The sequence below is a fragment of the Stappia sp. genome (genome assembly GCF_048261845.1).
Classification (GTDB): Bacteria; Pseudomonadota; Alphaproteobacteria; order Rhizobiales; family Stappiaceae; genus Stappia.
On record NZ_JBLXFR010000021.1, the window covers coordinates 1 to 56745 of the forward strand.

Genomic DNA, 56745 nt, shown 5'->3' on the forward strand with positions numbered 1-56745 from the left:
CCTGCGGCCCACCGCCAAGGCCGTGGCCGCGCCCCCCCGCGTGCTGAACCGCGGCGGCCGCTTCCTCTGCCTGGACTTCAGCCAGGTCGACGTCGCCGGCCTCGACCGGATCTACGACGCTTTCTCCTTCAACGCCATTCCCGTGATGGGCCGGCTCGTCACCGGCGATGGCGAACCCTATCGCTATCTCGTTGAATCGATCCGCAAGTTTCCCAATCAGGAGCGTTTTGCCGACATGATACGCGAAGCCGGTTTCTCGCGCGTCGACCACCGGAACTATTCCGGCGGCATCGCCTGCCTGCATTCCGGCTGGGCGGTCTGAGGCGCCGATGCCCGTCGGATCGCTTTTCCGCCTTGCCCGCGCCGGTTTTGTCATGGCGCGCGAGGGCGTCTTCGGCATTGTCGACCTGCCCGATCTTCCGCCGGCACAGCGGCTGGCGCTGCGGATCGTCCGCGTTCTCGAGCGCCGTTCCGTCCGTCACAAGACAGCTGACAAGCGGCTGTCCGACGCCCTGGTCCGCCTTGGTCCGTCCTATGTGAAACTCGGCCAGTTCCTTGCCACACGCCCGGACGTCGTGGGCCGCGACATCGCCTCGGACCTCACCGCCCTGCAGGACCAGATCCCGCCTTTCGGCATGGATGCGGCCCGCCGGGTCGTGCGCGAGCAGCTCGGCCGCCCGGTCGAAGACATCTTCGCAAGCTTCGAGCCGCCGGTTGCCGCCGCATCGATAGCGCAGGTTCATCCGGCCGAGATCGAGGCCGCGGACGGAACCCGGCGCAAGGTCGCGGTCAAGGTGCTGCGCCCGGGTGTCGCCGAGCGGTTCCGGCGAGACCTCAAGAGCTACTACCTGATCGCGCGGCTGATCGAACGGCTGCATCCGCCGTCCCGCCGCCTTAGGCCAGTCGCGGTCGTCGACACGCTGGCACGATCCGTCGAGCTGGAAATGGACTTCCGTCTCGAAGCCGCTGCGCTTTCGGAAATGGGCGAGAACACGCAGGACGATCCAGGCTTCCGTGTGCCGGCGGTCGACTGGCCGCGCACCGCCAAGGCCGTGCTGACGATGGAGTGGATTTCCGGGCGCAAGCTCTCCGATGTGGATGGCATCAAGGCCGACGGTCACGACCTGCCGGCGATTGGCGCCAATATCATCCAGTCCTTCCTGCGTCACGCCGTGAGAGACGGTTTCTTCCACGCCGACATGCACCAAGGCAACCTGTTCCTGGAGCCAGACGGAACGCTGGTTGCCGTCGACTTCGGCATCACCGGCCGTCTCGGGCGCGCGGAACGCCGCTTCCTGGCGGAGATTCTCTTCGGCTTCATTACCCGCGACTACCGGCGTGTCGCCGAGGTCCATTTCGAAGCCGGCTATGTTCCTGCCGACCAGGACGTGGATGTGTTCGCGCAGGCGATCCGCGCCATTGGCGAGCCGATCCACGGCCACGACGCCTCGGAGATTTCCATGGCGCGCCTTCTGACCCAGTTGCTGGAGGTCACGGAACTCTTCAACATGCGCACGCAAACACAGCTGATCATGCTGCAGAAGACCATGGTCGTTGTCGAGGGCGTGGCCCGCACGCTCAACCCGCATCTCGACATGTGGCATACGGCCGAACCCGTTGTGCGCGGCTGGATCGAGCGCAACCTGGGTCCCGCCGGCCGCCTGCAGGATGCCGCGAGCGGCCTTGCCGCCCTCGGCCGGCTGGCAGCCGACCTGCCTCTGCTCGCCGACCGGGCCAACCGCCTGTCCGGCGAGATCCAGGTCATGACCGAAAAGGGCCTGCGCTTCGATGCGGCCACGGCCGAGGCGATCGGACGGGCGGAAGCGCGGTACACGCGTTCGGGCAGATGGGCGCTGTGGGTGATCGCGGCGCTTCTGGCTATCGCCGTCCTCGGCTAGGCCCAGGGCTCGAACGTTCCAACGGGTTGTCCCGGTCTGCCGTGGGATTTCCGGTCTCGTCCCGGTCGAAATACACGACCATGCGCAGATGCCGGAACTCGTCGACGATCAGCACTTCCTGGTCGAACCGTCTTTCGCCCCCCTTGTCGAAGATGGTCGCGGGCCCGCGACAGGCTGGACGATCCTGCGCCTTGCCCCACCATTTCCGAAAGTCGGGAGAGACCCTGGCCAGATCGTCCACGAGCCCGCGCATTCCTGCGTCGTCGGCCACCGAGGCAAAGTCGCGCCGCAGGGCCTCGACAAGGCCCGGCGCTTCGTCGTGCCATGAAGGAAGGCGTTGGCGGAATTCCGGATCCGCAAACATCATTCGAAGCATGTTGCGGCCCGCCGTATCCCGGTGAGCAAGGCCGAACAGCCGGTCGGCCTCGTCATTCCAGGCAATGACGTCCCAGCGCAGATTGAGAACACAGGCCGGTCGATCCGCCATCTCGTCCATCAGTTGCTGGACACGCGGACGAACAGCCGGCCAGTGATAGGCTTCGGCACGTGGCGGGCGGCCATGCGCGAGCATGAACAGGTGACCACATTCGGCATCGTCCAGCTTCAGAACCTTGGCCAGCCTCAGGAGAAAGTCCTCGGACACGCCGATTTCGCGGCCCTGCTCAAGCCATGTGTACCAGGTGAGGCCGACGCCAGCCAGGACGGCAACCTCCTCGCGGCGCAAGCCCGGCGTCCGCCTGCGTTTGCCCGGCGGCAGGCCGAGATCGGCCGGTAGCAGCCGCTCCCGGCGTCGGCGCAGGAAATCGGCAAGATCCGTGCGACTGCGTTCAAGGGACCGAGAGGGCATGGCGTATCACCCTTAGTAATAGAATAAACTGTTAAATTGTACCTCTATAAGACTGGTTCATATGTGCTGCCAACACAAGGAGGCAGCATGCCAATCGACACCGATCACGATCATCCCGGGCCATCCAATCAATCCACCGCAAGCCACCGCACCCCCGGGCGGGCCGGGGCAAGGGAATGGGGTGGCCTTGCAGTTCTCGCCCTGCCAACCGCCCTGCTCGGGCTGGATGTCACCTTGCTCTATCTCGCTCTGCCCGCGCTGGCCGAGGATCTTCAACCCGGCAACACGCAAGCCCTGTGGATCATGGATGCCTATGGGTTCATGATCGCAGGCTTCCTGATCACGATGGGAACGCTGGGCGACCGGATCGGCCGGCGGCGGCTGCTGATGATCGGGGCGGCGGCCTTCGGCCTTGCCTCCGTTCTGGCCGCGTTCTCTCCGACAGCCAGCGTTCTGATTGCCGCCCGCGCGGCGCTTGGCATAGCCGGCGCCACCCTGATGCCTTCGACACTGGCGCTGATCAGCAACATGTTTCGCGACGCCGGACAGCGTGGTCTGGCGTTCGGGATCTGGGCCACGATGTTCGGCCTCGGGATGGCGGTCGGTCCGCTTGTCGGCGGCGCGCTTCTGCAACATTTCTGGTGGGGAGCAGCGTTTCTCGTTGCAGTGCCGGTTGTCGCGATCGTGCTTGTGGCTGCCCCCCTGCTCCTGCCTGAATACCGGGCACCGACACGCGGCCGGCTCGACCTGACCAGCGTGGGGCTGTCCCTCGCAGCAATTCTTCCGGTCGTGTTCTTCGTCAAGAAAAGCGCCGAAACCGGTTTGTCGCCATTTTCGCTGCTGCTTCTGGTCGCCGGGCTTGGCTTTGGCCTGATCTTCACAAGACGGCAAGGCCGCCTGGCGGATCCCCTGCTCGATGTCCGGCTGTTCGGAAACGGAACCTTCTCCGCCGCGCTGGCCGTCCTCCTGTTCGGATTGGCCGGCGTTGGCGGGGCGATGCTGCTGGTCACCCAGTATCTCCAACTGGTCCTCGGCCTCGCGCCGATCGCAGCCGGATTGTGGATGGGGCCGCCGGCGCTGATGATGATCGTGGCGGGCATTGCTGCCCCGCTTCTTGCGCGTCGCATACCCTCTGGCTACGTGATGGCCGGATCACTGGCTTTGTCGACGCTCGGATATCTGCTCATTGCGCTTCTCCCCTGGTTCCCGGGTCTGGCTCTCGTGCTGGGCGGCTACGCGCTGATCTATCTCGGGCTGGGCACGATCGCCGCGCTTGGCACGGATCTGGTGGTCAGCGCCGCCCCGCCGGAGAAAGCCGGATCCGCCTCGGCCATGACAGAAACCGTACAGGAGCTCGGTATCGCCATGGGCGTGGCGCTCTTCGGCAGCCTGACGGCAGCCATTTACCGCGACGAAATTCTCGGCCGAATTCCGGACAACCTGTCGCATGACCTTTCGTTCGCGCTCGCAGAGAGCTTGTGGGCGACAACAGCCGCAGCCACCTCGATACCGGACACCCTCGTCGATCACGCAAGAGCCGCGTTCACCCTTGGGATGAGCGTCTCTTCGGCAACGGCCGCCGCCGGTGTCATGATACTCGTCCTCGTTTGCACGAAGACCCTGGTCGGTTCCGCAAGTCGGCGATAGGGACGGGCCATGGCCGAGCCGCTGCCGCACGGCGACTCGCCGACGGAGCGGCCGGCCTGACGGTCGGGCGAGCTCGGTGTCAGCGCGGGAGAAGCGGGGTCACCCGGCGAAGCGTCAGGTTGATGCGGCCGTCATCACGCACCAAGGTCGACGTGCCCGGCAGGATCCGGTCGATGCCGTGATATGCCAGCCGGGCCGGACCTGCGAGCACCACGACATCGCCCGAAGCAAGGCGCAACGAGCGCGTCGGATCGCCTCGCTCGAGGCCTCCGATGCGAAACAGCCCGGTCGCCCCGAGCGAGATCGACACGACCGGCGCGTCGAACGTCTCCTCGTCCCGGTCCTGGTGCAGGCCGAGCCGGGCCACCGGCGCATAGAAATTGACGAGACAGGCCTCGGGATCCGGTGCCGTGGGAGCAAGCTCGCGCCATAGCGCAAGGAGGCTTTGCGGCATGGCCGGCCAGCGCGTGCCCGCTACCGGATGTGTCGCCTGATAGCGGTAGCCGTCGCGATCCGACACCCAGCCGAGCGGTCCGCAATTCGTCATCCGAACGGAGAACGGTTTCCCGGTGCGGGGCATTTGCGGGGTGAACAATGGAGCCTCGGCGACGACCGCGCGAATGTCTTCGAGGAGACTCTCCTGCGCCGGGCGGTCGAGCCTGCCGGGAAGCATGCGAAACCCTTCCGGGGCCGCGGAGCGACCGCCCCGGGACAGACGTGAGGAGGATGCCGTCTTGCTCATGGCGCGAACGATGCGGGATACGGGCGGGCGGTGTCCACCCGTTTTCACACCCGCTTTCAAACAGGATCGTGCCGGTCCCCGCCAGTGAGGCGGGGCTAACAAAAAGGGGCGCCCGGTGGGCGCCCCTCAAAATTGCAGAAAGCCGAAGACCGGCCGGCCGGCAAGCTCAGGCTGCCTCGAGTGCCGCCTGAACATCGCGAAGCCGGGCAAGATGCACTGCCGCCTTCTCGCGCGCGGCGTCATCGCCGGCGTCCGCAACATCCTCTTCGGCATCCTTGATCTGGCGGGCGAGGTCATCGGCCTTCAGGTCGTTGAGTGCGACCGCGTGCTCCGCGAGAACCGTCAGTCCCTTGGGGCCGGCTTCCGCAAATCCGCCACGCACATAATAGGCCTGATCGCCACCTGCCATGCCGGACACCTTGAGGACGCCCGGACGCAGGGTGGACATCATCGGGGCATGACCGGCCATGATACCGAACTCGCCCTCTGCCCCCGGCACCACGACCATCGTCGCTTCTTCAGACAGAAGAAGTCTCTCCGGAGAGACGAGTTCGAACTGGAATGCTCCTGCCATGTCGTGCCTCTGATCCCTGTCTCGTTACGCGGCTTCGGCGGCCAGGCGCTGAGCCTTCTCGACGGCCTCGTCGATGGAACCGACCATGTAGAAGGCAGCCTCCGGCAGGTGGTCGTACTGGCCGTCCACCAGACCCTTGAAGCCCTTGATCGTGTCCTCGAGGGAAACGAGCTTGCCCGGCGAGCCGGTGAAGACCTCGGCGACGAAGAACGGCTGCGACAGGAAGCGCTCGATCTTGCGGGCGCGCGCCACGGTGAGCTTGTCCTCCTCGGACAGCTCGTCCATGCCGAGAATGGCGATGATGTCCTGAAGCGCCTTGTAACGCTGCAGGGTCGCCTGCACGGCACGGGCCGTCTCGTAATGCTCGTCACCGATGACGCGCGGATCGAGGATGCGCGACGTGGAGTCGAGCGGATCCACGGCCGGGTAGATGCCCTTCTCGGCGATGGACCGGTTCAGCACGGTCGTCGCGTCGAGGTGGGCGAAGGTCGAGGCCGGCGCCGGGTCGGTCAGATCGTCGGCCGGCACATAGACAGCCTGCACCGAGGTGATCGAACCCTTGGTCGTGGTGGTGATGCGCTCCTGCATGGCACCCATGTCGGTGCCGAGCGTCGGCTGATAACCCACAGCGCTCGGAATACGGCCGAGAAGCGCCGACACTTCCGAACCCGCCTGCGTGAAGCGGAAGATGTTGTCGACGAAGAACAGCACGTCCTGTCCCTGGTCGCGGAAGTGCTCGGCAACCGTCAGGCCGGTCAGAGCGACACGCGCACGGGCTCCCGGGGGCTCGTTCATCTGGCCATAGACAAGCGCGGCCTTGGAGCCTTCGCCGCCGCCTTCCTTGTTCACGCCGGACTCGATCATTTCCCAGTAAAGGTCGTTGCCTTCACGGGTGCGCTCGCCCACGCCGGCGAAGACGGAGTAGCCGCCATGCGCCTTCGCGATGTTGTTGATGAGCTCCATGATGAGCACGGTCTTGCCGACGCCGGCGCCGCCAAACAGGCCGATCTTGCCGCCCTTGGCGTATGGTGCCAGCAGGTCGACGACCTTGATGCCGGTTACCAGGATCTCGGCTTCGGTCGACTGCTCGATGAAGCTCGGCGCGTCCTGGTGGATGCCGCGCTTGGTCTCGTGAGCGATCGGGCCGGCCTCGTCAACGGGCTCGCCGATAACGTTCATGATGCGGCCAAGCGTGCCGTCACCGACGGGAACCGCGATCGCCTCGCCGGTGTCGGTGGCAGCCTGTCCGCGCACCAGACCCTCGGTGGCGTCCATCGCAATGGTGCGGACCGTGTTCTCGCCGAGGTGCTGCGCGACCTCGAGAACCAGCCTGTTGCCGTTGTTGTCGGTTTCCAGGGCGTTCAGAATCGCCGGCAGGTGCTCGTCGAACTGAACGTCGACGACGGCGCCGATGACCTGGGTGATGCGTCCGACTGTCTTGTCAGCCATATTGCTATCCTCGTCTCGATCCGGTCAGAGCGCCTCGGCGCCCGAAATGATTTCGATCAGCTCCTTGGTGATCTGAGCCTGCCGCTGACGGTTGTACTTGAGCGTCAGCTTGTTGATCATGTCACCGGCGTTGCGTGTCGCATTGTCCATGGCGCTCATGCGCGCGCCCTGTTCGGACGCGGCGTTCTCGAGCAGGCCGCGGAAGATCTGAACCGAGATATTGCGCGGCAGGAGATCGGCAAGGATCTCCGCCTCGTCAGGCTCGTACTCATAGACCGCGTCAAGCTCTGCCGTCTCGCCCGCCTCGCCGAAGGTCGCCGGGATGAGCTGCTGCGCCGTCGGCACCTGGCTGATCACCGACTGGAAGCGGGCATAGAAGAGCGTGCAGACGTCAAACTCGCCGTCCTCGAACATTTGCCGGACAAGGTCACCGACCTCGTCGGCATTCTCGAACGCGACGCGCTTGACATGACGCAGCTCGATCGTCTTGACGATGTGGGCGCCCATGTCGCGCTTGAGGGAGTCGAAGCCCTTTTTGCCGACACACACGATCTTGACCGTCTTGCCCTGAGCGATCAGCGACTTCGCCCGCTCGCGCGCCAGCTTGGCGATCGAGGAGTTGAAGCCGCCGCACAGGCCGCGCTCGGCCGTTGCCACCAGAAGCAGGTGCACATCGTCCTTGCCGCTGCCGGCAAGGAGCTGCGGTGCGTCGTCGCGCCCCTCAAAGGCGTTGGCCAGGTTGGCGAGCACGGCCTCCATGCGCTCAGCATAGGGCCGCGCGGCCTCGGCCGCCTCCTGTGCACGACGCAGCTTCGCCGCGGCCACCATCTGCATGGCCTTGGTGATCTTCTGCGTCGCCTTCACGGAGGCGATCCGGTTTCTTAAGTCCTTCAGGCTCGGCATGGCCGCCCCTTGTCCCGGTTGCCGTCAGTTACACGTCAGGCGAAGTTCTTCAGGAACGTCTCGATGACCGCCTTCAGGCGTCCCTCGAGTTCGTCGTCCAGCGCCTTCTTCTCCCAGATCGCATCCAGGAGATCGGCATGCTCGCCGCGCAGATTGAGCAGCAGGCCTTCCTCGAAAGCCTTCACCTTGTCGAGCGGCAGCTTGTCGAGATAGCCGTTCACGCCGGCATAGATCACCGCGACCTGCTCCTGCGTCTTCAGCGGCTGGAACTGTCCCTGCTTGAGCAGTTCGGTCAGACGCGCACCACGGTTCAGCAGGCGCTGCGTCGTGGCATCGAGATCGGAACCGAACTGGGCGAAGGCGGCCATCTCGCGATACTGGGCGAGCTCGCCCTTGATCTTGCCGGCGACCTGCTTCATCGCCTTGATCTGGGCCGAGGAGCCGACACGCGACACCGAGAGACCGACGTTCACGGCCGGACGCACGCCCTGGAAGAACAGGTCCGTCTCGAGGAAGATCTGGCCATCGGTGATCGAAATCACGTTGGTCGGAATGAAGGCCGAAACGTCGTTGCCCTGGGTCTCGATGACCGGCAACGCGGTGAGCGAGCCCGAGCCGTTGCTCTCGTTGAGCTTGGCCGAGCGCTCCAGGAGGCGGGAGTGCAGATAGAACACGTCGCCCGGGAAAGCTTCACGTCCCGGCGGGCGACGAAGAAGAAGCGACATCTGGCGATAGGCGACGGCCTGCTTGGACAGATCGTCGTAACCGATCACGGCATGCATGCCGTTGTCGCGGAAGTACTCGCCGATCGCGGTGCCGGCAAACGGGGCAAGAAACTGCAGCGGCGCCGCGTCCGATGCCGTCGCCGCGACGATCACCGAATATTCGAGAGCGCCGGATTCCTCGAGCTGCTTGACGAACTGCGCAACCGTGGAGCGCTTCTGCCCGATCGCGACATAGATGCAGTAGAGCTTGACGTTCTCGTCGTCAGACGCATGCAACGACTTCTGATTGAGGAACGTGTCGAGGATGATCGCCGTCTTGCCGGTCTGGCGGTCGCCGATGACCAGCTCGCGCTGACCGCGACCGATCGGGATCAGGGCATCGATGGCCTTGAGGCCCGTCGACATGGGCTCGTGCACCGACTTGCGCGGCAGGATGCCCGGAGCCTTGACGTCGACCCGACGCATCTCCGCGCCCTCGATCGGACCCTTGCCGTCGAGCGGGTTGCCGAGCGGATCGACCACGCGGCCGAGAAGCCCCTTGCCGACCGGGATCTCGACGATGGCACCGGTCCGCTTGACCGTGTCGCCTTCCTTGATGTCGCGGTCGGACCCGAAGAGCACGACACCGACATTGTCGGTTTCCAGATTGAGCGCCATGCCCTTGATGCCGCCCGGAAACTCGACCATCTCGCCGGCCTGGACCTGGTCGAGACCGTAGACGCGAGCGATACCGTCGCCCACCGAGAGCACCTGACCAACTTCCGTAACTTCGGCTTCCTTGCCGAAATTCTTGATCTGGTCCTTGAGGATGGCGGAGATTTCCGCTGCCCGAATATCCATCAGCCGACCTCTTTCATCGCGAACTTGAGGGAATTGAGTTTGGTCTTGAGCGAAGTGTCGATCATCCGGCTGCCGACCTTGACGACAAGGCCGCCGATCAGCGAGGGATCGACCTTCGAAGAAATCACCACTTTCTTGCCTGTCGCCGCATCGAGCGCTTCGGCCAGGGTGGAAAGCTGGGTGTCCGACAACGGCGCCGCCGAGGCGACCTCCGCCGACACTTCCCCGCGGCGACGCGCGAGATCGGCGCGGAACGCCTGGATCATGCCCGGAACGGCGAAGAGGCGCCGGTTCTTGGCCGCGAGCTTCAGGAAGCTGGCGGCAAGGCCCGTTTGCCCCGCCTTGTCGAGAACCGCCGACAGCGCCTTCAGCTGTTCATCGGCGGAAAAGACCGGGCTGGTCACGAGGCGACGCAGGTCGGCGCTGTCCTGGAGCAGCTTCTCGAACGCGTTCAGCGCGGTCTCGACCTCGGCGACGGAGCCTTGCTCCTCGGCCAAGTCGAGCAGCGCCGTCGCGTAACGGCGAGCCACACCTGAAATGAGAGATACGTTGTCGGTCACAGGGTCCGTGCTCTCTTAGGCAGGTTTGAGCCGGTGCGCCAGCATGGCTGATCGCAAGGCTTTGGAAAATCGTAGCTTTCTCAGAAACGGGAAACGCCAGTCGGCGTCCGCTCCGCGAAACCGCGCTTCGATTAGCACAGGCTTCACACCGGGGCAACATCGCCACGGGGTCCAAATGCCGCAATCCGGCCCGAAAAAGGTCTAACAGGCTTAAAAGCCGCATGGCAGCGACGCAAGGCCCATCTGCAGGACAGGGTCAGAAGAAGCTCTGCGGGTCGATGTCCACCTGCAACCGCACACCGCCGGTGGGCTTGGGAAGCCGGGCCAGCCACCCTCTCAAGACCGCCTGCAAATCCGTGCCGCGCGGCGCCATGGCGAGCAGCCGGAACCGGTGACGTCCCCGAACGAGGGCAAGCGCCGCCTCGGCCGGCCCGAGGACGGTTATCTCGTGCTCATGCGGAGCGGCGCGGGCGGTCTGCCGGGCGTAATCCTGCGCTCCTGTCTTGTCGGGTCCCGACACGATAAGTGCGGCGAGCCGACCGAACGGAGGCAGGCCGGCCACACGACGCGCGGCTATCTCGGCCTCGTAGAAGGCGGTGCTGTCACCGGACGCAAGCGCCCGGATGACAGGGTGCTCGGGTGCGTAGGTCTGGAGCAGGCCGCGTCCTCCGCCGCCAATGCGACCGGCCCGGCCCGTGACCTGAGCGAGAAGCTGGAAGGTTCGCTCGGCCGCGCGCGGGTCGCCATTGGCAAGGCCCAGATCGGCGTCGACGACCCCGACAAGGCGCATCAGGGGGAAATTGTGCCCCTTGGCAACAAGTTGCGTGCCAACGACAATATCCGCCCCCCCTTCCTCGATCACCCGCATCTCGCGCCTGAGCCGGTCGGGCCCGCCCTGGAGGTCGGAAGACAGGACCAGCACTCGCGCCTGAGGGAAGAGCTCGGCCGCCTCTTCGGCGATGCGTTCCACACCCGGCCCGCACGCAACAAGCGACTGCGTGTCGCCACAGGACGGACAATGGTCCGGACTTGGTTCTCCATGCCCGCAATGGTGGCACACCAGCCGCCCCCGGAAGCGGTGCTCGACAAGCCAGGCGCTGCAGTTCGGGCACTGGAACCGATGCCCGCAGGACCGGCACAATGTCAGGGGGGCGTAGCCGCGACGGTTGAGAAACAACAGCGACTGTCCGCCGCCGGCAAGCGTCTCGGCCATTGCATGGCACAAGGTCGGCGCAAGCCACCGTCCACGCTCCGGCCCGTCCTGGCGCATGTCGACAATGGAAATCTCCGGCATCGGCGCGCCGCTCGCGCGTTCCGGCAGTTCCAGCCTTGTGTAGCGCTGCTGGTCCGCGTTGACACGGCTTTCGACGGACGGAGTGGCGGAGGCGAGAACGACCGGGATGCCTGAGAGATGCCCGCGCACGACGGCCATGTCCCTTGCATTGTAGGGCACCCGGTCATCCTGCTTGTAGGCGCCGTCATGCTCCTCGTCGACGATGATGACGCCGGGATCCCGAAACGGCAGGAACAGTGCGGAACGGGCTCCGACGACGACACGAACATCGCCGGTCGCAACCCCGCGCCAGACCCTGGCGCGCTGACGGGGTGTGACCTCCGAATGCCATTCGGCCGGACGCACGGCGAACCGTTGCTCGAACCGTTTCAAAAAGGCGCTGGTCAGGGCAATCTCCGGGATGAGAACCAGCGCCTGGCGATCCTGGCGCAGCGCCTCGGCGACCGCTTCGAAATAGACCTCGGTCTTGCCCGACCCCGTGACCCCGTCGATCAGGAATGTCCGGAACCCCTTGCCGATATTCCCGACCAGAGCCTCGGCCGCACGGGCCTGGGCCGGGGTAAGCGTGGGTGCATTCCAGTCCGGTTCGGGACGCGGGGACGGCGGCGCGGCGGGAAGTTCGACAATCTCCAGCGTACCATGGGCAACGAGCCCGTCGACAACCGAAGGACTGACGCCGGCTGCATGGGCCAGACCGCTTTTGGTAAATGCCAGACCGTCGTCGAGCAGGGCGAGAACGCGCTTGCGCGCGGGCGTAAGCCGGTCCGGCGGCCCGCCATCTTCCGCTCGCCGGACGCCGGGCAGCGGCGGCTCCGCGACCAGGGCTTCCTCGGATCGCAGGACCATGCGCAGAACCATGCCGGGAGGCGCCAGCGTCCAGTTGGCGACCCAGTCGACAAACGCCCGCAGCGTATCGTCGAGCGGCGGCGCGTCGCGATAAACCTCGATGATGTCCTTCAATCGCGAGGGCGCGATTCCATCGGCACCGTCCCGTGCGGACGCGAGCGACCAGACAGCCCCTGTCACCTCACGGGGCCCGAGCGGAACACGAACGATCGACCCCGGGCGAACGCTCTCGCCGGCCGGCACGCGATAACTGTAGGCAGCATTGAGCGCCACGGGGAGCAAAACCCGCGCAATCATGGCGCCGCCGGCGCGGGCGTCGTCGTGGTCGCTTCCGAACAGGTCCTGCACGTTGCCCGCCGGCATCTTGCTCGCCCTCATATGGTCGTGTCCGCTGCACCGGCATATGCCGGCGCGCGCGAATCGGGACTGTCGTCGCGCGCCATCCTACGGTATGCAGACAGGCGCGGGCGACAGCGCTTGCGCGCGCCCTCGCGATTTCCGCGTCCGCCTTACGCCGCCTTTGCCGAAGGAGCCAGAGCCGCCATGAAATTCTTTGTCGACACCGCCGATACAGCAGACATCAAGGAGCTTGCCGCAACCGGCCTGCTCGACGGTGTGACGACCAACCCGTCGCTTATCCTGAAGGCCGGCCGGCCCATGAAGGACGTCATTGCCGAGATCTGCGACCTGGTCGACGGGCCGGTCTCCGCGGAGGTTACCGCCACCGAAGCCGACGCGATGATAGCGGAAGGGCGCTCCCTGGCTGCCATCGCCGACAATATCGCGGTCAAGCTGCCGCTGACGCTGGACGGGCTGAAGGCCTGCCGCACGCTTACCGATGAAGGGCAGATGGTCAACGTCACGCTCTGTTTTTCGGCGAACCAGGCGCTGCTCGCCGCCAAGGCCGGCGCAAGCTTCATCTCGCCGTTCATCGGCCGGCTCGACGACATCAACATCGACGGCATGGACCTGATCCGGGAAATCCGCATCATCTATGACAATTACGGGTTCGAGACCGAGATTCTCGCCGCCTCGATCCGCAGCGCCAACCATGTCAAGGACTGCGCGCTCGTCGGTGCCGACGTTGCCACCGTGCCGCCTGCCGTGCTCAAGGGACTGGTCAAGCACCCGCTGACGGACAAGGGGCTCGAGCAGTTCCTCTCCGATTGGGCAAAGACCGGCCAGAGCATCCTGTAGCCTGCGGCATCGGCACTGGCGGGCAGTCGCCACGCCAGTGCCGTCGGCATGCTAGGCTTGCCGTCATGAGCAATGTTGATTCCCTTCTTGTCTCGGCAAAGGCCGATATCAACGCAGCGATCGGCGACTGGCTGGATCAGCTCGGCTCGGAGCGGCGGCTTGCCGACAAGACGCTGGTTGCCTACGAACGCGACCTGCGCCAGTTCCTGCGCTTCCTCACCATGCATCTTGGCGAGCCTCCCGCGATCGCCGATCTCGCCGCGCTGAAACCGGCCGACTTTCGCGGTTTTCTCGCCGCGCGCCGCAAGACCGGCGCGGAAAGCCGGACGCTTGCCAGAGGTCTCGCCGGGATCCGCTCCTTTCTCCGCTTCCTGGAAGCTCGCGGCCAGGTCAATGCCGCGGCAAGCGCGGCCATACGGCCACCCCGGCAGCCGAAGTCCCTGCCCAAGCCCGTTTCCGCCGGCGACGCCATGACACTGGTCGACGCGGAGGCGAGCCTTGAGGAGGAACCCTGGGTGGCGGCCAGGAACGCGGCGGTTCTGACACTTCTCTACGGCTGCGGCCTGCGCATCTCCGAAGCCCTGTCGCTGACGGGACGAACAGCCCCCAGACGGGGCACGCGAAGCCTGCGGATCGTCGGCAAGGGCGGGCGGGAGCGGGTGGTTCCGGTCCTGCCGGTGGTCTGCGACGCGGTCGATTCCTATCTTGCCCTATGCCCGCATGTGCCCGCCGCCGACGGTCCCCTGTTCCTCGGGGTTCGCGGTGGGCCGCTCAATCCGCGCATCGTGCAACTGGCCATGGCGCGGGCGCGCCGGGCCCTCGGTCTGCCGGACAGCGCGACACCGCATGCGCTGCGCCATTCCTTCGCCACGCACCTTCTGGCCGGCGGCGGCGACTTGCGGACCATCCAGGAACTGCTCGGCCATGCGAGCCTGTCGACAACCCAGATCTATACAGAAGTCGACACGGCAAGACTGCTGGACGCCTATGACAAGGCCCATCCGCGTGGCGCGGGACGGCCACAATAGGGCGGCAGACCCGGCGTTCTGAAAAAACTTGCCGCACAGCTGGTTCCGGACAAGAATCATGTATGCCGATGATGTTGATTCTGTCCTTCATCGCCTTGCTTGTGTGTGCTCCGCACTTTGTGGCGGAAGCGCGAGCGAAGGATCGTTGCCGTATCCCGGAGGTCGGGCATTGGTACAATTCCGCGGCCCAGATCCAGCAAATCCGTCGAATAGAAATCGAAAGCCATTGCTCGGGCGGTCTCATCGTTTCCCGGATGCGTGCCTTCACGCGCTGTGCGCCGCGCGATTGCAAATGGGGCTGGACACAAGCGATCCGACTGACCAACGGCCGGCTGATCGCCCGCTTTCCCGGATTTTTCGGAGCACGTGAGATCGAGATCATCTCGATGGGATCGCGCATCGAGGCGCTGGTAAAGATCGATTCGCATGACCCCAAGGTCGCCGACAGCTTCCACGCAGCGATCCTCACGCGGGAATGACGCGCCGATCTTCTACGTTTCCCCACTCGTCCCTGAAAGCTCGGCGCACCACATCTTACGCTGCGTTTTCCCCGATCATGCACTCCTGCGCGAACCATCAAGGTGACGCACAAGGCACCGCTGTCCGGCGCCGCGCCATGTCGACACGGCCCACGGCGGGCGCGGCCTGCTCTCGATCCGCCGCCAACAACGGCGAAGAACCGGACACGTGGCAGTGACCGGGAGATCACCGCTGTTGCGGAAATCCTTGCCCGCCACACGCAAAAGGCCCGCGCCGTAACCCGGCGCGGGCCTTTTGCCATTCGGCCGTCCAACGCGGATCAGGCGTGGATCGGTTTGGCGAAAGCGGCCATCGCGGCTTCCTTGACCGCCTCGCTCATGGTGGGATGAGCGTGGCAGGTGCGTGCCAGATCCTCCGAGGATCCGCCGAACTCCATCAGGACCGCAGCCTCGTGGATCATCTCGCCGGCGCCGTGGCCGAGGATGTGCACGCCGAGCACGCGATCGGTCTCCGCATCCGCGAGGACCTTCACGAAACCCTCCGTATGACCGGTTGCCTTGGCGCGGCCATTGGCGATGAACGCAAACTTGCCGACCTTGTAGGAGATGCCCTCGGCCTTCAGCGCCTCTTCCGTCTTGCCGACTTCGGCGACTTCCGGGCTGGTATAGACCACGCCGGGGATGACGCCATAGTTCACGTGGCCTGCCTGTCCCGCAAGGATCTCGGCGAGGGCCACGCCCTCGTCCTCCGCCTTGTGCGCCAGCATCGGCCCTGCAATCACGTCGCCGATGGCATAGATGCCGGGCACATTGGTCTGGTAGTGACCGTCCGTCTTGACCCGGCCACGCTCGTCGAGCGCCACGCCCGCCGCATCGAGCCCCAGCCCTTCCGAGACCGGACGGCGGCCAATGGCGACCAGCACCACGTCGGCCTCCAGCGTGCGCGCGGCCGCCTCTCCGCCGGCTGCCGGTTCCACGGTGACGGCAAGCTGCTTGCCCTTCTTCTCGACCGCGGTGACTTTCGACGAGAGATGGAATTCCATCCCCTGCTTCTTCAGCATGCGCTGGAAATTGCGGGACACGTCGCCATCCATCGGGCCGAGGATCTTGTCCATGAACTCGACGACCGTCACCTCTGCGCCAAGCCGGCGCCAGACGGAGCCGAGCTCGAGACCGATCACGCCGGCACCGATGACAAGAAGCTTCCCGGGAACCTTCTCGAGTTCCAGCGCGCCTGTCGAGGAGACGATCTGCTTCTCGTCGATCTCGACACCGGGCAGAGGCGCGACGTCGGAACCGGTCGCGATGACGATGGACTTTGCCTCGACAATCTGGGTGGAACCGTCCTCCGCCTTCACCTCGACCTGACCTGCCGCCAGGATCTTGCCGGTGCCGTGGAAGGCCGTCACCTTGTTCTTCTTGAACAGGAAATCGATGCCGGTAACGTTGCCGTCGACGGTCTTCTGCTTGTGCCCCATCATCGCCTTGAGATCGAGCTTGGGCTTGCCGACCTTGATGCCGAAGCCCTCGAAGCTTTCCGCCGCCTCCTCGAAAAGCTCAGAAGTGTGCAGCAACGCCTTGGACGGGATGCAGCCCACGTTCAGGCAGGTGCCGCCATGTGTGGCGCGCTTCTCCACGACCGCAACCTTGAGGCCAAGCTGGGCCGCCTTGATGGCACAGACATAGCCACCCGGTCCTGTGCCGATCACGACGAGATCAAACTGTGACATAGCATTTGCCTCTTGCTTTGCGCGTTTCAGCAGCATGTGCCGCCGGATGGTGTCTCAGGGCAGGATCGAGCGACCGCCGGACACGTCAAGGATGGCTCCCGTCGTGTAGCTTGCGGCATCGGACATGAGCCAGGCGATGGCCTCTGCACATTCCTCCGCTGTCCCGGCGCGACGCATGGGCAGGTCGGCCGCCATGCGGGCCGCCCGGTCGGGGTCCCCGCCCGAAGTGTGTATCTCGGTATCGATGATCCCCGGGCGCACGGCGTTGACCCTGATGCCTTCGCCCGCCACCTCTTTCGCCAGCCCTACCGTGAAGGTATCGATCGCCCCTTTCGCAGCGGCATAGTCGACATACTGGTCAGGAGAGCCGATCTTGGCCGAGGCAGACGACAGGTTGACGATGCTGCCGCCCTCGCCGCCATGCGCGGTGGACATGCGCTTCACCGCCTCGCGCGCGCAGACAATCGATCCCAGAACGTTGATGTCGAAGATGCGCCGAAGGCGAGCGAACGACATGTCGCTCACCCGGCACGCCAGATCAACCACCCCGGCATTGTTCACCAGCCCCCGGAGCCTGCCGAGCCGGTCGGCTTCCGCGAAAACGCGCAGGCAGTCATCTTCCGTGCCCACGTCGGCGCGAAGCGCGACCGCCTTGCCGCCCTGGGCGGCGATTGCCGAAACCACCTCGTCCGCACGCCCGGCGCTGGAAACGTAGGTGAGGAGAACCGTGGCGCCCGTGGCGGCCAGCCTGCGCGCGGCTGCGGCTCCGATCCCCCGGCTGCCGCCGGTTACCACGACGACGTTTTCAGCCATCATATCCCCCGATTGGATGTGTCACACATGGTCGGCTAGCGCTCGGAAAGGGCGAGCCGGATGCCGAAGCCGGCAAAGGCCAGCGCCACTGTCCGGCTCAGCCATGTCATTGCCTTCCGGCTCCCCAGGACGCGCGCGCCGAGCGCGGCGGCAAACATCCCGTAGCCGATGAAGACCACAAGCGTGAGCACCATGAAGACGCCGCCCATCTGCAGCACTTGCAGTGTCGTCGAACCGCCATCCACCTGGATGAACTGCGGCAGGAAAGCGAGAAAGAAGAGCGACAGCTTGGGATTGAGCACGTTGATGAGAAATCCCGTCCGGGCCACCGACGAAAGGCTGGGAGCGCTCGCCGAACGACCGGCCGGCGCCATCGGCCCGGCTTCCCGAAACGCCTGCCAGGCGAGATAGAGAAGATAGGCCGCACCGGCGTACTTCAGTATCTGGAACAGAAGCGCGCTGGCATGCAGCAATGCCGCAAGGCCCAGCGTCGAGGCCACAAGCGCCGGCAGGATCCCGACGGTGCAACCGAAGGCCGCCGCGATCCCCCGGCTGCGACCAAGCGCAAGGCCGGTCGCCACCGTGTAGACCACCCCGGTTCCCGGAATCAGAACCACGAGCAGAGCCGTGAGCAGGAATTCCAGACTCATGCATGCACCTCCCGACCCGCGGTTCCGTCCCGTCCGTTCGGCCTAAAGATCCAGGACGAGACGCTGGATATCCTCCAGGCTCTCCTTCACCCGGACGAGGAACGTCACGGCTTCCTTGCCGTCGACGATCCGGTGGTCGTAGCTGAGGGCCAGATACATCATCGGCCGCGCCACGATCTGGCCGTCGACAACCATCGGCCGCTCCTGGATCTTGTGCATCCCGAGGATGCCCGACTGGGGGGCATTGAGGATCGGCGAGGACATCAGCGAGCCGTAGACGCCGCCGTTGGAGATGGTGAAGGTGCCGCCGGTCATGTCGGCCATGCCGAGCTTTCCGTCACGCGCCTTGCGACCAAGATTGCCGATCTCCTGCTCGATCTGGGCAATCGACATCTGGTCGGCATCGCGCACGACGGGAACCACAAGCCCCTTGTCGGTGCCCACGGCCACGCCGACATGGCAGTAGTTCTTGTAGATGATGTCGGTGCCGTCGATCTCGGCATTCACCGCCGGGATTTCCTTCAGCGCATGGCAGACCGCCTTGGTGAAGAAGCCCATGAAGCCGAGCTTCACCCCGTGCTTCTTCTCGAACAGGTCCTTGTAGGTCTTTCGCAGCTCCATCACCGGGCCCATGTCCACCTCGTTGTAGGTGGTCAGCATGGCTGCCGTGTTCTGGGCGTCCTTGAGGCGGCGAGCGATGGTCTGGCGCAGCTTGGTCATGCGCACGCGTTCCTCGCGCCCGGCGTCCTCCTCCAGGGAGGGGGCGCGCGCAGCGGCCGGCGCGCTCGCCGTGGACGCTTCCTGCGTCATGCCGGACGCAACAGCGGCAATCACGTCGCCCTTCAGCACCTGCCCTCGCTTGCCGGAGCCGGCGACCTGATCGGACGCCATGCCCTTTTCCGCAAGCATCTTGGCCGCTGCCGGAGCCGGAGGCATCGATGTTGCCGAAGCGGCCGGCGGCGCGGAAGCCGCAGGCTTGTCGGCCGGCGCCGCTGCGCCCGCCCCAACGGCAATCCTCAGAAGCAGCTGGCCAGGGGTCACGGTGTCGCCGGTCGCCGCGGCAATCTCGGTGACGGTCCCGGCGACCGGCGCCGGAATTTCCTGCGCGGCCTTGTCGGTTTCCAGTTCGACGAGGATGTCATCGGCCTTGACCTGCTGGCCGACCTTCACGAACCACTCGCCGACATCCGCTTCCGTCACGCTCTCGCCTGCCGACGGCACGACGACGTCAACCGTCTCCTTGGAGGCGGCCGCCTTGGCGGGAGCCGCCTCGGACTTCGCGGCTGCTGGCTTGGCCGGAGCAGCGCCGGAACCGGCGCCTTCCTCGATCTGGCCGAGCAGGGTGCCGACCTCGACGGTGTCGCCCTCCTTGACCAGTATATCGCCAAGCGTGCCGGACGCCGGCGCCGGAACTTCGACAGTCACCTTGTCGGTTTCCAGCTCGACGATCGGCTCATCGGCCGTCACCTGGTCGCCCGGCTTCTTGAACCACTGGGCAATCGTTGCTTCGGTCACGGATTCGCCGAGGGTGGGCACTCGAATTTCGGTCGCCATGGTCACAATCTCTTTCATTCGGTGGCTGCGCGAAGATCCCGGCTCTGCGCGCGCGAACGATGGGGTCTGGCAGTTTCCCGGACCGTGATGGCCGGGGAGAACGATGGCATCCCGCTCCCGGCACTGCGCCGGGAGCGGGACGACTGGTCATGACTGGTCGGCAAAGGCCTCATCGAGGAATGCCTGCAACTGGGCCGCATGCTTCGACATCAGACCGGTCGCCGTCGCCGCGGATGCTGCGCGTCCGATATAGCGCGGGCGGGCGTTCCTGGCGTCGATCTGGTTCAGCACCCACTCGAGGTAGGGCTGAACGAAGAACCAGGAACCCATGTTCTTCGGTTCTTCCTGGCACCACACGAAATCCGCGTCCTTGAACCGGGCAAGCTCGGTGACGAGCGCCTTTGTCGGGAACGGATAGAGCTGCTCGACGCGCAGCAGATAGACATCATCGATGCCGCGCTTCTCACGCTCCTCGAACAGATCATAGTAGACCTTGCCCGAGCACATGATGACCCGCCGGATCTTGTCGTCCGCCGCCAGCTTGATATCGCTGTAGCCCTCGAGCTGGGCGTCGTCCCACAAGAGACGGTGGAAGCTCGAGCCGTCCGCGAACTCGTCCACCCGGCTGACCGCACGCTTGTGACGCAGCAGCGACTTCGGCGTCATCAGGATCAGCGGCTTGCGGAAGTCGCGTTTCAGCTGACGCCTGAGAATGTGGAAGTAGTTGGCCGGGGTGGTGCAGTTCGCCACCTGCATGTTGTCTTCCGCGCACATTTGCAGGAAGCGCTCGAGGCGGGCGGAGGAGTGCTCCGGCCCCTGCCCCTCATAGCCATGCGGCAGGAGGCAGACGAGACCCGACATGCGCAGCCACTTGCGTTCGCCCGACGACAGGAACTGGTCGAAGACGACCTGCGCGCCGTTGGCGAAGTCGCCGAACTGGGCTTCCCACAGGGTCAGCGCGCCCGGCTCGGTCAGCGTGTAGCCGTATTCGAACCCCAGCACCGCCTCTTCGGAGAGCATCGAGTTGATGACCTCGTAGCGCGCCTGGCCCTCACGCAGGTTGTTGAGCGGAATCAGCCGCGATTCGTCCTCCTGATCGTAGAGAACCGAATGGCGCTGCGAGAACGTTCCGCGCTCGCAGTCCTGCCCGGAGAGACGCACCGGGTGGCCGTCGAGAAGCAACGATCCGAAAGCAAGCGCCTCGGCCGTGGCCCAGTCGACGCCTTCGCCGGTCTCGAACATCTTCTTCCGGTTATCGAGAAACCGGCGGATGGTCCGGTGAACGTTGAAACCTTCGGGAATCCGGGTCAGGGCCGCACCGATTTCACGCACCTCGTCGATCGGAAGACCGGTCTGGCCGCGGCGAGGATCGTCGAGATCCTGCGCCTGCTTCAGGCCGGACCACTTGCCATCGAGCCAGTCAGCCTTGTTCGGCTTGTAGGCCTGGCCCGCCTCGAATTCCTCGTCGAGCCGCGCGCGGACCTCGGCGCGCATCGCGTCGATTTCCTCGGCCGTCAGCACGCCGTCCTTGACCAGGCGCTCCGAGTAGATCTGCAGCGTCGTCGGATGGCTGCGGATCTTGCGGTACATGAGCGGCTGGGTGAACGCCGGCTCGTCGGACTCGTTGTGCCCGAAGCGACGGTAGCAGATCATGTCGATAACGACCGGCTTGCCGAAGAGCTGGCGGAACTCGGTCGCGATCTTGGCCGCGTAGACGACGGCTTCCGGATCATCGCCGTTGCAATGGAAGATCGGCGCCTCGATCATCTTGGCCACATCCGAGGGATAGGGCGACGAGCGCGAGAACCGCGGATTGGTGGTGAAGCCGATCTGGTTGTTGATGATGACGTGGATCGAACCGCCCGTGCGATGGCCGCGCAGCGCGGACAGGCCGAAGCACTCGGCAACGACGCCCTGACCGGCAAACGCCGCATCGCCATGCAGCAGCAGCGGCAGCACCCTCGACCGGTCGACCTCGGTCGTGTCCACCCACTTGCCGTCCACTGCCGAGAGCTGGTCCTGCTTGGCCCGGGCCTTGCCCAGGACCACCGGATTGACGATCTCCAGATGCGACGGGTTCGCGGTCAGCGACAGGTGCACCTTGTTGCCGTCGAACTCACGGTCCGACGATGCGCCGAGGTGATACTTCACGTCGCCGGAGCCTTCCACGTCGTCCGGCGTGAAGGACCCGCCCTTGAACTCGTGGAAGATCGCACGAAGCGGCTTGCCCATGACCTGGGAAAGCACGTTGAGGCGGCCGCGATGGGCCATGCCGAGCACGATTTCCTGGACGCCGAGCGCACCGCCACGCTTGATGATCTGCTCGAGCGCAGGCAGCAGGGCCTCACCGCCGTCCAGGCCGAACCGCTTGGTGCCCGTGTACTTGATATCGAGGAACTTCTCGAAGCCCTCGGCCTCGATCAGCTTGTTGAGGATCGCCTTCTTGCCCTTCGGCGTGAACTCGATCTCCTTGTCGGGACCTTCGATGCGCTCCTGGATCCAGGCCTTCTCGGCCGGATTGGAGATGTGCATGAATTCGACGCCAAGCGTCGAGCAATAGGTCCGCTTGAGGATATCGAGCATCTCGCGAATGGTCGCGAACTCGAGCCCGAGCATGTAGTCGATGAAGATCTTGCGGTCCCAGTCGGCTTCGGTGAAGCCGTAGGAGGACGGGTGCAGTTCCTCGTGATCGAGCTGTTCCTTGAGATGCAGCGGATCCAGATCGCCATGCAGATGGCCGCGCATGCGATAGGCGCGGATCATCATCAGAGCGCGGACCGAATCGCGCGTCTGCTGCTGGACATCGGCGTCGGTGAGCGGCTTGTCGCCCTTCTCCGCCCTCGCCTTCAGCTTGTCGCCAATCGCCTTTTCGACCGGAGCCCAACTTCCGTCGAAGGCATTGACGAGGTCGCCATTGGCAGCCGGCGGCCAGTCGGACCGCTTCCAGGAGGCGCCGCGCGCCTCTTTCAGGACGTCCGACTTTTCATCAGAGAGATTGGAGAAGAAATCGCGCCACGTCTCATCGAGTGAGCCGGGGTCTTCCTTGAAGCGCGCATAAAGGTCTTCGATATACGCCGCGTTGCCGCCGTAGAGAAACGACGTCATCGCGAATGCATTGTTCGCGTCTTGCCGAGCCATCACCATAGCGAGGTCACCCCCGCCCACCTGTTGAGGGGAGCCCTTTCACGCAGCGCCCCGTTACACGGATGTGGGATGAAGCCGCGCGAGGCGTGTCCCGCGCGGCTTCTGTGTAAAGCGGTACACGGGAAACTTCCCAGAGGGAAGCACCCGCACCCATATGCGACTGCGAACTCGGTTAAAAAACCGATGACCGCGAAAAATCAGCCCTTCAGAACTTCGAGCAGGGTCTCGCCGAGTTTGGCCGGAGACGGGGACACGCGGATGCCCGCAGCCTCCATTGCCGCGATCTTGTCCTCGGCTCCGCCCTTGCCGCCGGAGATGACGGCGCCGGCATGACCCATGGTGCGGCCCGGAGGCGCCGTGCGACCGGCGATGAAGCCGGCCATCGGCTTCGAACGGCCCTTCTTGGCCTCGTCCTTGAGGAACTGCGCGGCCTCTTCCTCGGCCGAGCCGCCGATCTCGCCGATCATGATGATCGACTGGGTCGCGTCGTCCGCGAGGAACATCTCCAGGATGTCGATGAACTCGGTGCCCTTGACCGGGTCGCCGCCGATGCCGACCGCCGTCGTCTGACCGAGGCCCGCGTTCGAGGTCTGGAACACCGCCTCATAGGTGAGCGTGCCCGAGCGCGAGACGACACCGACGGAGCCCTTCTTGAAGATCGAGCCCGGCATGATGCCGATCTTGCACTCTTCAGGGGTCAGGACGCCCGGGCAGTTCGGTCCGAGCAGGCGCGAGTTGGACTTCTCCAGCCGGCGCTTGACCTTGACCATGTCGGCGACCGGAATGCCTTCCGTGATGCAGACGATCAAGGGAACTTCAGCGTCGATCGCCTCGATGATCGCGGCGCCCGCGCCTGCCGGCGGGACGTAGATCACCGACGCATCCGCGCCGGTCGCTTCCTTCGCTTCGCCGACAGTGGCGAAGATCGGCAGGGACGCGGCGCTTTCCAGACCCGACGACCAGCTCTCGCCGCCCTTCTTCGGATGCACGCCGGCAACCATCCTGGTGCCGTAGTATTCCAGTGCCTGTTCCGTGTGGAACGTGCCGGTCTTGCCGGTCAATCCCTGAACGATGACCTTGGTGTCTTTGTTGACGAGAATGGACATCTAGCTGCCTTCCTTGATTTTCACGGCACGCCTCCGAAACCACATTCCAAACAATGCCACTAGGGCATTCATCAAGAAGACCACGGAAGTAAAGAACGCAAAATAGGCGGCCACCATCGGCCGGAACCCGTTATCTGCATTGCTCGATAGGTAGCCAGCAAAAACCCAACAAACGCCGCAGACCAAGCCAGACAAGGCAACGGATGCCAGAGACACCCATTTTTCAAACCTAACCCAACCAGCCCAGCGGCCCGCTGCAAACGAGAAGATGCTCAGCACCAACAATGCCAGCGCAACTCCCCCCAACGGACTGCCTATTGGAATCGAAGCTCCTATCAACACCAAACTTCCATAGCCCTACGTCGTTTCAAGCGTGCGTGTGGCTCAACCTTTAACGGCCTTGACGATCTTCTTGGCGGCATCGTCGAGATCATCGGCTGCGATCACGTTGAGACCGCTCTCGTTGATGATCTTCTTGCCAAGCTCGACATTGGTGCCTTCGAGGCGCACGACAAGCGGCACCTTCAGCCCGACGTCCTGCACGGCCGCGATCACGCCTTCCGCGATCACGTCGCAGCGCATGATGCCGCCGAAGATGTTGACCAGGATGCCCTTCACGTTCGGATCGGAGGTGATGATCTTGAACGCCGCCGTCACCTTCTCCTTGTTGGCGCCACCGCCGACATCGAGGAAGTTCGCCGGCTCCGCGCCATAGAGCTTGATGATGTCCATGGTCGCCATGGCAAGGCCGGCGCCGTTGACCATGCAGCCGATGTCGCCGTCGAGCGCCACATAGGCAAGGTCATACTTGGACGCCTCGATCTCCTTGGCGTCTTCCTCCGTCTCGTCGCGCAGGGCGACGATGTCGGCATGGCGGAACAGCGCGTTGCCGTCGAAGGAGACCTTGGCGTCGAGGACGCGCAGGCGGCCGTCCTTCATGACGATCAGCGGGTTCACTTCCAGCAGCGCCATGTCCTTTTCGACAAAGGCCTTGTAGAGGATCGGGAACAGCGTCATGCCGTCGGTGCGCGCCGCACCGGTCAGTTCCAGCGCATCGCAGAGCTTGGCCGCATCGGCTTCCGTCACACCGGTATCCGGGTCGATCGGCAGGGTGTGGATCTTTTCCGGCGTCTCTTCGGCCACCGCCTCGATGTCCATGCCGCCCTCGGTCGAGACGACAAAGGCCGGACGGCCGACAGTGCGGTCGACGAGGATGGAAAGATACAGCTCGCTCTCGATGTCGGCGCCGTCCTCGATATAGAGGCGGTTGACGACCTTGCCGGCGTCGCCGGTCTGCGCGGTCACCAGCGTGTTGCCGAGCATGTCGGTCGCGTGCGCCTTGACCTCGTCGATCGAGAACGCAAGACGAACGCCGCCCTTGGCGTCGGCAGGCAGTTCCTTGAACTTGCCCTTGCCGCGGCCGCCGGCGTGGATCTGCGACTTCACCACCCAGAGCGGGCCGGGAAGCTGCTTTGCGGCGGCTTCGGCCTCGTCGGCGGAAAAGATTGCGACCCCGTTGGCCACCGGCGCACCGAAGGACTTGAGGACCTCTTTGGCCTGGTATTCGTGGATATTCATGCGTCTATCCCCCGGATAGTTTGAAAGAGGGTTGGCGTCATGCAAATCGGGAGGCCGAAGGGCCTCCCGAAAGCGACATCAGGCAAGAGCCGGCTGGATCTTCTTGCAGGCCTCGACGAGGCCGTCGACGGACGCGACGGACTTGTCGAACATCGCCTTCTCGTCACTGTTCATCTCGATCTCGATGACGCGCTCGACGCCGTCCGCGCCGATAACGACCGGAACGCCGACATAGGTGTCGTTGAGACCGTACTGGCCATCAAGATGCGCGGCGCAGGGCAGCACGCGCTTCTTGTCCTTGAGGTAGCTCTCGGCCATGGCGATGGCCGAGGCGGCCGGGGCGTAGAAGGCCGAGCCGGTCTTCAGCAGGCCGACGATCTCGGCGCCGCCATCACGGGTGCGCTGGACGATTTCTTCCAGACGCTCGGCCGTGCACCAGCCCATCTTGACCAGGTCGGTCAGCGGGATGCCGGCAACGGTGGAGTAGCGCGTCAGCGGCACCATGGTGTCGCCGTGGCCGCCGAGCACGAAGGCCGTCACGTCCTCGACGGAGACCTTGAATTCCTCGGCAAGGAAGTAGCGGAAACGGGCGCTGTCGAGGACGCCGGCCATGCCGACCACCTTGTTCGCCGGCAGGCCGGAGAACTTCTGCAGGGCCCAGACCATCGCGTCGAGCGGGTTGGTGATGCAGATGACAAAGGCGTTCGGCGCATGCGTCTTGATGCCCGCGCCCACCTGCTCCATCACCTTCAGGTTGATCTCGAGTAGGTCGTCGCGGCTCATGCCGGGCTTGCGCGGCACGCCGGCGGTGACGATCACGACGTCGGCGCCGGCAATCGCCTCGTAGGAATTGGCGCCCGACAGGTTCGCATCGAAGCCGTCGACAGGTGAGGATTCGGCAAGGTCAAGTGCCTTGCCCTGGGGCGTGCCTTCGGCAATGTCGAAAAGGACGATGTCGCCGAGTTCCTTCAGGCCGGCGAGGTGGGCGAGCGTGCCGCCAATCTGTCCCGCGCCGATCAAAGCGATCTTGTTCCGAGCCATATCCTGTTGCTTCCCTTTACGTAAAATGGAGCATGAACCGTTCCCAACGGTCGCGCATGGCACTAAACCCTTTGACGCCGGGGTGCAAGCTAATCGAAGGAATAGCTCCTCCCCGGGACGGCCTACGCCTCGTCGCTGAGCCAGTCCTGCGAACGCATCTCGACAAGGCGCGAAACGGTCCTCTGAAATTCGAACGACTCGGTTCCGGTCTTCGCCACATAGAGGTCTTCAGGCTCGGCGGCGGCGGAAACGATCAGTTTGCTGCGGTTGTTGTAGAGCGTGTCGACGAGGTTGATGAAGCGCTTGGCTGCGTTGCGCTGCGCAAGGTCCATGACCGGCACCTCCTCGACGACGAAGGTGTGATACGACAGGGCCAACCGCTGATAGTCGGCCGCGCCGAGCGGCTGCTCGCAGAGTTCCGCAAAGGTAAAGCGCGCGACGCCTGCTGCCGTGCGCGAAATCGGAATGCGCCGCCCCTTGACCTCCAGTTCCTCAGAATGGGACTGCAGGCCGTGTGTCAGCTTCCGCCAAAGGGACTCGATTCCCTTGTCGGCCTCCGGACCCAGCGGCGAAATGTAGAGCGGAGCCCCGGCAAGCTTCTCCAGCCGGTAGTCGGTGCGCGCATCGAGGCAGACCACGTCGACCCGCGTTTTCAGGAGTTCGACGAAACCGAGGAAATGGCCCCGGTTGAGGCCGTCGCGATAGAGATCGTCCGGGTCGACATTCGAGGTCGCGACCACGATCACCCCGCGTTCGAAGAGCTTTGTGAAGAGCCGGCCGAGGATCATTGCATCCGCGATATCGGTCACCGCGAACTCGTCGAAACACAGCAGCCGCGTCTCTCCGGAAATCTCGGAGGCAACCGGCGGGATCGGATCGTCCCCGCTCATCTTGCCGTCGCGGATCGCCGCCCGCACCCGGTGGACGCGGTCATGCACATCGGCCATGAACTCGTGAAAATGGACGCGCCGCTTCTTCTTCGTCACGGCAATGTCGAAGAACAGGTCCATCAGCATGGTCTTGCCGCGGCCGACCTTGCCCCAGACGTAAAGCCCCTTGACCGGTTCCCGGCTCGCGCCGCGCTTGCCGAAGAGCCAGCCTAGCGCACTCTTCTTGGACGCCGGGCCCGTCTCGGCGAGCAGCTCGTTGAGCCGGTCAAGCGCGGCCACGACTTCGGTCTGCGCCACGTCCCGCTCTATCTCGCCGGCCTCGACGAGGGCGCCGTAGCGCCCCGCTACCGTGTGCGCGATCGGGATTGTCCGGGCTGGCGGCGTGGCACTCATGTCGATGTGACCCTTCGGAGAACCAGGAAGACGTTGGACCGGGCCGTTCCGCGACGGGACGGGCCGGAAGCCGATGCGGCGCTGATAGCGCGCGACCGTGTTCGCGGCAACTCCCTTGACGGGTGCACTTGCGCGGAACCGGCACCGGCAGCCGCCTCGCGCGCGGCGATCTGCCGGAAACCTCGACCTCGCCTTCTGAAGCTTATGTTTCCCGATCCCGCGAGACCGGCAGGAACTGCGGGTCGACCGGCACCTGCAGCCCGGTCGCAAGCCTGTTCGTCTCGCTCGCCATGCCGACAATCGCAAGCAGTTCGCCGAGCTGCTCCTCGCTCATGCCCTTGGCCCTCGCCGCCGCCGTATGCGAGCGAATGCAATATTCGCAGCCATTGACGATCGACACCGCGACATAGAGCATTTCCTTGGTCAGCGGATCGATCGAGCCGGGGCCCATGACCTCCTTCAGGCTGGACCAGGTGCGCTCCAGGAGCTTCGGGTCATTGGCAAGAACCCGCCAGAAATTGTTGATGAAGTCAGTGTTCCGCGTCGCCTTGATATCGGCGACGACAGCGGCGGAACGCGCCGGCAGCTCGTCATCTGCAAGTATCGGCCAGACCGACATGCCCCCTCCCAGTCTTGGCCCGCCCCGGCCACCCGGCCGGACGGGCCGTTCGTCAACCTTCCTAGCGGAATACCTGGACAGGCGCGCCGGACGTCGTGCGCCCGGAAAAGCTTTCCGCGCCCGTCGCGTAAAGTTCCGCGACCGTGGTCCCCGCATTGTCCTTGAGCAGCACCTGCTTGCCCTGAAGGTCCCAGGCGGAAATCGTCTGCATCTGCGGAGAGGCACACCCACGGGAGTTGGCGCGATAACCGCCGCTCCAGGTGGTCAAGGTCATGAAGAGCTTGCAATTGTCGGAGCCGGAGGCGAGCGACCATCCGCCCAGCATGTCGCTGCGACCGATTTCGCGCGCACCGGCAGGCGGAGCACCGGAGGCGCCGGCGGTCGGATCGACACCGGCAACCTGGGTGCCGGGATCGCCAAGCGGCGCGCCATCGACGCCCGTTCCGGGCTGGCCATAGGCCGGATCGAGCGGCTGCAGCGGCTCGAGCGACTGGCTGGCGACAGGCGCGGTGGGCGTTGCCGGGAGCGGCGCGCTGCGACTTCCATACCCAAGGCGCTGACAGCCTGCCAGCGCGACGGTGAGGCAGAGCATGGCTGCCAGGGGTGCGCTATGCTGGGCGGAACGGATCATGATCTGTCTGTCCTTGCTCGTTCTGGCTTCACACGGTCTCACAGCGCGCGACCCGAGCCGGGCGGGGCATCATCTGCTTGCCATGACATGCGAACCGGCTCCCGGTAGCCCGGCGGGACCGGGTCCGGTATCCCGGTCGACCTGCCCGCCATGTCATGGCACCAACCGTCATGATTCTTGTCGGTTTTGGTGACCAAATGGTTGACGTGTTTTCAATGGACAGGCAATTGGGTCCAAATCATGACCCGCGACACGCCGGGCATGCCCTTCGGGAAAGCCCGAAATGCCATGAATCCGCCGCAGTGCGGGGCTAACGAAGAAAACTGGTCTGGGGAGACCCAAGGAGCGGTGCCTGTACCCTTCAGGAGCATCGCATGTCGCATTCAAGCGAGAAGCCGCAGACCGGCTACTACCGAAAACTGACATTCGCGGACCAGCCGCTCTTTCGCGACCACCTGCTGCGGCTCGACCCGCAGGCGCGCCGCGCCCGTTTCGCCATGCCCGCGAGCGACGCCTTCCTGCGCTGTTATGCCGAGACGAGCTTTACGCTTGGAACGGTGATCCACGGCTATTTCGTTGACGGGCACCTGCGCGCCGTTGCGGAATTGCGCTCGTTCAGCGATGGCGAGACGGCCGAGGCCGCATTTTCCGTCGAGAGCGACAGCCAGCAGGCCGGTATCGGAACGCGCCTGATGGAACTGACGCTGATCGCGGCACGCAATCGCGGCTGCCGGCACATCTACATGAATTGCCTGGCCACGAATCGCGCCATGCAGCAACTGGCACGCAAGTTCACTGCGGATCTCACCTTCGAGATGGGCGATATCATCGGTCGCATCGAACCGCGCTCGTTCTCGTTCTTCAGCCTTGCCCGCGAGCAGATTGCCGACGCCTTCGGCGTGATCGGCGCTCTCACCGACACAGGCCGGCGCCCTGCAGGGCGTTAACCTCCCGCCAGTCAGGCGATGCGGCGAAACCCGGAGTGGCGAAAGCTCTGCTCGTCCATGGCCCGGTTGATCCGGCGGCGGATCTCATGAAAGGCATCCCTCAGCGCTTCGCGCCCGACCAGCGCCGTGGCGCGCGTGCCGATGCACCAGTCGACAAGCCGCGTGTGGGCAGGCCAGGCACGACCCGTCGCCCCGAGTGCCGCCGGAGTAAGGCCGACGACAACGTCGGGGACGGGCGCATGTGCCAGGGTGAAAAGCCGCCAGCTTTTCGGCTGCAGGCCGGTCAGCGACAGCCCGTGCGCAGCCAGGATCTTGCCAACCCCTTCGGCAAGATCCGGCGCAGGCGACAGGCCTGCGGAAAAAGCCCGCAGGCCGCGAGAGGGGTCAACGTTGAGGTAGGCCTCGGCCATCGGGCTGAGGCGCGCGTTGTCGTCGCACAGGAACAGGACATTTACCGACATCGTCACTCCTTGGATCGGGATCGCTGCAGGATGCAGGCGATGCAGGATCCGCCCGGCTCCGGCATGCGGCTGACGCTGCCCGGAGCCATTGTCCGTGGTGATTTCGAATCGCCCCCCGGCGCAAGCGCAGGTGATACGCGGGCTTCGAAACGGCAATGTGACGAGCCATCAAACACTTCCGGGCCAAATCGCGGCAATCCCGTGGCATGGGCAAAGGACCGTTTTCAATCCTCCGCAAAACTGTCGAGGACCTACTGCCGCTTGACCTTCCGCCCGCGATGACGCACCTGCACGATCAGAACCGCAGGCCTTGTCCCTGCCCGAAGCGAGGAGCCCCTGATGCCTTTTGCCCTATGGTGCGTGCTCGCCGCCGCGATCCTTCCGATCCTGTCGGCCTTTCCCGCGAAGCTGACGAAGGAGTTCGACAATGCAAAGCCTCGCGATCCGGATTTCTGGAAGGACGGGTTCCGGGCCCGGGCGGCAGCGGCGCAGGCGAACGGCTACGAAGCCTTCCCGCTTTTCGCCGTGGCGGTCGTCACCGGCCTCTGGCAAGGCGGCAATCCCGAATGGATTGACAACCTTGCTGGGCTTTTCATCGGCGCGCGAATGATCTTTGTCTTCTGCTACTGGACAGACCGCTCGACGCCGCGCTCACTCGCCTGGACCGTCGGCTTCGCGGCGAGCGTGGCGATCTTCACCAGCCCGGCGTGGAGCTGACCGACCAGACCACAGGACGGTTGCACTCTCCCGGAAGTTGCATTTAGGTGTCGGAGCCGTTCATTTCACGCGAAGTCGGCGATGTGAAACTTATTTTCGATCGAGAATTCTGGAGCCCGTAGATGCGTATTGCGCCGATCGCCCTTGCCCTGAGCCTTGCCCTTGCCGCTGCCCCCTCTCACGCCAGTGACGGTTTCAATCCCTTTGTCTCCACCAACCCGGACGGTTTTTCCTGGGACGGGTTCTATCTGGGCGCACATGGCGGCTATGGCTGGTTCACGACGACCTGGCCAAGCGGCCATTCGACCACGGATCAGGGGGAGCTGTTCGGCGGCCATGGCGGTTACAATCACATGGTCGGGCGGCTCCTGTTCGGCGCCGAGATCGACCTGAGTTCGGCCACCATCAACAAGTGGAGCCGCTTCAGCGACCACGTCAGCCTGCTGACCTCGGCAAGAGCCCGCGCCGGCGTGACCCATGACCGCTACCTGCTCTTTGCCACCGCCGGCATCGGCGCCGCACGCATCTCGCAGGCGCGTTTCACGGGCGCCAAGCAGAGCGAGACTCATGTCGGATGGGTGGCAGGCGGCGGCCTCGAGGTGATGCTGACGGACTTTCTCTCGCTCAGGGGCGAGTACCTGCACTACCAGTTGCCGTACAAGACCTACAATCTGGGCCTCGGCAACTTCCGCTATGGCGGCAATATCGACCTCGTGCGCGGCGGTCTTTCGGTTCACTTCTGAGCAGAAAAGCGAAAGGCGGCACTGCGGCCGCCTTTCCAACTCCCAGACCGGCCGGAAGGCCGGTCAGTAGCGACGCTCGACCATCATCTTCTTGATTTCGGCAATCGCCTTGGCAGGGTTGAGCCCCTTCGGGCAGGCCTGGCTGCAGTTCATGATCGTGTGGCAGCGGTAGAGGCGGAACGGGTCCTCGAGATTGTCGAGACGCTCGCCGGTCGCTTCGTCGCGGCTGTCGATCAGCCAGCGATAGGCCTGCAACAGGACGGCCGGACCGAGATAGCGGTCGCCGTTCCACCAGTAGCTCGGGCAAGACGTGGAGCAACAGGCGCACAGGATGCACTCGTAGAGGCCGTCGAGCTTGGCGCGGTCCTCATGGCTCTGGCGCCATTCCTTCTCGGGTGCCGGCGTCGTCGTCTGCAGCCAGGGTTCGATCGAACGGTGCTGGGCATAGAAGCGCGTCAGGTCGGGAACCAGATCCTTGACCACCGGCATGTGCGGCAAAGGATAGATCTTCACCGGTTTCTCGCCGATTTCCTCCATGCCCCGGGTGCAGGCGAGCGTGTTGGTCCCGTCGATGTTCATCGCGCAGGACCCGCAAATGCCCTCGCGGCAGGAGCGGCGGAAGGTCAGCGTCGGATCGATCTTGTCCTTGATATAGATGAGCCCGTCGAGAACCATCGGCCCGCAATCATCGCTGTCGATGAAGTAGGTATCGACCCGCGGGTTGCGGCCGTCATCCGGGTTCCAGCGGTAGATGCGGAACTCGTGCAGGTGCTTGGCGCCGGCCGGCTTGTCCCAGACCTTGCCTTCCGCGACCTGGGAATTCTTGGGAAGCGTCAGCTGTACCATATCTCGTCGCTCCGCGTTCTGGCCCGTCCGCAAGGGCAGGCCCTTCATTTTCGGTTTGCATTCAGCCTTTCAGGCGGCCCGCCCGAAAAGCGTATTGTCCTTCGTCTCGCCTTCGACGGCGTAGCCAAGGCCGGCAAGAACAGCGAGGCAGTCCCGCGCCCAGTGCTCCCGGCAATTCGTCTCGATCAGCACCGCCCGGGGCAGCCGGGCAGGATCGCAATCCCGCAGATATGGCAGTAGCACCCGATCCTCGAAGCCTTCCACATCGACCTTGAGCACATTGACACGCTCGATCCCGTGTGAGGCAAGAAGGCTCGAGAGCGGATGCACCGTGACGGTGCGCGACGACCAGTCACCGGCCCATTCGCCCGTGGTCAGGTCCTCGACCAGTGTCGCGAAACCGCAGTTCGTCGGCTCGCTCCACAGTTGCATTGTTCCCGGCGCATCCCCGACGGCAACCGTGGCGACAACAATCTCGTCGAGACTGTTGGCGGCGATGTTGAAGGCCAGCCGCCCTGCGGTCGCCGGATTGGCCTCGACCGCAAGCACCCGTGCGCCCCTCCGGGCTGCCTTGAGCGCATAACTGCCGATATTCGCCCCGATGTCGACGAAGACGGCCCCCTCGACCAGATACCGCGCGAGCATGTCATGCTCGGCGCGTTCCGGCAGGCGTCGCCTGGCCATGATCTTGCGATCATCATAGTTCGAGCCGGGATAGAGGCGAAAGCGAATGCCCTCGGCCTCGATGTCGAACGGCCCCGAGAAAAGCCGCGCCGCGGTTCCCCTCAGGCCCTTTCGCAAGCGCGGCGCAAGCTCGTGACGATCGGCAAGCGACCAGGCAAGCCTTGCCAGACCCTCGGCACCATAGGTGCCGAAGGGCGAGGTCGTGTCGATCGCGATCCCTGTCGCCGCCATGTCCCGAACCGGTTCCTGCAATCAGCCGCGCCCCGACCTCAGTAGACGCGCGCCTTCGGCGCGATCTTCTTCGGGTCGATGCCGCCTTCCTCGAAGGTCGTCAGCGGATCGGTGACGACCGGGCGGTAGCCCAGCGTCGTCGTTCCGTCCTCGGCAACCCAGGCAAGCGTGTGCTTGCGCCAGTTGTCGTCGTCACGACCGCCCAGCGGGCCGTCCTTGAAGTCCTCGCGCGCATGCGCCCCGCGGCTCTCCTTGCGCGCCTCGGCGCCGTAAACCGTGGTGATGGCATTGGCCATCAGGTTTTCAAGCTCCAGCGTCTCGACCAGATCGGAGTTCCAGATCATCGAACGGTCGCTCACCTTGAGATCGGCAAGCTCACCCCAGATCGCGGAAATGCGCTGGCACCCCTGTTCCAGGCTCTCCTGGGTCCGGAAGACGGCCGCGTCCTCCTGCATGGCGCGCTGCATCTTCTCGCGCAGCTGCGCCGTCGGCGTGGAACCGTCTGCATGACGGAGCCTGTCGAAGCGCGCCATGATCTTCTCGCAGCTCGCCTCGTTCGGCGTCGGCACGGCGGACTTGCGGTCGATGACCTCACCCGCCCTGATCGCGGCGGCACGGCCGAAGACCACAAGATCGATCAGCGAGTTGGAGCCGAGGCGGTTGGCGCCATGCACGGAGGCGCAACCCGCCTCGCCGACGGCCATCAGGCCCGGCTGGATCGCACTCGGATCATCCTTGGTCGGATTGAGCACCTCGCCCCAGTAGTTGGTCGGAACGCCGCCCATGTTGTAGTGGACTGTCGGCAGGACCGGGATCGGTTCCTTGGTCACATCGACGCCGGCGAAGATCTTCGCCGATTCGGAAATGCCCGGCAGGCGCTCTGCGAGGATGTCCGGATCGAGGTGATCGAGATGCAGGAAGATGTGATCCTTGTTCTTGCCGACACCCCGGCCGTCACGGATTTCCATCGTCATGCAGCGCGAGACGACGTCGCGCGAGGCAAGATCCTTGGCCGAGGGCGCATAGCGCTCCATGAAGCGCTCGCCCTCGGAATTGACCAGATAGCCGCCCTCGCCGCGCGCGCCCTCGGTGATGAGGCAACCGGCGCCATAGATGCCGGTCGGGTGGAACTGGACGAACTCCATGTCCTGAAGCGGCAGGCCGGCGCGCGCGACCATGCCACCGCCGTCGCCGGTGCAGGTATGGGCGGAGGTTGCCGAGAAATAGGCGCGGCCATAGCCGCCGGTCGCCAGGACGACCATCTTGGCGGAAAAGCGGTGGATGGTTCCGTCATCGAGGTTCCAGGCGATGACGCCCTGGCAGACGCCGTCCTCGGACATGATCAGGTCGAGCGCGAAATACTCGATGAAGAACTCGGCATTGTGCCGGAGCGACTGGCCGTAGAGCGTGTGCAGGATGGCGTGGCCGGTGCGGTCGGCGGCAGCACAGGTGCGCTGCACCGGAGGGCCGTCGCCATAGTTCTGCATGTGGCCGCCGAAGGGGCGCTGGTAGATGCGGCCATCCTCGGTGCGCGAAAAGGGCACGCCGTAATGCTCCAGCTCGTAGACCGCCTTGGGCGCCTCGCGGGCGAGATATTCCATCGCGTCGGTATCGCCGAGCCAGTCGGAGCCCTTGACGGTATCGTACATGTGCCACTGCCAGCAGTCGGGCGTCATGTTCTGCAGGCTTGCGGCAATGCCGCCCTGCGCCGCCACCGTATGCGAGCGGGTCGGGAAGACCTTGGAGATGCAGGCGGTCCGCAGACCCTGCTCGGCCATGCCGAGCGTTGCCCTCAGGCCCGCGCCGCCGGCCCCCACGACCACCACGTCATAGCGGTGATCGACAAAGGAATAGGCTTGTCCTGCCATGTTTTCAGCCTCCGAAGCTGATCTTGAGAACGGCAAAGACCGACGCGAGGCCGACGAATACCGAGAAGAAGGTGTTGCCCATCAGCGCCAGCAGCTTCAGTGCCTCGCCGTGAAGGTAGTCCTCGATGATCACCTGCATGCCGAGCTTCATGTGATAGACGCCAGACAGGATCACCAGCAGCATCAGGATCGCGACCAGCGGGTTGGCGAGCGCGCTCAGCACCGATGCATGGTCGTCACCCTGCAGGGCGACGACGAGAATCACGAAGAAAGAGATCAGGAAGACATTGGCGACAGCCGTGACGCGCTGGCGCCAGAAATGGGTGGTGCCGTCCTTTGCCGAACCCAGACCGCGAACGCGGGAAAGCGGGGTACGCATATCAGTCATGGTGGTGCCTCCCTCAGCGAACGACGTAGCCGACGACCCAGAGCAGGATCGTCAGGACAACGGAACCGATGATCGTCGCGCGGGCGAGCCCCTCGCGGGCCTCCGTTCCGAAGCCATGCCCCATGTCCCAGATGAAATGCCGCATGCCGCCAAGCATGTGATGGACCAGTGCCCAGGTGAAGCCGAACAGGACGAGACGCCCGAGGATCGATCCGTAGATCTCGTTGACGAACTCGAAATACTCGGGACCTGCCGCCGCGGCGACAAGCCACCAGGCAACGAGGATCGTGCCGAAATACAGCGCCGCGCCGGTGATCCGGTGCAGGATCGACATGACCATTGTGAGGATGGGTTTATAGATCTGGAGATGCGGCGAAAGGGGCCGGCTGTTTTTCATCCCGACATCCGACATGGACTCTTCTCCCGTCTCCCTCATCGGCTTACGCTTACGTAAACGTTAGCTAAATCAGGGCCTTGTGTACCCGCCTTCTAAACCCATCGGACGGGAACGTCAAAATATCCTGTCGGAGAAGCTGATGGAGTCTTTTTGTCGCCGCCGGAGGCCGGCAGGACGGCCAAAGCAGAGCCGCCCCTTACCTATAGGTAAGACGCTTGTGCAGGTGCACCATCATGACGGTGGCGAAAATCGGCGTCAGCAGGTTCAGCAGCGGCACTGCCAGGAAACCGGCGATCACGAGGCCACCCATGAACACGGTTCCCGAATGGGTGCGGCGCAGGGCCCGCGCTTCCTGCGGCGAACGGAAGCGCATTGCCGCGAACTCGAAAAACTCGCGACCGAGCAGGTAGCCATTGACGACGAAGAACGCGATCAGGTTGATGCCTGGAACAAGAAGCAGAAGCAGTGCCAGGAGGTTACCGGCAATCACGATGCCGGCGAACTTGATCGCTTGCGGCAGGGCCTTCGACAATGGCATCGCCCGACCGGGCGGATCGGCGGGATAGTCCCCCTTCTCCACCACCTCGGCAATTTCGTCCTGCAGGATGCCGGCGATGATGGCCGTGACCGGCGCCACCAGGAAGCCGAGCAGGAAGATGGCACCGATGCCGGTCAACAGGGAGAGTGCCGTTTCCAGCCAGGGATACGGCAGGGTGACCAGGGTTGCCACGGCACCGTTCAGTGCCGCCCAGACAAGAAACAACAGCACCAGGGTGTAGCCGAGCGTTTTCCAGAAGATCGCCCTGAGGCCGGGCTCGAAGATCTGGGAAAGGGCGCGCAGGGCGGCTGAAATCATGGGGCGATTCGATCCTGATGAGGGAATAGGCAAGGTTCACGTAGGTGGCTGACCGGCACTCCGCAAGGCAGCACGCCGGAACAGGGCCGAGCTGGACTTCTCAACAATCGGCAATCGGACGCCAGTCGAGGCCGGCTGCGCAACGCCCGTCGAGCGCGGTGCGGGGAAACACGAAAAAGCAGCCGCCACCGCCCGGCGGCTGGTCATGCCGGCGATCTATCGCAAAGCCCCCGACGTGGCATTTCAGCAGCGTGCCAACCCCGCCATGGCCAACGAAAAGCACTGTTTCTCCGGCCGGCATCCCGTCGAGGTGAACCCGCACCCTGTCGACAATGCGTGCCTGGGCATCGCGCGCCTTCTCCCAGCCGCGCACGCTCTCGTCAGGAGAGGCAAAGAAGCGGTCGGCCACCGCCTCGAACTCCGGCGGCGGCAGGAAGCCGGTCGAAGCGCGGTCGTTTTCATGCATGAGTTCGTCAATGCCGACCGCCAGGCCGAGACGGCCGGCAAAGATCTCTGCCGTCTGGCGCGCCTTGCGCTCCGCGCTGGAGACAATGTGGCTCACCCGGGAGAAGACCGGAAGAACCGTGCCCGCCCGGGCGCGCCGGAAACCGGCCTCGGACAGCCCCCAGTCGGGCACGGGCACGGCCGGATCGATCTCGACCTGGGGATGGGTGAGATAGATGCAGTCGCCGTCCGGGCGGATCACTCGAAGACGCCCCTGCGCTCCGCCCAGTTGCGAATCAGCCAATGCGCGATGGACAGCGGCGGCGGCACCTTCAGCCCCTCAGGGTGACGGTCCTCGAGCATTGCCAGCACCTCGTCGCGCGGGAACCAGCGACAGGCCTCCAGTTCGCTCTCGTCCATGGTGACGTCCCGGCTTGTCGCGACCCCGTGACAGCCGATCATCAGCGAAGCCGGAAACGGCCAGGGCTGGCTCGCGTGATAGTCGACGCGGCCAACGTGAATGCCGGCCTCCTCGAACACTTCCCGGCGAACCGCCTCCTCGATCGTCTCCCCGGGCTCGATGAAGCCGGCGAGGGTGGAGAACACCCCCTCGGCAAGACGCGGCGGACGACCCATCAGGCAATCGTCCCCGTCGGCCACCAGCATGATGGAGACCGGATCGGTACGCGGGAAATGCAGGCCGCCGCAGGAGGGGCAATCACGCCTGTAGCCCCCTTGCGTCATGACACTTGCAGCGCCGCAGCGAGAGCAGTGGCGGTGCGTCGCATGCCAGTGAAGAAGCGCGCTCGCCTGCGCCAGAATGCCGAGATGGCCAGGCGCCAGCGCGTCCTGCAGGGCAAGCGATCGGATATCGATCAGCTTCAGGCCGGCAGGTGCCGCGGCCTCGACATCCTCGGCGCTCGCATCGAGCGGCACGGCGAAGACCGGCGCGCCCTCGGCATCGAAGCCGAGCAGCACCACCTCGTCCTGGCGCGGCGAGAACCCGGCTCCGGCACTGCGTCCATGCAGAATGGACAGGGGATGCCCGGCAATCCCGACAAGCGGGCGGCCTTCGCACAGGAAGACGAAGCGCGCCGCGGCACTCTCCAGATGCGCGGCGAACCAGCGATCATCGCCGCGATGCTCCGAGAGACGGTCGAGGGGATTGCCATGATAGGCAAAGCCAAGGGCATGCGGGTCGGTCATGAAGGGCTTTCTGGCAGGGCTGTACAAAGGAGGGGATGCAATCCTGGAGGCTGGGGGCCGTCAGTCCGCGAGGCAGGTCATCGGGTCTCCCGGGAGAAAGCGGCAGCCAACCGCTCGACCAGATCCCGTTGCCCGGTCTCGGTGCGGATGGTCGCCTGGCCAACGCCCCAGACAGGTCCGGGCCAGGCAGGATCGTCGTTCCGGCGGGCGATCACATGGACATGCAACTGGGACACCATGTTGCCGAGCGCTGCGACATTGAGCTTGTCGCAGCCCGTTTCCGTTTTCAGAACGCGGCTCGCAATGGCAATCTCCTGCATCAGGCGCAGTTGATCGCCCTCCTCCAGGTCGATGATCTCGACGAGATCCGGCCGGCGCGGGACAAGCAGCAGCCAGTCGAAGCGACCGTCACGCATCAGCCGGACGGCACACAGCGGAAGGTCGCAGACAGGAACGCTGTCGCCGACGAGGCGCGGGTCTGGCTGAAAGGCACTCATGGCACACTCTGAAGGTTGGCTGGCGCGGGCTGTCCGTGCCGCGAAGTCTGGAATATCGGTCACGGTCTCGCGCACTATAACTCCCGGAAACGGCGACGCCAGCCCCGAGCGGACCGCACTTTTCCCGTTGACGACACCCACTGCCCATTGCATGCGAAAGACGGAACCGGATCACTGATCAGCCGGTATCCGGGTGTTCGGGGGGAATGACGATGCTGGCCGACGCGAAAACCTACGAGGAGCTTGTCGCCCGTTTCGAGTGGAACATACCTGAGCGCTACAATATCGGCGTCGACATATGCGACAAGTGGGCGGATACCGATCCCGAGCGGACCGCCCTCGTGTGCATAGCCGAGGACGGCACCCGCGAGACGGTCAGCTTCGCCGAGCTCAAGGCGCTTTCGAACCGGATCGCCAACCTTTTCGAGCGTGACGGCATCAGGCGCGGCGACCGCGTGGCGGTGCTGCTTCCGCAGGCGAAAGAGACCGCTGCGGCACATATCGCGGTGCTGAAGCTCGGCGCCATCACCATTCCCCTCTTCATGCTGTTCGGCGAGGAAGCGCTTTCCTACAGGATCGGCAATTCCGGCGCGAAGGCGGTGGTCACCAACAGGGCCGGCGCAGCCAAGCTGGCGGGAATCCGTGAGCTGCTGCCGGAGCTCTCGGTCGTCTACCGGATCGACGGGAGCGACACCGCGACCGTCGATCTGCATGCCGAGGCCGCGAGGCTTCCGGCGGCGTTCACCCCGGCCGAGACCGGCGCCGACGATCCGGCGATCATCATCTACACGTCGGGAACCACCGGCCAACCGAAAGGCGCGCTGCATGCCCACCGGGTGCTGCTCGGTCACCTGCCCGGCGTCGAGATGAGCCATGACCTGTTTCCCCGCCCCGGCGACCGGATCTGGACACCGGCCGACTGGGCCTGGATCGGCGGCCTCCTCGACGTTCTGATGCCCGCGCTCCATCACGGCATCACGGTCGTCGCCTGCCGCTTTGCGAAATTCACGGCGGAAGCCGCCTTCCGGCTGATCTCGGAGGAAGGGGTGCGCAACGCCTTCCTTCCGCCGACGGCCTTGAAGATGATGCGCGCCGCCGGCGATCCGCCGGCCGGCCTCGATCTCCAAATGCGCACCATCGCCAGCGGCGGCGAAACGCTCGGGACCGAACTCGTCGAGTGGGGACGCCGGGTGTTCGGCGTCACGATCAACGAATTCTACGGCCAGACCGAGTGCAACATGATTGTCTCCTCCTGCGCGGCGCTGATGCCGGCGCGGCCGGGCATCATGGGACGCGCCGCGCCCGGGCACGCGGTCGCCATCGTCGACGGGGACGGCCGACCCGTGCCGGACGGAACCCAGGGCAATATCGGCGTCCGGCGCGGCGATCCGGTCATGTTCCTCGGCTACTGGAACAACCGCGAGGCAACCGACGCCAAATTCGCCGGCGACTACCTTTTGACCGGCGACATGGGCGTGAGGGATGCGGATGGCTGGCTGCGCTTCGTCGGCCGCGACGACGACGTCATAACCTCTTCGGGGTACCGGATCGGTCCGGGCGAGATCGAGGACTGCCTGATCGCTCACGAGGCAGTCGCCATGGCCGGCGTCATCGGCAAGCCGGACGCGACGCGCACCGAGATCGTCAAGGCCTATGTGGTGCTGGCCGACGGACACGCAGCGTCGGAGGCGCTGGCGAAGGAGTTGCAGGAATTCGTCAAGTCGCGGCTCGCCGCGCACGAGTACCCGCGCGAAATCGCCTTTGTCGACAGCCTGCCGATGACAACCACCGGCAAGATCATCCGCAAGGAGCTGCGGGCCCGTGCTGCCGCGGAGCCCGGGTCCGGCAGTTAGGCCGGGATCTGCCTTTTCCGGATTTTTCCTTGCATCGGGCCGTGAAAATCACGATATAGGGCGCGGGAGGTTGGTGGTGGACGAGCCACTCGCCAACCGGGTCAGGTCCGGAAGGAAGCAGCCCCAACGAGTCGCGGCACGGGTCACCGTGCCAGCCTCCCACCCTTCTTCTCCGTCATTGCGTTTTACCGGGCGGGCCGATGTCGGCAGCGCCGGGCAAGAGTGTGCGCCGGCACCGGCCGCAGGCGGGGAAATCGTCGCCGCCATGCGGAATAGGCCTCAACAATACCGGCCCGCACAGCTAAGCTTGGCGCATGGACGTCTCCACACCCAATTCACCGAATACCCCCGGCGGAAGCGCACGCGATCCCGGTTACCGGGTTCTTGCGCGCAAGTACCGCCCGAGGAGTTTCGAGGATCTCGTCGGCCAGGAGCCGATGGTCCAGACCTTGCGCAACGCGTTCGAGACCGGCCGGATCGCGCAGGCCTGGATGCTGACCGGCGTTCGCGGCGTCGGCAAGACAACGACGGCACGCATTCTCGCCCGTGGCCTCAATTACGAGATTCCGGGCGAGGTCGACCGGCCAACCGTCAATCTCGACCGCCCCGGCGTTCACTGCGAGGCGATCATGGACGGGCGTCATGTCGACGTCATCGAGATGGACGCCGCCTCGCATACCGGTATCGACGATATCCGCGAGATCACCGAGGCGGCGCGCTATCGCCCTGCCTCGGCCCGCTTCAAGGTCTACATCATCGACGAAGTGCACATGCTGTCCAAGTCGGCCTTCAACGGCCTGCTGAAGACGCTCGAGGAGCCGCCCGAGCATGTGAAATTCATCTTCGCCACGACCGAAATCCGCAAGGTGCCGGTCACGGTGCTTTCCAGGTGCCAGCGTTTCGACCTGCGCCGGATTGATGCCGACAAGTTGGTCGGACTGCTGCGCCGGATCTCGGCGGCGGAAGGGATCACGATCGAGGACGAGGCACTGGCGCTCGTCGCCCGGGCCGGCGAAGGTTCGGCCCGCGATTCGCTCTCGCTCCTCGACCAGGCCATCGCCCATGGCAGCGTCACGGCGCCCGGCGCCGCCGAGGGGATTACCGCCGACACCGTGCGCGGCATGCTCGGCCTTGCCGACAGGGCCCGTGTCATCGACCTGTTCGAACACCTGATGCGCGGCGATGCCGGCGCGGCGATGGCCGAGTTCAGGGTCCAGTACGATGTCGGCGCGGATCCCGTCGTCGTGCTTTCGGACCTCGCCGAGTTCACCCATCTGGTGACCCGGCTGAAGATCGTGCCCGATGCCGGCAACGACGCATCCGTCACCGAGACCGAACGACTGCGCGGACGTGACCTCGCCGGACGCCTGTCGCTGCGCCTCCTGTCCCGTGCCTGGCAGATCCTGCTGAAAGGCATCGAGGAAGTCCAGGCGGCGCCCAAGCCTCACCTTGCCGCGGACATGGTGCTGGTGCGCCTTGCCTATGCCGCCGACCTGCCCGATCCGGAGGAGGCATTGAAGCTGCTGCGCGCCGGCCAGGGCGAGGCCCTTGCCTCCGCGCTGCCGGCACAGGCTCCCCCGACCGGCGGGACAGTGGCAAGCGCGCCTCCTCCCCCTCCACAGCAAGCCGCGTTCGAACCGTCCATTGCCCCCCCGCCTTCGGTCCCTGCCGGTGGCACCGCCGCCCCGGCCGGCGCTCCGCCACGCCTGCAGGCGCTGGCAGGAAGTGCCGCCCTGGCCGCGCGCCGCTCCGAGACCGAGCCGCGCCATCAGGCGCAGTTCGCGCCCCGACCGCAAGCCGAGGAACCGGCCCATGACGGCCCGATGTCGCTTGCCGACTGCGCCGCCCTGGCCGCCGAAAAGCGCGACATTCGCCTCAAGGTCGAGATCGAGCGGCAGATGCGGCTGGTGCGGTTCGAACCGGGCCGGATAGAGATCCAGCCGGTAAGGGACGCCGATCCCGACCTTGCCGGGCGCCTGGGCCGCAAGCTGAGCGAATGGACAGGCAGACGGTGGATCGTCACCGTGTCGAGGACGGAAGGGCGCCCGACGCTTCACGAGGAACGCGAGGAGACGCAGCGCCAGCTCATCTCCGACGCCAAGGCGGAGCCCGCGGTCGCCGCCCTTCTCGCCACCTTCCCGGGAGCCAAGGTTGTCGACGTGCGCGTCAGCGCTTCTGAAGACACGCCCCTTGACATGGCCCCGGTCGAAGACGACACCGATCCCGATATCTGAAGCGGGCGCCGGATCCGGAACCATCCGCCAGCCCGCCCATTTTCCGACCGTCCTGTCCATCGAGGACCGGACGCGCCAAGGAGACCATGATGGACATTATGAAGATGATGAAGCAGGCGAAGCAGATGCAGGAGCAGATGGGCTCCCTGCAGGAAGAGATCGCCTCGCTCACGGTCGAGGGCGCAGCCGCCGGCGGCATGGTCAGCGTGACCATGTCCGGCAAGGGTGAGCTCAAGGGCATCCGCATAGATCCCTCGCTCGCCAAGGCCGACGAGGTCGACATCCTCGAGGATCTCATCCTTGCAGCCCATCAGGATGCCAAGGCCAAGGCCGAGGCGATGCTGCAGGAAAAGACCCAGGAGATGATGGGCGGCCTCGGCCTTCCCGCCGGTTTCAAGCTGCCGTTCTGATCCGATGAACAACCGTGCGGTCGCCGGACCCGAGGTCGAACGGCTGATCCAGCTGCTTGCCAAGCTGCCGGGGCTGGGCCCCCGCTCGGCGCGGCGTGCGGCGCTCCATCTCATCAAGAAAAAGGATCAGCTGCTGATCCCGCTCGCCCAGGCCATGGGCGTGGCGGTGGAGCATGTCACCGTCTGTTCCACCTGCGGGACGGTCGACACCAGCGACCCTTGCACGATCTGCGCGGACACGCGCCGCGACGGCGCCACGGTGGTGGTGGTCGAGGACGTTGCCGACCTGTGGGCGCTGGAGCGCGCCGGCGCGCTCAACTGCCGCTACCATGTGCTCGGCGGGACGCTTTCGCCGCTCGACGGCATCGGACCGGATGACCTGACGATCAACAAGCTGCTCGAGCGGGCGGCCGAGGGCGGGGTCACCGAGATCGTGCTCGCCGTCAACGCCACGGTCGAGGGGCAGACCACCGCCCATTACATCACCGACCGGTTGCGCGGGCTCGATGTCAAGGTGACGCGCCTGGCCCATGGCGTACCGGTCGGCGGCGAACTCGACTATCTCGACGAGGGAACGCTTGCCCAGGCGCTGAAGGCCCGCACCGCTTTCTGAGCCCTTCCCAGTCTACAAGCGCGGGCAAATGAAACGCGGCACAGGGCGTGCTAGGCTCGCTGGTGCAAGGCAAACCGCACCGGATCATCATGCAACGCGCCCTGACCCTCATCTTCCGTCTGTCCCTCGCCGCCGCCTCGCTCGCTCTCCCGAGCCTGCCGGCAGCGGCCCAGCAGGGCCTTCAGGCGAAATTCGCAAGCTTCCTGGAGACCCGCATCGTGCCGGCCGCGCGCGAGGCCGGTGTTCCCGCATCCGTGATCGCACGCGAACACAAGGGGCTTTCGCCCGACACCTCGCTTCCCGGCCTTGGCGAGCCGGACGGTCCGGCGCGCCCGCCATCCGTCAACTACCAGTCGGAGTTCCGCGCGCCGGGCGGCTATTTCCGCGACAGCCAGTTCAACGCGCTGGTCAATCGCGGACGCGCCCTCGCCCGCACCCATCAAGCGACGCTGGCCCGGATCGAGGCCCGCTACGGCGTGCCATCGCGCATCCTTCTGGCGATCTGGGCGAGGGAGTCCGGCTATGGCGGGGCGCGCATTCCCCATGACGCGCTGAGGACGCTCGCGACCCGCGCCTTCATGGGCGACCGGCGCGACTTCTTTGCAAAGGAGACGGTCGCGGCGCTGCAGATCCTTGCCGACGGCCACATTTCCCGGGCCGAGATGAAAAGCTCCTGGGGCGGCGCGCTCGGGCAACCGCAATTCCTTCCCTCGAGCTTCCTTCGCCTCGCCGTCGATTTCGACGGTGACGGCAAGCGCGACATCTGGCGCTCGGTGCCCGACACGCTCGCCTCCATCGCCAACTACCTTGCCTGGTACGGCTGGGTGAAGGGGCGGGACTGGGGCTTCGAGGCGGTCGTGCCAACCTCCGTCTCCTGCTCGCGCGAGGGGCCGGACCGCGGCCAGCCGATTTCGGCCTGGGTGGCGGAGGGCGTCACGCGCGTGAAGGATCGCCCCTTCCCCGCGCATGAACTGCCGCAGCCGGGATTCCTCCTGATGCCGGCGGGACGCAACGGCCCGGCCTTCATCGCCACCGACAATTTCTACGTGCTCAAGGCCTATAACGAGTCCGACGTCTACGCGCTCTTCGTCGGACATCTCGCCGACCGCTACGGCAGCAATTCAGGCTTCGTGCAGGGCTGGAAGGACGTGAAAACGCGCTCGCGCGGCGCGGTGCGCCAGTTGCAGATGACGCTTGAAGGGAAGGGCCACGATGTGGGCGGCGCCGACGGGCTGATCGGCTTCAAGACGCGGCGCACCCTCGGGCTCGAACAGGAAAAGGCCGGCCGTCGCGCCACCTGCTGGCTGGAGTAGATCCGGCGCGAGGAGAGCGTGAGAAAACAGCCCCGGAGCCAGTGGAGATGACGTGCTCGCACGCCACGCGCCGGACGGCACGTTGCTACCTGGTCAGGCGGCGCTTGAGAAATGTGCCGCAGCGTGGTGGCAGCGAAGGTTTGTTGGCGACACTCATCACCGAATAGCGGTCCCCTCTCTTGCGGCGCAGGTCGTTGGCAAGACGGCGCGCGCGCTTCTTCGCGGCCAGCTTTCCGGCAAAGACCACCTCGCCCCGAATGCCGCCAGTGCGCTCAAGGTGCCGCTTCAACCGCTGCCGGTGCCGCTGGAAGCTCGAGCGTTTCACGCGGTATTCATCCACCGTCAACCCGGCCTTGACGTTGTGACAGGCATGCCAGCGCGACTTCCCCGGACGGCGCACGCGGGTCTGCTCGAACAGCAGGTACTGGTCCACGCGACGGCGCTTGGCGACCGGGGTCTGGCTTCGCTCGGGATAGAGACTTCCGGGGCGGATGCTGTCGCGTGCTCCCCAGATCACGACGTAGTAGCTCTTCCAGCCGGAATCGCGGTTCCTCCGCTCGCGGGTACGACCGAGTTTCATCCGCGGTTCCGACGCGGGCCTGCTACTGGTCGCATTGCGCTTCGTGTTGGAGGGCTTCGCCTTCTGAGCGGGCTTCCGGCTCCTTGTATCGGCCCCGGACCCCGCCGTCTTTCCCCCCGAGGTGGATGAGGAGGTCTTGCGCTCGGACGGAAGCACCAGGTCTCCCTCAATGACCCGCCGGACATTCTCCCAGCTTGCCGGATAGCCCGCACGGGTCAGGCGCAATATGATGTCGACGGCGCTTTGACCCGTCTTTTTCTTGCCCGCGCCATCGGCGGCCAGAGCTCCCGGCACGGCCAGAACACCGGCGAGCAACACCATCCAGACAGCACCCAGCATCAGGCGCCTCGTCGCGTCCCATCCCGCGATCATGCCAATTTCCCCGGTTTCCTGTTCCTACTCACTGACCACGTCCGTCTCCGCCGTCTCCAGGTGGAAGGCGGCGGCCATCAGTGCCTTCGTGTAGTCGGTCTTCGGCGCGTCGAAGATATCGGCCGCAGAACCTGCCTCCACCACCTTGCCGGCACGCATGACGACCACCTCATTGGCGAGCGCGCGAACGACCTTCAGGTCATGCGAGATGAAGAGATAGGCCAGGCCGTGGCGCTTCTGCAGATCTCGCAGGAGATCGACCACCTGCGCCTGCACGCTCATGTCGAGCGCCGAGGTCGGCTCGTCGAGCATGACGAATTTCGGCTGCAACACCATGGCGCGAGCGATCGAGATGCGCTGGCGCTGGCCGCCGGAGAACTCGTGCGGATAGCGGAAGCGGGTGTTCTCGTCGAGGCCGACCTCGACAAGGGCGGCCGCCACCTTGGCGTCGCGCTCGTCCGCCGAGATCCCCGGGAAGTGGACAGCCAGCCCCTCGCCGACAATGTCGGCCACCGACATGCGCGGGGAGAGCGAGCCGAACGGGTCCTGGAACACCACCTGCATGTCACGGCGCAGCGGACGCATGTCCTTCCAGGACAGGGTGTCGATGTCGCGCGCGCCGAAACGGATCTTGCCCGTTGAGGAGATCATCCGGAGCAGGGCGAGGCCGAGCGTCGTCTTGCCGGACCCGCTCTCGCCGACAATACCGAGCGTCTGGCCTTCACGCACGGTGACATCGATGCCGTCGACCGCCTTGATGTGGTCGACGGTCCGTCGCAGGAAACCCCGCCTGACCGGAAACCACACCTTGACGTCCTTCGCCTCGACAACAATCGGACGGCGGTCGTCGGTCACGGGCGGCTTGCCCTTCGGTTCGGCCTCGATCAGGTGACGCGTGTAATCGTGCTGCGGGTTCTCGAAGACCTGCGCGACGGGTCCGCTCTCGACGATCCTGCCTCCGGTCATCACACAGACGCGGTCGGCCACCTTGCGAACGATGCCGAGGTCGTGGGTGATGAACAGCATCGCCATGCCGGTGTCTCGCTGCAGGTCCTTCAGCAGCTTGAGGATCTGCGCCTGAACGGTGACGTCGAGCGCGGTGGTCGGCTCGTCGGCGATGAGAAGGTCCGGCTCGTTCGCCAGTGCCATCGCAATCATGACGCGCTGGCGCTGGCCGCCGGAGAGCTGATGCGGATAGCTCTGCAGACGGCTTTCCGGATCGCGGATGCCGACCTGGTCGAGCAATTGCACCACGCGCTTGCGCGCCGCCGTCTCACCCATGCCGCGATGCAGCTTCAACACCTCGGCGACCTGCTTTTCCACCGCGTGCAGCGGGTTGAGCGACGTCATCGGCTCCTGGAAGATCATCGAGATCTCGTTGCCGCGAATGCGGCGCAGCGCCGCCTCGCCCGCAGTCAGGACATTCTCACCCTTGAACAGGATCTCGCCGGTCGGATGCGAAGCCGCCGGATAGGGCAGCAGCCGCACGGCGGAGAGCGCCGAGACCGATTTCCCCGACCCGCTCTCGCCGACCAGCGCGACGGTCTCGCCCCGGACAATGTCGAAGGAGACCCGATCGACCGCTGTCTGGGTGACCCCGTTCTGCGTGAAGGCAACAGAGAGGTCGCGAACGGAAAGCAGCGGTGTGGATGTCATGTCGCTCGTCATGGGGGCCTCACGCGAAGCTCTTGCGCGGATCGAAGGCGTCGCGCACCGCCTCGCCGATGAAGATCAGCAGGCTCAGCATGGTCGAGATGACGATGAAGCCGGTGATGCCGAGCCACGGGGCCTGAAGATTGTTCTTGCCCTGGGCCAGCAACTCGCCAAGCGAGGCGGAGCCCGGCGGCAGGCCGAAGCCGAGGAAGTCGAGCGCCGTCAGCGTCGAGATCGAGCCGTTCAGGATGAAGGGCATGAAGGTCAGCGTCGCCACCATCGCATTGGGCAGGAGGTGGCGCCACATGATCGTGGCATTGCCGACGCCCAGCGCGCGCGCCGCCGTCACATACTCGAAATTCCGCGCGCGCAGGAACTCGGCCCGCACCACGCCGACCAGCGCCACCCAGGAGAAGGCGAGCAGGATCGTGAACAGTGTCCAGAAGCCGGGTATCAGCACCGAGGAGACGATCAGGATCAGGTAGAGCGTGGGGATTGCCGTCCAGATCTCGATGAAGCGCTGGAAGAGGAGATCGGTCCAGCCGCCGTAATACCCCTGCACCGCGCCCGCACCGATGCCGATCACCGAGGAGGCGATCGTCAACGCAAGGCCAAACAGGACCGAGATGCGGAACCCGTAGACGAGGCGTGCAACCACGTCGCGGCCCTGATCATCCGTGCCCAGCCAGTTCCAGTTGCCAAACGTGCAGTTCGGATCGTCGGCACCGAGGGGATAGCGGCTGCAGCGTTCCGGCTCGTCGAGCAACCAGGACGGCGGTGCCGGCGCCGGCACCGGGATCTCGTTGTTCACCGTGCGATAGGAGTAGCGGACCGGTGGCCAGAGCATCCAGCCATTGGTGTTGATCTCATCCTGGATGTAAGGGTCGCGGTAGTCCGTCACAGCAAGGAAGCCACCGAATTTTTCCTCGGGATAGTCGACCAGGATCGGCGCCAGCACCTCGCCCTTGTAGACAACGACAATGGGCTTGTCGTTGACGAGAAGCTCGGCCAGCAGCGACAGAACGAACAGGACCATGAAGATCCAGAAGGACCAGTAGCCGCGCCGGTTCGCCTTGAAATTCGTCAGGCGGCGGCGATTGATCGGCGACAGGAATCCGGTCGGCCGGCCCACATGCGGCCCCGCTCCTTCGGCAACACCGCCCGTTTCGTTTATCGGATGATCCGCCATCTCAAACCTCCCGGCTTTCGAAGTCGATGCGCGGATCGATCCAGGTATAGGTGAGATCGGAGATCAGGTTCACCAGCAGACCCATGAGCGAAAAAATATACAACGTTGCGAAGACCACTGCGTAGTCCCGGTTGATCACCGCCTCGAAGCCGAGCAGGCCGAGACCGTCGAGCGAGAAAATCGTCTCGATCAGCAGCGAGCCGGCGAAGAAGGACGAGATGAAGGCTCCCGGGAAGCCCGCGATGACGATCAGCATGGCGTTTCGGAAGACGTGGCCGTAGAGCACCTGACGCTCATTCAGCCCCTTGGCCCGGGCCGTCTGGACATACTGCTTGCGGATCTCGTCGAGGAACGAGTTCTTCGTCAGCAGCGTCACCGTGGCGAAGGCCGACAGCACCATCGCGGTGAGCGGCAGCGCCAGATGCCAGAAATAGTCGAGAATGCGGGCCGGCCAGGACAGTTGCTCCCAGTTCTCCGAAGTGAGGCCGCGCAAGGGGAACCAGTCGAGGAACGAGCCGCCGGCAAAGAGCACGATCAGCAGGACGGCAAAGAGAAACCCGGGGATCGCGTAGCCGACGACGATCACCGCCGACGTCCAGACGTCGAAACGCGAACCGTCCCTGACCGCCTTGCGTATGCCGAGCGGGATCGAGATCATGTAGGAGATGAAGGTCATCCACAGGCCGAGCGAGATCGACACAGGCATCTTCTCGACGATCAGGTCGAGGACCGCGATGTCGCGGAAATAGCTGTCGCCGAAATCGAACCGAGCATAGTCCCACAGCATGCCGGCGAAGCGCTCGAGCGGCGGCTTGTCGAAGCCGAACTGGCGTTCGAGATCCTTGATGAATTCCGGGTCCAGCCCCTGCGCACCGCGATACTTCGAACCACCCGCAGCCTCGCCACTCGTATCGGCGCCGCTGCCGGCGAAGTCGTTTCCTCCGCCGGAAATCCGGGCGGTTGCGGAAACGTCGGTGCCTTGCAGCTGCGCGATCACCCGCTCGACAGGCCCGCCGGGCGCGAACTGGATGATGACGAAATTGATGGCCATGATGCCGACCAGCGTCGGCACGATCAGCAACAGCCGGCGCAGGATATAGGCGCCCATCGTGTCAGATATCCTTTTCTCGAGAAACGGCGACTTGCATCATCGCGTCGCGGTCCCGCCCGCTGCCTGCGCGCGTGCTCTTGTCATTGGACGCCGATGCGTTCGGCGCTTTCCCGGTCGAACCACCAATGTGTCTCCGGGGAGAACCCGTGCTCCGGCGCGGCGACAGGCCTGCCGAAAACATCCCACATGGCGACGGTATGAACCGCCTTGTACCAATGCGGAACCCAGTAGTAGCCAGCCCGCAGCACCCGGTCCAGAGCCCGGGCGGCAATCGTCATTTGCTGGCGCGTGTCAGCGACCACGATCGCATCGATCAACGCATCCACAGCCGGATCCCTGATCCCGGACAGGTTGCTCGACCCTGACATGTCCGCCGCCTCGGAGCCCCAGTACTGGCGGATCTCCTCGCCCAGCGTCGCCTGCATGCTGAAGCGGCGGGAAACAACATCAAAGTCGTGGCTGTTGATCCGCGCCTGGTATTGCGCCGGGTCGACGACGCGGAAACTGACCTCTATGCCCAGCAGCTTCAGGTTATTGATATAGGGAAGGGTCACCCGTTCGAAGGTGGTCGAGTTCGACATGATCTCGAAGGCAAAAGGCGTCCCGTCCGGCAGCAGCAGCCTTGCCCCGTCGCGGCGGCAGCCGGCCTCCCTCAGCAACCGGTCCGCATCCCGCAGCATCGACCGGTCCTGGCCGGTGCCATCGGAAACGGGCGGCACGATCGCCGGACCGAAGACCGTATCGGGAACCTTGCCCCGCCAGGGCGCAAGGAGGGCGAGTTCCTCCGCATCCGGCTCGCCCTCGGCAAGCATCTGCGAGTTCTGGAAGAAGGAATGGGTCCGTTTGTAGGCCCCGAAGAACAGCGAAGCGTTGGTCCATTCGAAATCGAAGGCAAGGCCCAGAGCCTGACGAATACGCGGATCGGAGAATTTCGACCGGCGGGTATTCAGGAACCAGCCCTGGCCGCCCGAGGGCCGGCCATCGGGGATTTCCTCCCGCGTGACGCGGCCGTCCTCGACGGCGGGAAAATTGTACTCCGTTGCCCAGGTGCGTGACGTAAACTCCTCACGGAATGTCGTCACGCCCTTCTTGAACGCCTCGAAATCCACCTGGCGATCGCGGAAGAACTCCAGCCGCACGCGGGAGAAATTGTAGTGGCCACGGCTGACGGGCAGATCCGCCCCCCACCAGGACGCGACGCGCTCATATTCGACATAGCGCCCGACCTCGTGGCGCCCGACCTTGTACGGGCCGGACGACAGTGGCGGCGTCAGCGTCGTCTGCCCGAAGTCATAGCGGGTGTAATAGGCCTTGGAGAAGATCGGCATCTCCGTGGCAATCAGCGGCACCTTGCGCGACTGCCGGCCGGAAAACACCAGCGTCACCCTGTGACGTCCGTCGACCCGCGCCTCGTCCAGTTCGCGCAACACCTGCCGGATGGAGGGATGCCCCTGCTCCTTCAGCGTTGCCAGCGAGAAGGCGACGTCCTCGGCCGTCAGCGGACTTTCGTCATGAAACCGCGCCTCGGGCCTGAGGTTGAACGTATAGGCATTGCCGTCCTCCGACACCTCGACGCTTTCGGCCACCAGCCCGTAGACGGCATCCGGCTCGTCGAGGGCGCGCACCATCAGCGTGTCGAAGCACAGCTCCATCCGCGGCGGGGCGTCGCCCTTGAGAATGAACGTATTGAAGCTGTTGAAGGTCTGCGGGTTCTGGTTGTAGGCCCAGGATGGAGCGGTGAAGGCAATCCGGCCATCCTTCGGGGCCGACGGATCGACATAGTCGAAACTGAAGAAGTCCTGCGGATATTTCAGATCGCCGAAGACGGACAGGCCGTGTCGGCGATCAACCGCTTCCTCCGCATGGCCGAAGCGGAGCGGGAGAAGTGTCGCCGCGGAGAAGGCCGAGACACCGACCAGCAACTCGCGCCGGCTCGGACACAGCCGCGACAGCAGCGGATGATCGGCGCCTCCACTCATCCCTGACCCCCGACATGTTCGGCCTTCTGCTCATCCCACCACCAAATGGACGGAAACCCGTGAGTGTATTCGGGAATGTTCTCCGGATGGCCGAAGCGGTCCCATCGAGCGGTCCGGTCGACATCGATATAGAACTGCGGCACGACATAGTGATGCGCCATCAGCACCCGGTCGAGCGCGCGCGTCGCCGCGACCAGTTCGTCCCGGTCGCCGGCATAAATCACCTTCTCGATCAAGGCGTCGATGCCCGCATCCTTGATGCCGCCATAGTTGCGCGACTGGGGGCGATCCGCGGCCTCGCTGCCCCAGAAGTCACGCTGCTCGTTGCCCGGCGACAGGGACTGGGCCCAGCCGAGCGTTGTCACGTCAAAGTCGCGCTCGCGAATGCGGTTGATGTATTGCGGCGTATCGACGGTGCGCAGCGTCATCTTGATGCCGATACGCTCAAGATTGTGCGCGTAGGGCAGGACATAGCGCTCCGAATTGGGATCATTGCCGAGGAACTCGATCTCGAGAGGCGCACCGGTCGCCACGTTGACCATCTGCCGCCCGCGCAGTTCGTAACCGGCCTCGCGCAGCAGGTCGACCGCCTTGCGCAGGTTGTCGCGCAGCGAGGCCGGGTCGCCGTTGACCGGGTTCTCGTAGGGTGTCGTGAAGACACGCTCGGGCACGAGGTCGCGGACGCTTTCCAGGATCTCCAGCTCCTTGCCTTCCGGCAGGCCGCTCGAGGCAAGTTCCGTTCCGGCGAAATAGGAGGGAATGCGCTTGTACTGATCGAAGAAGACGGTCTTGTTGGCCGTCTCGAAGTCGAAGGCGAGATTGAACGCCTGCCGGACGCGAATATCCGAGAACGGCTCGCGGCGCAGGTTCAGGACGAACGCCTGCATGATCCCGCGCGCCTTGTCCGGGAAGGTCTCGAGGACGACACGCCCGTCCCTGACCGCCGGAAAATCATAACCGGTCGCCCAGTTCTTGGCGCTGTTCTCGGCGCGGAAGTCATATTGGTCCGCCTTGAAGGCCTGCAGGAGAACGGTCTGGTCGCGATAGCTTTCGTAGCGCACCTTGTCGAAATTGTTGGTGCCGACCCGGACCGGATGCCGGCTCGCCCAGTAGTCGGGAACGCGTTCGTATTCGATGTAACGACCGGGCTCGAACGCACCGATGCGATAGGGGCCGGATCCGAGCGGCGCCTCCAGCGTCGCGCCGGAAATATCGCGCTGTTTGCCATCGGCACCCGTGCCCTCCCACCAGTGCTTGGGCAGGACGATCAACTGACCAACGATCTTGGGAAGCTCGCGATTGCCCGGCGCGTCGAAGGTAAAGCGCACGACGCGGTCCCCCATGGGCTCCGCGCTGGTCACGTGCCGGTAGTAGAAGGCCTGGCTGGGATTGACCTCTTTCAGCTTGCCGAAGCTCCAGACCACGTCGTCGACGCTGATTGGCGTCCCGTCATGCCAGCGAGCCTGCGGATTGAGCCGGTACTCCACCCAGGAATAGTCGTCGGGATAGCGGAAGGCCTCGGCGATCAGACCGTATTCGGCATTGATGTTCATCTCGTCGAGCGCCGGCTCGAGCAGGGAATCGTACATCAGCCCGAGACCGGGCGCCGTGTTGCCCTTCGGCAGGACCGGATTGAGCGTGTCGAAGCCGGAGGATTCGCCCAGCCGCACGATACCGCCCTTGGGAGCGTCCGGGTTGACGTAGTCGAAATGGGCGAAGCCTTCCGCATATTTCGGCTCGCCGCTCAGCGCTGCGCCGTGCCGCCATTCCGGTTCCGTCTGGGCAAGTCCCGCGGACATTGCCGCAAGCAGCATCGCCAGCGCCACAAGCGGGACCGCAAACCATGCGCCGGAACTGCCCGCATGCCTTCCGCCGGCCGTGACCGCGATGGAACGAACTGCGCGCAGGTGGGCCGGCGCCTCGGTTGTGGTGGGATGGATCTGCATCATGGCGATCGAGCGGTTCCGTCTGGTTCTGAGCACCGTCAACCGGCGCTGACGCCGGCAACCGGTCCTCCGCTTCGCATTTCTCTCCAGACCCATACTAAGGGGTTCGAGGCAATGCTGACAGGCGCGAAACGCTTCATGACAAAAGTTTAATCGAAAAAACAAGCCGACAGGCCCGTCAGGCCGCCGCGAGCTTGTCGCGATACATGCGCCGGTCCGCGATTTCGAGAATATCCGGTATCGTCGTTCCATCATCAGGATAGTTGGCCCAGCCAACGCTTGCCCGGATCGCGATGACATGATCGCCGACATGCACCGGCTCGCTCACCACTTCCCGCAAGCGCGCGGCGATGCTGGTCGTTGTCGGATGGTGGATGACACCGGGAACGACGACGACAAATTCGTCCCCCCCGATACGGGCGATGGTGTCGGAGTCCCGCGTTTCAAGCCGCAGCCGGTTGCCGATTTCCTTCAGCACCATGTCGCCGACCGCATGCCCGAACGTATCGTTGATCGGCTTGAATGCATTGAGATCGATAAAGAAAACCTGGAAACCGAAACCGGAGCGCTCGCTGAGCGCGGCCAACTGTTCGAGACGGTCCTCCAGCAGCCGCCGGTTGGGCAATCCCGTAAGCGCATCGTGCAAGGCCATGGAACGGGCGCGCTGCTGGGCAAGCACGACAAGCACCGACAATGACCCGATCGCGAAGGTCACGCAGAACCCGACAATATGGGCGATCCACGTCTCGGGAGATGTGACGGTCCATCCCGAGACGGGACGGCTGGCGATCTGCCAGGTGCCATTGGGAAGGTTGACGGGCAACACGAGCGCGTCTTCCTCGAAAAGCTTCGGGTCACCCATGATCATGTCGCCATCCGCGCCAAGTCCGTCGGCACCGCGAATAGCAAAGTAGTATCCGTTCGCCTCGGGCCGGATCCCGGCATCGGCGAACAGCGCCTGGATGTCGATCACCACGGAGGCGACGCCCCAGTACAGGCGCTCCAGCGAGCTTTCGCTGTCATCGACGGGAATGAGCACCGGCGAACGCGCAATCAGCGCCTGCCCGCCCTGCACGAGGTTCACAGGCCCCGCGACGATCGTTCGGCGTTCATCCATGACCCGCTTCACCACCGGCCATTGAGCTTCATTCGTCCGGTAATCGAGTCCCAGGGCGCGCAGGTTGCCAATCAACGGATAAACATATTTGACGATGTTGTCGGGAGCCAACGCGATCAGCTTGATATGGCTGTTGACCGACGAAATCTCCTCGGCGAAACGGCGAAACTGGCGCTGTGTCAGATCACTGTTGATTGCCGTGAAGCTTACGAGGCCCTGCGAGATGTAAAGGGTGGCTCCGATGTCGCCTTCAAGGCGCGCGCGCGCCTCGGACAGGCGCGCCAGCGTCTCGTTTTGAACGCGCTTGCGTGCATTCTCGGTGAGCAGGACGGAAATATAGCCGGTCACTGCGATGCCGAACACGCAAACCACCAGCAAAACGGCGGCAGCAACCGCCCGGTGTCGCCACCGGATATGCGCCAATTCCTTTCCCGTCGACGTCTGCGTCATCTGTCCTCGTGCATTCGGTGAGGCGCATGCGGCCGGCGCTTCCTTGCGCCATGCTGCGAACCATCTTTCGGGAGCGCAGCCGCCGCCCCCGAAAATTACCAAGTCCCCCCGCCAAACCCCGGGGAGCCGATACCGTCAATTCTACCCCAACTCTCCAGCAAACCAACAAGCCAATCGGTGTCCGGGGCGGAGGCAGAATCAGTCCTGCTTCGAACTTCGGCAACTTGACGCTAGGGCAAACAACTTGCGATCCGGTTTACACACGGCAGGACGCAAGCCGCATGCAAAAAGGCCGGGCAAAGAGCCCGGCCTTCATGTCCGACATCAGCGCTCCAGCGGAGCCGCTATTGATTGGCGGCCGGTGCCTCGGGCTCGGCGGCCGGCGTTTCGGCCTCGGCAGCAGGCGCCTCGGCCGGCGCTTCAGTCTCGGCGGCCGGCGCCTCGGGCAATGCCATCGGGCTT

At 64.8% G+C, this 56745-nt stretch carries 51 protein-coding genes and 1 other RNA gene (1 of these 52 only partly in view); 15 read left to right on the forward strand and 37 right to left on the reverse strand.

Translation table 11 applies throughout. The features are described from left to right. Both ACN0T5_RS10630 and ubiB read left to right on the forward strand, forming a co-directional pair. On the forward strand, positions 1-322 hold a 322-nt coding region (locus ACN0T5_RS10630), incomplete at its 5' end, for a class I SAM-dependent methyltransferase (protein ID WP_417768609.1). 7 nt (positions 323-329) lie between these two features. Then, entirely contained in the window at positions 330-1898 is a 1569-nt protein-coding gene (gene ubiB / locus ACN0T5_RS10635; RefSeq protein WP_417768610.1) for a 2-polyprenylphenol 6-hydroxylase, read from the forward strand. On the opposite strand, the gene ACN0T5_RS10640 is transcribed toward ubiB, so the two are convergent. After that, positions 1879-2745, reverse strand: a complete 867-nt coding sequence (locus tag ACN0T5_RS10640; protein WP_417768611.1) for a helix-turn-helix transcriptional regulator — start codon at positions 2743-2745, stop codon at positions 1879-1881. The genes ubiB and ACN0T5_RS10640 overlap by 20 nt on opposite strands. Positions 2746-2832: 87 nt before the next feature. On the opposite strand from ACN0T5_RS10640, the gene ACN0T5_RS10645 reads away from it, so the two are divergent. Further along, positions 2833-4392, forward strand: a complete 1560-nt coding sequence (locus tag ACN0T5_RS10645) for an MFS transporter (RefSeq protein ID WP_417768612.1) — start codon at positions 2833-2835, stop codon at positions 4390-4392. A gap of 79 nt (positions 4393-4471) precedes the next feature. Here the strand turns inward: ACN0T5_RS10645 and ACN0T5_RS10650 are convergent, their stop codons facing one another. From ACN0T5_RS10650 to ACN0T5_RS10680, 7 genes are all read right to left on the reverse strand, one after another. Further along, the gene (locus ACN0T5_RS10650; RefSeq protein WP_417768613.1) at positions 4472-5065 is read right to left on the reverse strand and encodes an alpha-ketoglutarate-dependent dioxygenase AlkB family protein; all 594 of its coding nucleotides are present in this window, start codon (positions 5063-5065) and stop codon (positions 4472-4474) included. Between the two features lie 235 nt (positions 5066-5300). After that, complete coding sequence (locus tag ACN0T5_RS10655) at positions 5301-5708, reverse strand: F0F1 ATP synthase subunit epsilon (protein ID WP_417768614.1); 408 nt, start codon at positions 5706-5708, stop codon at positions 5301-5303. Positions 5709-5732: 24 nt separating this feature from the next. Further along, positions 5733-7157 carry a F0F1 ATP synthase subunit beta gene (atpD, locus tag ACN0T5_RS10660; RefSeq protein ID WP_417768615.1) on the reverse strand — a complete coding sequence of 475 codons (1425 nt, stop codon included), beginning with the start codon at positions 7155-7157 and terminating at the stop codon, positions 5733-5735. A gap of 24 nt (positions 7158-7181) precedes the next feature. After that, positions 7182-8060: a F0F1 ATP synthase subunit gamma gene (locus ACN0T5_RS10665; protein ID WP_417768616.1), complete on the reverse strand. Its 879-nt coding sequence runs from the start codon at positions 8058-8060 to the stop codon at positions 7182-7184. Positions 8061-8095: 35 nt separating this feature from the next. Then, positions 8096-9625, reverse strand: a complete 1530-nt coding sequence (gene atpA, locus ACN0T5_RS10670; RefSeq protein ID WP_417768617.1) for a F0F1 ATP synthase subunit alpha — start codon at positions 9623-9625, stop codon at positions 8096-8098. Then, a complete protein-coding gene (locus ACN0T5_RS10675; RefSeq protein ID WP_417768618.1) occupies positions 9625-10185 on the reverse strand; it encodes a F0F1 ATP synthase subunit delta in 561 nt (186 codons plus the stop codon). The genes atpA and ACN0T5_RS10675 overlap by 1 nt, the downstream gene beginning before the upstream one ends. 256 nt (positions 10186-10441) lie before the next feature. Continuing rightward, positions 10442-12622, reverse strand: a complete 2181-nt coding sequence (locus tag ACN0T5_RS10680; protein WP_417768666.1) for a primosomal protein N' — start codon at positions 12620-12622, stop codon at positions 10442-10444. 246 nt (positions 12623-12868) lie between these two features. Here ACN0T5_RS10680 and fsa point away from each other — a divergent pair, with 246 nt between their 5' ends. The 3 genes from fsa to ACN0T5_RS10695 all read left to right on the forward strand — a co-directional run bounded on the left by fsa (position 12869) and on the right by ACN0T5_RS10695 (position 15029). Next, positions 12869-13522: a fructose-6-phosphate aldolase gene (fsa, locus tag ACN0T5_RS10685; RefSeq protein WP_417768619.1), complete on the forward strand. Its 654-nt coding sequence runs from the start codon at positions 12869-12871 to the stop codon at positions 13520-13522. Between the two features lie 65 nt (positions 13523-13587). After that, positions 13588-14550 carry a tyrosine recombinase XerC gene (locus ACN0T5_RS10690; protein WP_417768620.1) on the forward strand — a complete coding sequence of 321 codons (963 nt, stop codon included), beginning with the start codon at positions 13588-13590 and terminating at the stop codon, positions 14548-14550. A gap of 68 nt (positions 14551-14618) precedes the next feature. Continuing rightward, positions 14619-15029, forward strand: coding sequence for a hypothetical protein (locus ACN0T5_RS10695; RefSeq protein ID WP_417768621.1), 411 nt, complete (start codon positions 14619-14621; stop codon positions 15027-15029). A 320-nt stretch (positions 15030-15349) separates the two neighbouring features. Here ACN0T5_RS10695 and lpdA read toward each other — a convergent pair whose 3' ends face one another. The 11 genes from lpdA to ACN0T5_RS10750 all read right to left on the reverse strand — a co-directional run bounded on the left by lpdA (position 15350) and on the right by ACN0T5_RS10750 (position 29178). Further along, the gene (lpdA, locus tag ACN0T5_RS10700) at positions 15350-16759 is read right to left on the reverse strand and encodes a dihydrolipoyl dehydrogenase (RefSeq protein WP_417768622.1); all 1410 of its coding nucleotides are present in this window, start codon (positions 16757-16759) and stop codon (positions 15350-15352) included. Between the two features lie 54 nt (positions 16760-16813). Next, positions 16814-17572: an SDR family oxidoreductase gene (locus ACN0T5_RS10705; RefSeq protein ID WP_417768623.1), complete on the reverse strand. Its 759-nt coding sequence runs from the start codon at positions 17570-17572 to the stop codon at positions 16814-16816. 35 nt (positions 17573-17607) lie between these two features. Further along, positions 17608-18222 (reverse strand): LysE family translocator, encoded by a 615-nt coding sequence (locus ACN0T5_RS10710; RefSeq protein ID WP_417768624.1) that lies wholly within the window; start codon positions 18220-18222, stop codon positions 17608-17610. A 42-nt stretch (positions 18223-18264) separates the two neighbouring features. Further along, positions 18265-19776 carry a 2-oxoglutarate dehydrogenase complex dihydrolipoyllysine-residue succinyltransferase gene (gene odhB / locus ACN0T5_RS10715; protein WP_417768625.1) on the reverse strand — a complete coding sequence of 504 codons (1512 nt, stop codon included), beginning with the start codon at positions 19774-19776 and terminating at the stop codon, positions 18265-18267. 147 nt (positions 19777-19923) lie between these two features. Beyond that, entirely contained in the window at positions 19924-22914 is a 2991-nt protein-coding gene (locus ACN0T5_RS10720) for a 2-oxoglutarate dehydrogenase E1 component (RefSeq protein ID WP_417768626.1), read from the reverse strand. Between the two features lie 203 nt (positions 22915-23117). Beyond that, positions 23118-24026: a succinate--CoA ligase subunit alpha gene (gene sucD / locus ACN0T5_RS10725; protein WP_417768627.1), complete on the reverse strand. Its 909-nt coding sequence runs from the start codon at positions 24024-24026 to the stop codon at positions 23118-23120. A gap of 384 nt (positions 24027-24410) precedes the next feature. Next, complete coding sequence (sucC, locus tag ACN0T5_RS10730; protein WP_417768628.1) at positions 24411-25604, reverse strand: ADP-forming succinate--CoA ligase subunit beta; 1194 nt, start codon at positions 25602-25604, stop codon at positions 24411-24413. Positions 25605-25682: 78 nt separating this feature from the next. Beyond that, positions 25683-26645 carry a malate dehydrogenase gene (gene mdh, locus ACN0T5_RS10735; RefSeq protein WP_417768629.1) on the reverse strand — a complete coding sequence of 321 codons (963 nt, stop codon included), beginning with the start codon at positions 26643-26645 and terminating at the stop codon, positions 25683-25685. A 122-nt stretch (positions 26646-26767) separates the two neighbouring features. Then, positions 26768-27928, reverse strand: coding sequence for a cell division protein ZapE (gene zapE, locus ACN0T5_RS10740; RefSeq protein ID WP_417768630.1), 1161 nt, complete (start codon positions 27926-27928; stop codon positions 26768-26770). Positions 27929-28130: 202 nt separating this feature from the next. Continuing rightward, the gene (locus tag ACN0T5_RS10745) at positions 28131-28547 is read right to left on the reverse strand and encodes a carboxymuconolactone decarboxylase family protein (RefSeq protein WP_417768631.1); all 417 of its coding nucleotides are present in this window, start codon (positions 28545-28547) and stop codon (positions 28131-28133) included. A gap of 61 nt (positions 28548-28608) precedes the next feature. After that, a complete protein-coding gene (locus ACN0T5_RS10750; protein WP_417768632.1) occupies positions 28609-29178 on the reverse strand; it encodes an AprI/Inh family metalloprotease inhibitor in 570 nt (189 codons plus the stop codon). A 374-nt stretch (positions 29179-29552) separates the two neighbouring features. On the opposite strand from ACN0T5_RS10750, the gene ACN0T5_RS10755 reads away from it, so the two are divergent. Then, positions 29553-30125 (forward strand): GNAT family N-acetyltransferase, encoded by a 573-nt coding sequence (locus ACN0T5_RS10755; protein WP_417768633.1) that lies wholly within the window; start codon positions 29553-29555, stop codon positions 30123-30125. Between the two features lie 11 nt (positions 30126-30136). On the opposite strand, the gene ACN0T5_RS10760 is transcribed toward ACN0T5_RS10755, so the two are convergent. Then, the gene (locus ACN0T5_RS10760; RefSeq protein ID WP_417768634.1) at positions 30137-30586 is read right to left on the reverse strand and encodes a low molecular weight phosphatase family protein; all 450 of its coding nucleotides are present in this window, start codon (positions 30584-30586) and stop codon (positions 30137-30139) included. 339 nt (positions 30587-30925) lie between these two features. Here ACN0T5_RS10760 and ACN0T5_RS10765 point away from each other — a divergent pair, with 339 nt between their 5' ends. Next, positions 30926-31303, forward strand: coding sequence for an MAPEG family protein (locus ACN0T5_RS10765; protein WP_417768635.1), 378 nt, complete (start codon positions 30926-30928; stop codon positions 31301-31303). A 122-nt stretch (positions 31304-31425) separates the two neighbouring features. After that, positions 31426-32046: an outer membrane protein gene (locus ACN0T5_RS10770; protein WP_417768636.1), complete on the forward strand. Its 621-nt coding sequence runs from the start codon at positions 31426-31428 to the stop codon at positions 32044-32046. A gap of 63 nt (positions 32047-32109) precedes the next feature. Here ACN0T5_RS10770 and ACN0T5_RS10775 read toward each other — a convergent pair whose 3' ends face one another. The 9 genes from ACN0T5_RS10775 to ACN0T5_RS10815 form a co-directional block, all read right to left on the reverse strand. Next, entirely contained in the window at positions 32110-32892 is a 783-nt protein-coding gene (locus ACN0T5_RS10775; RefSeq protein WP_306028124.1) for a succinate dehydrogenase iron-sulfur subunit, read from the reverse strand. A gap of 69 nt (positions 32893-32961) precedes the next feature. Then, the gene (locus tag ACN0T5_RS10780; protein WP_417768637.1) at positions 32962-33807 is read right to left on the reverse strand and encodes an FkbM family methyltransferase; all 846 of its coding nucleotides are present in this window, start codon (positions 33805-33807) and stop codon (positions 32962-32964) included. 38 nt (positions 33808-33845) lie between these two features. Next, positions 33846-35675: a succinate dehydrogenase flavoprotein subunit gene (gene sdhA, locus ACN0T5_RS10785; RefSeq protein WP_417768638.1), complete on the reverse strand. Its 1830-nt coding sequence runs from the start codon at positions 35673-35675 to the stop codon at positions 33846-33848. A 4-nt stretch (positions 35676-35679) separates the two neighbouring features. Then, complete coding sequence (gene sdhD, locus ACN0T5_RS10790) at positions 35680-36063, reverse strand: succinate dehydrogenase, hydrophobic membrane anchor protein (RefSeq protein WP_417768639.1); 384 nt, start codon at positions 36061-36063, stop codon at positions 35680-35682. Between the two features lie 13 nt (positions 36064-36076). Further along, on the reverse strand, positions 36077-36460 hold the full coding sequence (sdhC, locus tag ACN0T5_RS10795) for a succinate dehydrogenase, cytochrome b556 subunit (protein WP_417768640.1): 384 nt from the start codon (positions 36458-36460) through the stop codon (positions 36077-36079). A 196-nt stretch (positions 36461-36656) separates the two neighbouring features. Further along, on the reverse strand, positions 36657-37316 hold the full coding sequence (locus tag ACN0T5_RS10800; RefSeq protein ID WP_417768641.1) for a sulfate transporter family protein: 660 nt from the start codon (positions 37314-37316) through the stop codon (positions 36657-36659). A 100-nt stretch (positions 37317-37416) separates the two neighbouring features. After that, entirely contained in the window at positions 37417-38022 is a 606-nt protein-coding gene (locus ACN0T5_RS10805) for a histidine phosphatase family protein (RefSeq protein ID WP_417768642.1), read from the reverse strand. Next, positions 38019-38966, reverse strand: coding sequence for an NAD(+) diphosphatase (gene nudC, locus ACN0T5_RS10810; protein ID WP_417768643.1), 948 nt, complete (start codon positions 38964-38966; stop codon positions 38019-38021). The genes ACN0T5_RS10805 and nudC overlap by 4 nt, the downstream gene beginning before the upstream one ends. A 77-nt stretch (positions 38967-39043) precedes the next feature. Next, positions 39044-39463 carry an HIT domain-containing protein gene (locus tag ACN0T5_RS10815; protein WP_417768644.1) on the reverse strand — a complete coding sequence of 140 codons (420 nt, stop codon included), beginning with the start codon at positions 39461-39463 and terminating at the stop codon, positions 39044-39046. A gap of 212 nt (positions 39464-39675) precedes the next feature. Here ACN0T5_RS10815 and ACN0T5_RS10820 point away from each other — a divergent pair, with 212 nt between their 5' ends. The 6 genes from ACN0T5_RS10820 (at position 39676) to ACN0T5_RS10845 (ending at position 45886) form a co-directional block, all read left to right on the forward strand. Further along, positions 39676-41316, forward strand: coding sequence for an acyl-CoA synthetase (locus tag ACN0T5_RS10820; RefSeq protein WP_417768667.1), 1641 nt, complete (start codon positions 39676-39678; stop codon positions 41314-41316). 65 nt (positions 41317-41381) lie between these two features. Further along, an RNA gene (gene ffs, locus ACN0T5_RS10825) (signal recognition particle sRNA small type) lies at positions 41382-41479 on the forward strand. A 151-nt stretch (positions 41480-41630) separates the two neighbouring features. Continuing rightward, entirely contained in the window at positions 41631-43550 is a 1920-nt protein-coding gene (locus ACN0T5_RS10830; protein ID WP_417768645.1) for a DNA polymerase III subunit gamma/tau, read from the forward strand. An 89-nt stretch (positions 43551-43639) separates the two neighbouring features. After that, positions 43640-43960 carry a YbaB/EbfC family nucleoid-associated protein gene (locus ACN0T5_RS10835; protein ID WP_417768646.1) on the forward strand — a complete coding sequence of 107 codons (321 nt, stop codon included), beginning with the start codon at positions 43640-43642 and terminating at the stop codon, positions 43958-43960. A gap of 4 nt (positions 43961-43964) precedes the next feature. Continuing rightward, positions 43965-44573, forward strand: a complete 609-nt coding sequence (gene recR / locus ACN0T5_RS10840) for a recombination mediator RecR (protein WP_417768647.1) — start codon at positions 43965-43967, stop codon at positions 44571-44573. Between the two features lie 89 nt (positions 44574-44662). Continuing rightward, a complete protein-coding gene (locus ACN0T5_RS10845) occupies positions 44663-45886 on the forward strand; it encodes a lytic murein transglycosylase (protein ID WP_417768648.1) in 1224 nt (407 codons plus the stop codon). 85 nt (positions 45887-45971) lie between these two features. Here the strand turns inward: ACN0T5_RS10845 and ACN0T5_RS10850 are convergent, their stop codons facing one another. From ACN0T5_RS10850 to ACN0T5_RS10885, 8 genes are all read right to left on the reverse strand, one after another. Continuing rightward, positions 45972-46805, reverse strand: coding sequence for a hypothetical protein (locus ACN0T5_RS10850; protein WP_417768649.1), 834 nt, complete (start codon positions 46803-46805; stop codon positions 45972-45974). A gap of 57 nt (positions 46806-46862) precedes the next feature. Continuing rightward, on the reverse strand, positions 46863-48494 hold the full coding sequence (locus ACN0T5_RS10855; protein WP_417768668.1) for an ABC transporter ATP-binding protein: 1632 nt from the start codon (positions 48492-48494) through the stop codon (positions 46863-46865). A 19-nt stretch (positions 48495-48513) separates the two neighbouring features. Beyond that, positions 48514-49680, reverse strand: a complete 1167-nt coding sequence (locus tag ACN0T5_RS10860) for an ABC transporter permease (protein WP_417768650.1) — start codon at positions 49678-49680, stop codon at positions 48514-48516. Between the two features lies 1 nt (position 49681). Then, positions 49682-50788 (reverse strand): microcin C ABC transporter permease YejB, encoded by a 1107-nt coding sequence (locus ACN0T5_RS10865; protein WP_417768651.1) that lies wholly within the window; start codon positions 50786-50788, stop codon positions 49682-49684. An 83-nt stretch (positions 50789-50871) separates the two neighbouring features. After that, positions 50872-52770 (reverse strand): extracellular solute-binding protein, encoded by a 1899-nt coding sequence (locus ACN0T5_RS10870; RefSeq protein WP_417768652.1) that lies wholly within the window; start codon positions 52768-52770, stop codon positions 50872-50874. Next, a complete protein-coding gene (locus ACN0T5_RS10875) occupies positions 52767-54584 on the reverse strand; it encodes an extracellular solute-binding protein (protein ID WP_417768669.1) in 1818 nt (605 codons plus the stop codon). The genes ACN0T5_RS10870 and ACN0T5_RS10875 overlap by 4 nt, the downstream gene beginning before the upstream one ends. A gap of 310 nt (positions 54585-54894) precedes the next feature. Then, positions 54895-56196 carry a diguanylate cyclase gene (locus ACN0T5_RS10880; RefSeq protein ID WP_417768653.1) on the reverse strand — a complete coding sequence of 434 codons (1302 nt, stop codon included), beginning with the start codon at positions 56194-56196 and terminating at the stop codon, positions 54895-54897. 431 nt (positions 56197-56627) lie between these two features. Beyond that, positions 56628-56745 carry the 3' portion of a c-type cytochrome gene (locus ACN0T5_RS10885; protein WP_417768654.1) on the reverse strand. 524 nt of this gene lie beyond the right edge of the window, so 118 of the gene's 642 nt are visible here — the last part of the coding sequence; its start codon lies off the right edge, out of view; the stop codon is at positions 56628-56630.

Excerpts from the sequence above, each read along its gene's own strand:
- ubiB (WP_417768610.1), top strand. The coding sequence starts at position 330 with ATGCCCGTCGGATCGCTTTTCCGCCTTGCCCGCGCCGGTTTTGTCATG.
- ACN0T5_RS10640 (WP_417768611.1), bottom strand. The coding sequence starts at position 2,745 with ATGCCCTCTCGGTCCCTTGAACGCAGTCGCACGGATCTTGCCGATTTC.
- ACN0T5_RS10645 (WP_417768612.1), top strand. The coding sequence starts at position 2,833 with ATGCCAATCGACACCGATCACGATCATCCCGGGCCATCCAATCAATCC.
- ACN0T5_RS10650 (WP_417768613.1), bottom strand. The coding sequence starts at position 5,065 with ATGCTTCCCGGCAGGCTCGACCGCCCGGCGCAGGAGAGTCTCCTCGAA.
- ACN0T5_RS10655 (WP_417768614.1), bottom strand. The coding sequence starts at position 5,708 with ATGGCAGGAGCATTCCAGTTCGAACTCGTCTCTCCGGAGAGACTTCTT.
- atpD (WP_417768615.1), bottom strand. The coding sequence starts at position 7,157 with ATGGCTGACAAGACAGTCGGACGCATCACCCAGGTCATCGGCGCCGTC.
- ACN0T5_RS10665 (WP_417768616.1), bottom strand. The coding sequence starts at position 8,060 with ATGCCGAGCCTGAAGGACTTAAGAAACCGGATCGCCTCCGTGAAGGCG.
- atpA (WP_417768617.1), bottom strand. The coding sequence starts at position 9,625 with ATGGATATTCGGGCAGCGGAAATCTCCGCCATCCTCAAGGACCAGATC.
- ACN0T5_RS10680 (WP_417768666.1), bottom strand. The coding sequence starts at position 12,622 with ATGATTGCGCGGGTTTTGCTCCCCGTGGCGCTCAATGCTGCCTACAGT.
- fsa (WP_417768619.1), top strand. The coding sequence starts at position 12,869 with ATGAAATTCTTTGTCGACACCGCCGATACAGCAGACATCAAGGAGCTT.
- ACN0T5_RS10690 (WP_417768620.1), top strand. The coding sequence starts at position 13,588 with ATGAGCAATGTTGATTCCCTTCTTGTCTCGGCAAAGGCCGATATCAAC.
- ACN0T5_RS10695 (WP_417768621.1), top strand. The coding sequence starts at position 14,619 with ATGATGTTGATTCTGTCCTTCATCGCCTTGCTTGTGTGTGCTCCGCAC.
- lpdA (WP_417768622.1), bottom strand. The coding sequence starts at position 16,759 with ATGTCACAGTTTGATCTCGTCGTGATCGGCACAGGACCGGGTGGCTAT.
- ACN0T5_RS10705 (WP_417768623.1), bottom strand. The coding sequence starts at position 17,572 with ATGGCTGAAAACGTCGTCGTGGTAACCGGCGGCAGCCGGGGGATCGGA.
- ACN0T5_RS10710 (WP_417768624.1), bottom strand. The coding sequence starts at position 18,222 with ATGAGTCTGGAATTCCTGCTCACGGCTCTGCTCGTGGTTCTGATTCCG.
- odhB (WP_417768625.1), bottom strand. The coding sequence starts at position 19,776 with ATGGCGACCGAAATTCGAGTGCCCACCCTCGGCGAATCCGTGACCGAA.
- ACN0T5_RS10720 (WP_417768626.1), bottom strand. The coding sequence starts at position 22,914 with ATGGCTCGGCAAGACGCGAACAATGCATTCGCGATGACGTCGTTTCTC.
- sucD (WP_417768627.1), bottom strand. The coding sequence starts at position 24,026 with ATGTCCATTCTCGTCAACAAAGACACCAAGGTCATCGTTCAGGGATTG.
- sucC (WP_417768628.1), bottom strand. The coding sequence starts at position 25,604 with ATGAATATCCACGAATACCAGGCCAAAGAGGTCCTCAAGTCCTTCGGT.
- mdh (WP_417768629.1), bottom strand. The coding sequence starts at position 26,645 with ATGGCTCGGAACAAGATCGCTTTGATCGGCGCGGGACAGATTGGCGGC.
- zapE (WP_417768630.1), bottom strand. The coding sequence starts at position 27,928 with ATGAGTGCCACGCCGCCAGCCCGGACAATCCCGATCGCGCACACGGTA.
- ACN0T5_RS10745 (WP_417768631.1), bottom strand. The coding sequence starts at position 28,547 with ATGTCGGTCTGGCCGATACTTGCAGATGACGAGCTGCCGGCGCGTTCC.
- ACN0T5_RS10750 (WP_417768632.1), bottom strand. The coding sequence starts at position 29,178 with ATGATCCGTTCCGCCCAGCATAGCGCACCCCTGGCAGCCATGCTCTGC.
- ACN0T5_RS10755 (WP_417768633.1), top strand. The coding sequence starts at position 29,553 with ATGTCGCATTCAAGCGAGAAGCCGCAGACCGGCTACTACCGAAAACTG.
- ACN0T5_RS10760 (WP_417768634.1), bottom strand. The coding sequence starts at position 30,586 with ATGTCGGTAAATGTCCTGTTCCTGTGCGACGACAACGCGCGCCTCAGC.
- ACN0T5_RS10765 (WP_417768635.1), top strand. The coding sequence starts at position 30,926 with ATGCCTTTTGCCCTATGGTGCGTGCTCGCCGCCGCGATCCTTCCGATC.
- ACN0T5_RS10770 (WP_417768636.1), top strand. The coding sequence starts at position 31,426 with ATGCGTATTGCGCCGATCGCCCTTGCCCTGAGCCTTGCCCTTGCCGCT.
- ACN0T5_RS10775 (WP_306028124.1), bottom strand. The coding sequence starts at position 32,892 with ATGGTACAGCTGACGCTTCCCAAGAATTCCCAGGTCGCGGAAGGCAAG.
- ACN0T5_RS10780 (WP_417768637.1), bottom strand. The coding sequence starts at position 33,807 with ATGGCGGCGACAGGGATCGCGATCGACACGACCTCGCCCTTCGGCACC.
- sdhA (WP_417768638.1), bottom strand. The coding sequence starts at position 35,675 with ATGGCAGGACAAGCCTATTCCTTTGTCGATCACCGCTATGACGTGGTG.
- sdhD (WP_417768639.1), bottom strand. The coding sequence starts at position 36,063 with ATGACTGATATGCGTACCCCGCTTTCCCGCGTTCGCGGTCTGGGTTCG.
- sdhC (WP_417768640.1), bottom strand. The coding sequence starts at position 36,460 with ATGAAAAACAGCCGGCCCCTTTCGCCGCATCTCCAGATCTATAAACCC.
- ACN0T5_RS10800 (WP_417768641.1), bottom strand. The coding sequence starts at position 37,316 with ATGATTTCAGCCGCCCTGCGCGCCCTTTCCCAGATCTTCGAGCCCGGC.
- nudC (WP_417768643.1), bottom strand. The coding sequence starts at position 38,966 with ATGACCGACCCGCATGCCCTTGGCTTTGCCTATCATGGCAATCCCCTC.
- ACN0T5_RS10815 (WP_417768644.1), bottom strand. The coding sequence starts at position 39,463 with ATGAGTGCCTTTCAGCCAGACCCGCGCCTCGTCGGCGACAGCGTTCCT.
- ACN0T5_RS10820 (WP_417768667.1), top strand. The coding sequence starts at position 39,676 with ATGCTGGCCGACGCGAAAACCTACGAGGAGCTTGTCGCCCGTTTCGAG.
- ACN0T5_RS10830 (WP_417768645.1), top strand. The coding sequence starts at position 41,631 with ATGGACGTCTCCACACCCAATTCACCGAATACCCCCGGCGGAAGCGCA.
- ACN0T5_RS10835 (WP_417768646.1), top strand. The coding sequence starts at position 43,640 with ATGGACATTATGAAGATGATGAAGCAGGCGAAGCAGATGCAGGAGCAG.
- recR (WP_417768647.1), top strand. The coding sequence starts at position 43,965 with ATGAACAACCGTGCGGTCGCCGGACCCGAGGTCGAACGGCTGATCCAG.
- ACN0T5_RS10845 (WP_417768648.1), top strand. The coding sequence starts at position 44,663 with ATGCAACGCGCCCTGACCCTCATCTTCCGTCTGTCCCTCGCCGCCGCC.
- ACN0T5_RS10850 (WP_417768649.1), bottom strand. The coding sequence starts at position 46,805 with ATGCTGGGTGCTGTCTGGATGGTGTTGCTCGCCGGTGTTCTGGCCGTG.
- ACN0T5_RS10855 (WP_417768668.1), bottom strand. The coding sequence starts at position 48,494 with ATGACATCCACACCGCTGCTTTCCGTTCGCGACCTCTCTGTTGCCTTC.
- ACN0T5_RS10860 (WP_417768650.1), bottom strand. The coding sequence starts at position 49,680 with ATGGCGGATCATCCGATAAACGAAACGGGCGGTGTTGCCGAAGGAGCG.
- ACN0T5_RS10865 (WP_417768651.1), bottom strand. The coding sequence starts at position 50,788 with ATGGGCGCCTATATCCTGCGCCGGCTGTTGCTGATCGTGCCGACGCTG.
- ACN0T5_RS10870 (WP_417768652.1), bottom strand. The coding sequence starts at position 52,770 with ATGAGTGGAGGCGCCGATCATCCGCTGCTGTCGCGGCTGTGTCCGAGC.
- ACN0T5_RS10875 (WP_417768669.1), bottom strand. The coding sequence starts at position 54,584 with ATGCTGCTTGCGGCAATGTCCGCGGGACTTGCCCAGACGGAACCGGAA.